We start from the raw sequence: 57,671 nt of genomic DNA on the forward strand, positions 1-57,671 counted from the left end.
GTTTCAGTCGAATGATGATATCCCATTACCTCAGCAGCGCTATTGGCGAGCGCTAGTTATGGAAGACTTTAATGGCAAAACATGGTCGATAAGCGACAGACGCAAGCAAGCAGAGCGACAGCTGTCTTTATTGCAAAAAACACCACCTTTAACCCAGATTTTAACCGCTGACACCGCCAGTACCACCGCATATGAAATGATTGTTGAGCCAACCAAGCAAAATTGGTTATTTTCATTAGCGTTGTCTGAGCCAGATAACGCAAAAAACACGATTTTTGTGAACACGCAGTTTGACTACACACTGCGATCATCAACCCCCTTGATGAGTAAAAAATCGTTTTACTTTACCTATGTGCCGAGTGCCACGATTGAGAATGCGGCCGGAGATTTCGAGCGTCAGTTAAACAGCCTGCTACCCGCAACAACGAACGAGGAAACTCGAGCGTGGGCCTTGGCATTAAAACAGCAACATACAACGCCTACAGAATTAGCAAATGCCATAATGAACTACTTTAGACTACAAGGATTTACTTACACCCTTGAACCAAACGCCATGCCCGTTGACGCCATAGACACATTCTTGTTTGAAGAAAAAGCGGGCTTTTGCGCTCACTATGCCAGTGCCATGACCTTTGCGCTTCGCGCTGCAGGCGTCCCCGCTCGCATGGTTACCGGCTATCAAGGTGGCGAGCAACTCGATGACAACGTACTACAAGTTAGACAATACGATGCTCACGCTTGGGTTGAGGCACTCATCGATGACAAATGGCAACGTTTCGACCCAACAAGCATGGTTGCGCCGTCGCGATTAAGTTTTGGGTTAGAGCAAGCGCTAGCCGATTTTGGCGAGAAAAGAACAAGCGGCTTATTGGGTGACCTCAGTGAAGGGGCACTCTTTATGACCCTGCAAAACTGGATGAGACAAATGGATTACCAGTGGAGCAAATGGATTTTAGGCTTTGATGCCAATAAGCAAAAAGACTTACTGGAAGACCTGTTAGGCCAGATTACCACGAAAAAGATGACTGCCGTTTTTCTTAGTAGTTTGAGTATTGTAGGAGTTATTTTGTTGGTGTACTTTTTTCCAATAAAACGTCAACCCAACCTACCTAAGCACCAACGAATTTATAGAAATGCTCTCGCCCTAGTTGAAAAGCGCACAGGCGTTAATCGCCACCACTTATCTCCTCAGCAATACCTTGAGCAAGTGGACAGCTATTTAACACACGACACGAAAGCGTCGCTTCACTCTATGACAGCACTTTTTAATGAAAGCGTATACAGTGCTGAAAGTGACAACCTTGATAAGTCACATTTAACATCAATGATGAAAAAGCACTTTGATACCGTGAAAAAATCCATTCGCCAGCAAAATGCCTAAACTGGGACCAAAATTTGTAAGGCGAAGATTAACACGCACTAAAATTAAGGCACAAAAAAGCCAGTCATGAAGACTGGCTTTTGATGTTATTGAAGCCACCGTTAACCGGTGGCGGTAAAGCGCTAATTACTTAGCGGCTTTACGTGCTTTCGCTTCTTCAATAACTTTGTCAGATACGTTACCTGGACATGGAGCGTAGTGGCTGAATTCCATAGAGAATTGACCACGACCTGACGTCATTGTACGTAGTGAACCGATGTAACCAAACATTTCTGATAACGGTACGTCTGCTTTAATGCGAACGCCAGTTAAACCAGCTTCTTGGTCACTTAGCATACCACGACGACGGTTAAGGTCACCGATTACGTCACCAACGTGATCTTCCGGAGTAAATACGTCAACTTTCATGATTGGCTCAAGAAGTTGTGCACCTGCTTTTGGAATAGACTGACGGAATGCGCCTTTCGCTGCAATTTCAAATGCGATAGCAGATGAATCTACTGCGTGGAATCCACCGTCGTAAAGTTCAACTTCAACGTCTAGTACTGGGAAGCCGGCAAGAACACCTTCACCCATCATTGACTTGAAGCCTTTCTCTACTGCAGGCCAGAATTCTTTAGGTACGTTACCACCAACAACTGTTGAGTTGAACGTAAAGCCAGAACCTTGCTCACCTGGCTTGATGCGGTAATCGATTTTACCGAACTGACCAGAACCACCAGACTGTTTCTTGTGCGTGTAGCTATCTTCAACTGCTTGCGTGATAGTTTCACGGTAAGCAACCTGTGGCTGACCAACAATAAGGTCAACGCCGTAAGTACGCTTAAGAATGTCTACTTTGATATCTAAGTGAAGCTCACCCATACCTTTAAGGATGGTTTCGCCTGAATCTTCATCAGTTTCAACTTGGAAAGAAGGATCTTCTGCAATCATCTTACCGATAGCAATACCCATCTTCTCATTTCCGCCTTTATCTTTAGGCTGAACAGCAATCGAGATTACTGGAGTTGGGAAAACCATTGGCTCAAGAGTTACTTTGTCTTTCGGGTCGCACAGTGTGTGACCAGTTTGAACGTTCTTCATACCAACGATAGCGATGATGTCACCCGCTTGTGCGCTAGACAGTTCGATACGCTCGTCAGCTTGCATTTCAACCATACGGCCAACACGTTCAGTTTTACCTGTAAACGAGTTAAGGATGGTGTCACCCTTGTTCAGTTTACCAGAGTAAATACGTACGAATGTTAGTGCACCGAAACGGTCATCCATAATTTTGAATGCCAACGCTTTGAAAGTTTCATCAGCAGAAACAATCGCGTGCTTACCGTTTTCATTACCTTCTTCGTCCATTAGAGGTTGAGGGTCAACTTCTGTAGGAGATGGTAGGTAATCAACAACAGCGTCAAGTACTAGTTGAACACCTTTGTTTTTGAATGCTGAACCACAGTATGTTGGGAAGAAAGCAAGGTCGCGAGTACCTTTACGGATACAACGCTTGATATCTTCTACAGAAGGAGTTTCACCTTCCATGTACGCTTCCATTAGGTCATCGTCTTGCTCTACAGCAGTTTCGATAAGCTGCTCATGGTACTCTTCTAAAAGGTCTACCATGTCTTCTGGAACGTCTTTAATTTCGTAGTTTTCTGGAAGACCAGTGTCATCCCAAACGTACGCTTTCTTCTCAAGAACGTCTACAACACCAACGAAGTCATCTTCGATACCGATAGGTAACGTCATAACAAGTGGCACCGCACCAAGTACTTTACGCACTTGCTCTTTTACGCGGTAAAAGTCAGCGCCCATACGGTCAAGTTTGTTAACGAAAATGATACGTGCAACTTCTGATTCGTTAGCATAACGCCAGTTAGTTTCTGATTGTGGCTCAACACCACCAGAACCACAGAATACACCGATACCGCCGTCGAGTACTTTAAGTGAACGGTAAACTTCAACTGTGAAGTCAACGTGTCCAGGAGTATCGATAACGTTGAAACGGTGATCCTTCCAGAAACAGCTTACTGCTGCAGACTGGATAGTAATACCACGCTCGGCTTCTTGTTCCATGAAGTCGGTAGTAGATTCACCATCGTGAACCTCACCGGTTTTATGGATCTTACCAGTTAGCTTCAAAATACGTTCTGTTGTGGTAGTTTTACCCGCGTCTACGTGGGCGAAAATACCAATGTTTCTGTAATGAGATAAGTCTGACATTAGTTCACTTTCAATTGGTTCAGAGTAAAAAATCGGCTGGATTATAAGGATTTCTGTACCAAATTTATACCTTTTTTAGTACAAACCGATAAATCGGCTGTACAAAATCAAGCCACCATTAATTCTTTTTCTTTAAAATCAACAATTTAAAAACTGCTGACATTTTTTAAAAATAACAAAATCACACCTCATCTTTTGAAGTGCGCACTATTGTTACTGTAACCTCATCTCTATCGTGGTAGAGATGCCTCACCTTGACCGAGAACCCATCTTCCAATGCGTTCAATCGCGTCTTAATTAACGCTACAGCCTCTTCGACTGTCTCAAAGCGCCGTTTCATTGGGAGCTTTAAATTAAATATGGCGTGAGTTGCCCAGTGTTTAACTAGCCAATCGCCCATTAACTTTGCCACCCGATCGGGTTGCTCTATCATATCACACACAAGTAAATCGACGCGACCAAATTGTGGTTTATATGTAAAGCCATCAACCGCATGGTGCTCAACCAGACCGGTTTCCATTAATGTGTCGGCCACTAATCCGTTATCAATGGCCTCGACATACATGCCCCGCTTAACAAGCTGATAAGTCCAGCCACCGGGACACGCGCCAAGGTCCACTGCCCGCCCGCCGGTGCGCAGTACTTTTTGTTGTTGCTCAGCACTCAACATATTTACGAGCGCGTCTTCAAGTTTCAGCGTAGAGCGACTTGGCGCATCGATTGGAAACTTTAGGCGACATATACCCAAATGATCTTTACTTGCATGCGTTGGCAATGAATACCCGATATAACAGGTTTCGAAAGACTCAAAGAATATATGCAGCTTTGCTTTACCTGTGTTTTCTTTGGCCGTGAGCCAACCCGCCTTACGCAAGGCCTGACGCAGTGGCACAGTAAACTTCTTACAAAACTTAGCGAGGGTTTTACCGTCTTCCGTATCAGGGTATTCCACATCGATTGCACCAAAAAGAGAAAATGGCTTTTCGATATCTTTTAGGCATTCTAATACTTGGCCTACTCGGTCTTCTTTTTCTATGTCTTCAAGTGAAGCAAGAACGGCGATAAGCTGACGTGGAAATACCGTTTCTTTTACCGCGAATTGGCTAGCTGCTTGACCTAACTGCCCTTCGTCGTATAGATGATACAACACAAAGCCGCTGTTTTTCTTTGATACCGGATAGCCGTAAAGACCCACCTCACCGTAGCGAGTGGTCATTTCATTAGCGGTATCGTTTTCATACCCGGGCCGACAGTACGCCAGTACGCTTTTATTACTCATTGCTCGTTTTTACCCATTGCTGATTTTCGCCTATTAATAGTGCTTAGCCATTAATAGTATTCATTTGTTGCTAGTTTCTTATTTTTACACGTTTGCTGCTTTTGCTAGTCTGGCGTTTGCTTTTAGGCAGTAAGCCCAGCTTGTGTTAATTTTTACCTTTGACTAACGCGACAATAAGCAAAATCCAGCCAACGATAAAAAACACACCGCCTAGTGGTGTAATTGGCCCAAACCATTTAATGCCTGTTGTTGCTAACACATAAAGGCTACCGCTAAATAAAACACATCCGGTGACAAAACACCTGGCAACGCGGTTTGCCCATTTAACAGATAACAGTGCAGCAAGGCCTGGTAAGCACAACAGTGCAATGCCATGATACATCTGATAGCGAACACCGGTTTCAAAGGTGATTAGCTCACTTGGTGACAATATCGCTTTAAGCCCATGTGCAGCAAAGGCGCCTAGCACTACCGCCAAACCGGCAGCCGCAGCACCAATAATCACATACACCTTAGCCACGGTAGTGTCCGCTTTAATCTGAGGTGTTATAACCGGCTCTGAGTTAGTCATCCACATGTCCTTTTACAGTCTTAATGATAAAATCATATGCCTTATCCACAGCCGCTTTTATATGAGCCTCTTGGGTAAATCCACTGGCTTTTCGCGGTTTAAAACTGTGATCGCCATCGGCGAGAAAAGAGATTTCGATAGACGGACACAAGGCATACTCCGCCACTTCGCTTTTAGTACCAAAGGTGTCCCTCTCCCCCTGCACAATAAGTAGCGGCTTGTTCACTGTTTGTAGATGGTCAGTACGTGTTTTCTCAGGTTTCCCCGGTGGATGAAAGGGATAACCGAAGGCAATTGCCCCCTTTACGGATGGCATGTCTTCTATGATCATCGAAGCCATGCGCCCTCCCATAGACTTGCCTCCTATAAAAATAGGTAGCGAAGCGTGCTTATACTCACCATCGATTTGTTTTAGCGTGCTAGTTTCAACACAGCTAGTTTCAACACAGCTAGTTTTAACGGAACTAGCTTCAATATGCATCACTACGTCATGAAAATGCTGAAGCAATATGTCAGCTTTATCGGGAGGACGGCGTTTACCTGTTTCTTTGATGGTTTGCATGTAGGGAAAGTTAAACAAAACCACATCGATATTTCGCTCAACCAAAAGCGCTGACATAGTCTGCATAAACTCGTGTTCTTTACCTGCCCCAGCGCCATGACCTAATATTAACTGGGCTACTGGAGAGCCTGAGCGCTTTATTTCAATATCAAACATTGTCCATCTCTTCTTCTACCAAAGCGAGGATCCACTCTCTGAAAGCTGCAATTTTGCCAAGTTCAGCCTGAGACTCTTCACATACCAGATAAAACGCATCTTTACTCTCAACGCGCTCTTCAAAAGGCATAACTAATCGTCCTGCCTCAATTTCAGGGCGCGCGAGTATAGTATTCCCTAGCGCAATTCCCTGTCCTAGCGCAGCTGCTTGCAGCACTAACATTGAGTGGCTAAACACAGGCCCTTGATTTACATTCACCCCAAGCACATCCACGTGCTTCAACCAGTTTTTCCATGCGGCTCGGCTCATATCATGAAGCAGTACGTGGTGACGTAAATCAGATAAGGTGGAAAGCGGCTTTGGCCCCTGAAATAACATGGGTGAACAAAGAGGTGTCAAAAACTCCCGATGAAGCTGGTCGGCCTGCAATCCAGTCCAGCGCCCTTTGCCATAGTAGATAGCTACATCAACATCATCAGCCAAAAAGCCCTCGTCAAAATCAACGGCTTTAATACGAACATCAATATCTGGATGTGCCAGGCTAAATTTACTTATACGGGGCACTAACCACTGACTGGCAAAGCTTGGTGGCATTGCCACCGTAATTGCGCCTTTGCTGCCTTTGGCAAGCAATCGCTCAGTAGCATCTTGTAGGTGCTTAAAAATGTCTTTCAATTCAAGAAAATAGGCCTGGCCCTCTTCGGTAAGCAGCAAGGTTCTATTACGCCTTAGAAATAATTTCATTGATAAGTATTCTTCAAGAGCTTTTATCTGATGGCTTACTGCTGCCTGCGTGACAAATAGTTCATCTGCAGCATTGGTAAAACTCAGGTGACGAGCTGCAGCCTCGAAGGCTTTTAGTGCATTTAGCGGGGGGAGACGTCGATGCATACCGTATTCTTGATCCAATGTTACCTGTAAATGACAATAGCATTAGATAAACTAATAGCAAGCCATACTTTTAATCGTTTTCACTCTTTATTAAAACTGACTACAATTTGCTCGAAATTTAAAAAGAACTTTTGATTTCAGTCTTTTATGATGTTTATTTGTTAACCGCATTAACAAATAAACACATTTTATTAAATTATTTTTATTAGGTGTGAAAATGAAAAAACTACTTCTTGCAAGTGTATCAGTTATGGCGTTTGTTAGCGCTGCTGCGAATGCTAACGTACAACCAGAAAAGATCAATCTTTCCTCTCTGATTAATACTGCAATGACCAATGTGAAAATGGCAGACGTATTGCCAGCGAATGACGCGCACATTGTTGTTAAAAAGCAGTCTAAGGCAATACTATTAGAAGAAACTCAAATCTCGCTGCACAACAGCTTGTTAGCATTTTATCACGATGCAGAGTCTAAAGTTGAAGAGTCCAAAGGTAATAAAATAAACGACGTCGCAAACGGCGAATAACACCTCTTCACACCTGATTCGGATGCCGGTGTAATTCACCGGCATACGTCATCAGCCTTCCTTAAAATTACTTACCCAGTTAAGAATTACTTGTGTCTAAGGTATCAAAGCCCTTCACGAGTTCATCTAATGCTTGCATTTGCAGCAAGTAAGGCTCAAGTTTAGACAGTGGCAACGCACACGGGCCATCGCATTTTGCTTCATCAGGATTAGGATGGGCTTCAATGAACAAACCGCCCAAACCTAACGCCATTCCACTTCTTGCCAACTGTGCCGCTTGCGCACGACGACCGTCCGCCGATGTAGCTCTGCCGCCTGGCATTTGAAGCGCATGGGTCGCATCAAATATTACCGGTGCATAGGCTTTCATTGCATCCATACCCAGCATATCAACCACCAAGTTGTTATAGCCAAAGCTGCTGCCTCGTTCGCACAGAATAACCTTGTCGTTACCTGCTTCACTGAGTTTGCTTATGATATGACGCATTTCATGGGGTGCTAAAAACTGAGGCTTTTTAACGTTAATCACGTTACCGGTTTTCGCCATAGCGACCACCAAATCGGTCTGCCGAGCTAAGAAGGCCGGTAGCTGGATGACATCAACCACTTCTGCCACTGGCGCAGCTTGATGAGGTTCATGTACGTCGGTGATAAGCGGCACATTGAAAGTAGATTTAATCTCTTCAAAAATACGCAGGCCCTCTTCCATACCCGGGCCGCGGTATGAGGTAACAGAAGAGCGATTTGCCTTATCAAACGACGCCTTGAACACGTAGGGAATATTGAGTTTTTGCGTTACTTCAACATAGTGTTCAGCGATACGCATTGCTAAGTCTCTCGACTCCAATACATTCATTCCGCCAAAAAGCACGAAGGGAAGATGGTTGGCAACATCAACATTACCAACGCGAATTACTTGTTTAGATTCAGACATTATGACTTCCGATAACGAATTCTAGAAAAGTGGTTGCTTGGTGACCGCAACCATTGCCGTTGCCATAAGCACAGCCAATGCTGCAATAAAAAAGCCCCAACGGCCTGCAGCAGTTTTTGCTTTTTTAAGCGCAAACAAGCCAAACACGATGTACAGAACAACGCCAAATAGCTTGAAGGTGAGCCATGCATTAACAAACGGGTATTGAGATAAAATGACACAGAGCCACAGTGCACTGCCAAGCAATATGGTATCAATAATATGTGGTAAGATTTTTATCCATCTTTTGGACAGTACGGTGGCATCAAATTGAGCCCACACAAATCGAAAGATAAAGAAGAGAATGCTGAGCACTACTGCGGTCAAGTGAAGGTGTTTCGCCATCATGTACATATTGAATATTCCTGTTATAGATTTTTATTGGGATACTGCGCCTGAATAGCCAGAAACGCAGGTAAATTATTAAGTAAGCGAGTAACCAATGTTGGCTCAAAGTGCCGCCCACTTTCTTCTTTTAATGTATTAACTACCTTTTCAACGCTCCAGGCTGGCTTGTAGGGTCGTTCATTCAGCAAAGCGTCGAACACATCAATCAGCGTTGCAATACGACTTTTTTGATCTATTTCTTCGCCCTTTAAGCCTTCTGGATACCCTTCCCCATCCCATCGCTCGTGATGCTGACGCGCTAGAGTAGCCGCTAGCTGAATGGTAGGGCGAGAAGAATCCTTTAGAATTTGGTAGCCAAACTCAGCATGCTGGCGGATAGCAAAAATATCATCCTCTGTTAACTCTGTCGTTTTATGCAATATCGCTTTAGGTACGTGTGAAGTGCCCACATCGTGTAGCGATACTGCAAGTTTAAACGTATCAATTTCTTGCTCTGGCATTGACAGTTTACTAGCCATCAGCCCTGCCATTTCAGCCATGCGCTTAATGTGGTTTGCATCACTAGACTCATGCTCTAGTGCGTGCCCTAAGCGCTCAATGATTTCTCTTTGCGTTCCTTCTAAGTCTACGGTTTTTAGTACATTATCGAAGGCCAACTGAACGCTGTTAGAAAAACGCTTGATAAGGTGCTTATCGCTTTCACATAACCGTCTAGGCAACCCAGAAAGATAAAGTAACGCACCCTTATGTGACTTACTATTGCAATACGCCACAACGTGATCGTCTGCGTATACTATTTGCTTGTCTCGCATCGCCTGCACGCACAACGCATACTCTTTATCGCTGACTGCATTTTTGAGGGCCACCCCCTCTTTAGCAGAGTATTCACCATTGCCGGCAAAAACATACAGCTCGTCGTCATCCCGTTTATCATTGTTGACATCAAGAGTGCGTGATGTCGTCGCAACAGCCGTTGTAATGTAGGCCGCATCTTTTGAACAACCGAGGATAGACGCTAGCTGTTGGATTATACCCTGCATAAATTTTTCTAAAGACTGAGAAGAAAATAAATCCACAGACGCATCAATAATTTTCTCAAGGCCAGCTCTATTTTCTTCAATCACCATTATATCGCGGTACGAGCGTAGGGCCGCAATGATGACAGTGAAGAGCTTTTGGGCGGTTAACTCTGTTTTAGACTTATAATCATTAATGTCGTAGTTAATGATGACGTCTTTCTCTGGCGCTTGACCAGGCTGTCCGGTGCGCAAAATAATGCGAGTGAAATGATTATCCAATTCATTGCGAACGTAATTTGCTACTTGAAGACCAGCGTCGTCGGTTTCCATAACCACATCAAGCAACACTACAGCAATGTCGTTGTGCGCTCGAAACATGGCTTTTGCTTCTTCGCCGCTGTTAGCACTGATAAACTCTATAGTCTTTCCGTTCAAGATGAAGTCATTGAGTACAAGCTTTGTGACGGTATGAACCTCAGGTTCGTCGTCGACGATCAGTATTTTCCAACTGCCAAGATTTTCAGTACTGGTATCTTTTTCATCCTCTGCAAAAAGAAAGTCGTCATTCATCGGGCATATTTCCTTTATATTTTTATTATCGCTACCGAAAGAGAGTAGTCCTTAATGTACATTCTTTCACCGGCCCGTGTAAAAACTTTTAGTAGCAGCGGCCAAGGGTTACCCTGTCGTTCCCACCGTAGTCTTTAATTGTTTCGATATCACTGAAGCCAGCCTTACTGAGTAATTCACCCACCGCAGCGCCCTGATTGAAACCGTGCTCAAATGCAAGTAACCCACCTGTTAACAAATGCGCTTGAGAGACACTAATAATGTGCCGAATATCACGAAGACCATCTTCGCCCGATGTAAGCGCCGATCTAGGCTCAAACTTTACATCACCTTCTAATAGATAATCACTTGAGTCTTCAATATAGGGCGGGTTAGAGACAATAATATTAAACTGCTTGGCTTTGAGTTCACTAAACCAATCGCTTTGTAAAAATGTGACGTTTTCTATGCCATTGTTTACGGCATTTTGCTTGGCTAGGGCTACGGCCTGCGCTTTAAAATCCACACCAGTCACGTGTATATGAGGCAATTCCGATGCCAGTGCTAGCGCTATAGCCCCCGTACCAGTACCCAAATCACAAATAGAAAAAGAAGAAGTCGATTGATCATTAACGTCGCTGGGTATGCGCTTGAGCACTTGCTCTACCAGCACTTCTGTATCGGGTCTAGGTATAAGAGTATGGGGAGATGTGGCTAACTTGAGCGTCCAAAAATCCCGCTCGCCAATGATATAGGCCACGGGTTCGCCAAGACGCCTGCGCTCTACCGCTTTTTGAAACGTGTGAAGCGATTGGCTATCCAGCACTTTATCGGGCCAGGTAAACAAATAGGTTTGATTTACGTTCAGGGCATTGGCTAGCAGTACTTTAGCATCGACAGAGGGCGATTCCCCGCCCTTTAACAACGCAACAGCCCATTTCAGGGCTTCATCAATACGCATGCTATTCGTCAGATAAAGACGCAAGTAAGTCTGCTTGATGTTCCTGCAAAATAGGATTGATAAGTTGACTTAGATCACCAGCAATAACCTCATCTAAACGATAGATAGTCAGGTTGATTCGATGATCAGTCACTCGTCCTTGTGGGAAATTGTAGGTTCTGATGCGCTCTGAACGATCGCCGCTTCCTACCAAACTCTTACGCGTAGACGCTTCATCCGCCGCACGCTTTTCTTCTTCAATTTGGTTCAATCTAGCCTGCAATACCGACATGGCCTTCGCACGGTTTTTATGCTGAGAACGCTCGTCTTGACACTCTACAACAAGCCCTGAAGGCAAGTGAGTAATTCGAATAGCAGAATCGGTTTTGTTAACGTGCTGACCACCCGCTCCCGAGGCGCGGAAAGTGTCTATTCGAAGTTCAGCAGGGTTAATTTCAATGGCTTCAGATTCAGGAATTTCAGGTAATATCGCTACCGTACACGCTGATGTATGAATACGGCCTTGAGACTCAGTTTCCGGTACGCGCTGAACACGGTGTCCGCCAGACTCAAATTTTAAATTACCGTAAACGCCTTCACCGCTAATATTAGCAACCACTTCTTTGTATCCGCCGTGCTCACCTTCATTGGCGTTAATTAATTCTACACGCCAACCTTTGGCTTCCGCATAACGGCTGTACATGCGGAACAGATCGCCGGCAAAAATACCCGCTTCGTCACCACCCGCACCTGCTCTCACTTCTAAAAAGCAGTTGTTGTCGTCGTTAGGATCTTTTGGCAGCAGTAGCAATTGAAGCTCGGTTTCAAGGCGCTCTATTTCGGCTTTCGCGTCTTTGTATTCTTCCTGCGCCATTTCACGCATCTCGGCATCATCTTCGTTCATCATCTCTTGTGCTGAGGCAAGGTCTTCCTGTGCCTTTTGATAAGCATTAAAGCCATCAACAACACCTTCAAGCTGACTGAACTCTTTTGACAAATTGCGAAACTTGTCCTGATTGCCGATAACGTCAGGATCTCCAAGTAAAGCTTGAACTTCTTCGAAACGCTCAACGAGGTGTTCGAGTTTTCTAACGACCGACTCTTTCATATTCTTCTTATTACCTTATTTATTTTCATCTGATGAGTTATCAGATAAATCTAATGCCTGTCCCATCCAACGACTTAACGACGGGTCGTCATGCTTAGCAGCTTCACGCAGTGCCAATGTTGTTGGATGCAGCAATGTATTGGTTAGCTTATACGCCATTTCCTCTAATACAAGGTCTGCGCTTTTGCCTTCTTCAAGCTGTGCTTTTGCTTTTTCAACAATATCGTCCCGGTGCAGTAGCCCTTTTTGACGGTATTGCTTAACTAAATCTATAGACTGCTGAGACTGTTTCCAGGCCATGTAGTCGCTAGCTTGTTTATCGATGAGCTTTTGTGCTTCTTGCGCGGCTTGTTCTCTGTTTTCTAAATTTTTCTGCACAATATGCTGAAGATCATCAACGGTATAAAGGTATGCATCGCCTAACTCATTAACTTCAGACTCAATATCTCTTGGTACAGCGAGGTCAACGAGAAACATAGGCATATTTTTACGCTGTTTGAGCGCTTTTTCCACCATGCCCTTCCCTATTAACGGAAGCTGACTGGCGGTTGAACTAATAACAATATCAAATTCTTTTAAGTGTTCGGGCACTTGAGATAGCGTAAACACGGTGGCATCGAGCTTTTGCGCCAGTGCCTCTGCTCTTGCCACTGTGCGATTGGCCACGGCCAAATGCTTCACACCTTGCTCTTTTAAGTGTTGAGCTACCAACTCGATGGTTTCACCTGCTCCTACCAAAAGTACAGAGCGTTTGGGCAATTCAGCAAAAATGTGTTTCGCTAACTGCACTGCGGCATAGGCAACGCTCACAGCGTTTGCACCAATATCGGTTTCACTTCGAACCCGTTTAGCCACGTTAAAGGTATGCTGGAATAGCTTATCGAACTCGCTGCTAACCATCCCTGAATGCCTAGCATCGCCAAATGCTTGCTTAATTTGCCCTAGAATTTGCGGCTCACCAAGAATAAGCGAGTCTAAGCCGCTTGCCACGCGCATAATATGCTTAACGGCGTCATCTTTTGTGAGCAGGTAACTGTTATTCACAATCTCTTTTACATCTAGATGATGAAAGTCGCTGAGCCACTGCAAGATTTTTTCGCCGCTCTCATCCTGCGTGTTGACGTAAAGTTCGGTTCGGTTGCATGTTGACACAATGACAGTTTCATCAACCCCGTCCACAGCTTTTAAGCTCGCAAGCGCCTCCACCAGAGAATCTGGTGTAAAAGCCACTTTTTCGCGAAGTGCTACTGGTGCTGTCTTGTGGTTTATGCCAAGGGCAAGTAAAGTCATAAAATCTATGCTGGCAACGTCGGACGCGCATTGTACGAAAAAGCCAAAATGATTGAAAGTGCTCGTGAAACTGTGTTCACATAATATATGCGATGTTTTCGCTTTAACTCTCAGGGAAATTTTTCACACCATGTTGCGTGCAATTACTTTATTAATTTTAACGGGCGTGTTTTTAAGTGCCTGTACAACTGCTCCAAAAGGCCCAGAGCACGCAGTAAACCTCACATCTCAATTAGAAAAAGTGGCAGAAATTCGCCACTGGCAAATGCGTGGAAAAATCGCATTTAGACAAGGCAACGAGGCAGCGAGTTTAAATTTAGTCTGGAAAAACGATTCAGGTGATTTTGATTTTAGATTAAGTAATTTTCTTGGCGTAAGCATGGTTGACTTAAATGTAACCAGTAAACAGTCCTCATTAACTGCCGATGGCGAAACGTACTACGATGCAGATCCTGAATTACTCATCTACAAAACAACCGGCATTGTCATTCCCGTTGCGCCGTTGCTCTCTTGGGTAAAAGGGCTCCCTCTTAAAGATGATACTTTTACCCTTACTGATAAGGGTCTTGTTAATACCCTTGAAAGTGGCTGTATGGGCTGTAGCAATTGGTCTGTAAAATATGGCCAATACGGCAAAGTATATACCGATGAGGCCAGTAAGGGTGCCGATAAAGGCAACGAAGAAAACGGAGCATGGCTTCCGCACAGCATAACGCTTACCCAAGCAGAAACGCCATTGGCACCGCAGACCCAACTTAAAATAAAAATTTACGAATGGCTGGCGCTTTAATGAAAGACTCTTCAACACCTGATTCTTCCATAACTCGCTCTGTAAAGGGTAAGGCTACTACAGAAAACGTTAACGCTAATGGCGCATCCCAGGTCAGCGAACAAAAACAACAGTGGTGGCCCTCACCTGCAAAACTGAATATCTTTTTACATATACTTGGCCGTTTTGATAATGGATATCATCAGCTGCAAAGCCTGTTTCAAATGCTCGATTATGGTGATGAACTTGCTTTTGACGTTACTAATGATGGAAAAATAACCATGGCGACGCCCCTTGAAGGCGTACCTGACGAAGAAAATCTCATTATTCGAGCGGCCAAATTACTCGCTAATAAAACGAAAACACCATTCGGTGTTAGCATCTCTTTGAATAAGCGTTTACCTATGGGTGGCGGTATTGGCGGGGGCTCGTCAAATGCAGCTACCGCATTAGTAGCCCTCAATCAGCTTTGGAGTACCGGACTGAATGAAGACGAATTGGCGCAATTAGGCTTAGCCCTTGGGGCAGATGTACCCATATTTGTACGAGGCAAAACAGCATTTGCGGGCGGTGTTGGCGAAGACATCATGCCAGCTCCTCAAGACGAAAAGTGGTATTTGGTGGCAAACCCCAATGTACACGTGAGCACTGGCGCGGTGTTTACCCACCCTGACCTGCCTAGAAATACGCCGCCAATTCAGTGGAAAGACTATAAATTTGAAGAAACTCGAAATGATTGTCAGCAATTAGTCGCGAATTGCCATCCGGAAGTTGCAAATTTATTACAGTGGTTGTTACACTACGCACCGTCGAGAATGACGGGCACAGGTGCATGCGTATTTGCTACTTTTTCCGACAAAACTTCAGCAGAGCAGGTTATGGCAAAAATGCCTAACGCTTGGCAAGGGTTTGTTGCAAAGGGCGTAAATAGCTCACCACTATTGAATAAAATAGAACAATAATAATAGCGTGAACGCCACATCGGACAGAACTTAAAAATTGGGGTATAGCCAAGTTGGTAAGGCAGCGGGTTTTGATCCCGCCATTCGTAGGTTCGAGTCCTGCTATCCCAGCCAAATCTCTTTTATCAACGCACTGAGGAAACCACTTGTGCCAGATATGAAGCTCTTTGCAGGTAATGCCGTACCAGAACTTGCCCAGAAAGTCGCCGACCGTCTCTACACCAAGCTAGGAAATGCCAAAGTTGGCCGTTTCAGCGACGGTGAGATTAGCGTAGAAATTCATGAAAACGTCCGTGGCTCGGACGTTTTTATTATCCAGTCTACGTGTGCCCCTACCAACGATAACCTGATGGAACTTATTGTGATGATCGACGCACTGCGCCGCGCATCTGCAGGCCGTATTACTGCGGTAATTCCCTACTTTGGTTACGCTCGTCAAGACCGTCGAGTTCGTTCAGCAAGAGTACCAATCACTGCAAAAGTTGTGGCAGATTTCTTGTCAAACGTGGGTGTTGACCGTGTTCTTACTATCGATCTTCACGCTGAGCAAATTCAAGGGTTCTTTGATGTACCAGTAGACAATGCGTTTGGTACACCTATTTTACTTGCAGACATGGTAAGACGTGATTTTGCTGACCCCGTTGTAGTATCTCCGGATATTGGTGGTGTAGTAAGAGCTCGTGCAACGGCAAAACTGCTTAACGACACTGACTTAGCCATTATTGATAAACGCCGCCCTAAAGCGAACGTTGCTCAGGTAATGAATATTATTGGTGATGTTAAAGACCGCGACTGTATTATTGTGGATGACATGATTGACACTGGCGGTACGCTTGCAAAAGCGGCAGAGGCGCTAAAAGCCCATGGTGCTCGTAAAGTGTATGCTTATGCTACTCACGCTATCTTCTCAGGTAATGCAGTAACGAATTTACGCGAATCTGTTATTGATGAGATTATAGTTACCGACTCTATCCCGTTAAGCACTGAAATGCGCAAAATGGGTAAAGTAAAGCAGCTTACGTTATCTGAAATGCTGGCTGAAACCATTCGTCGTATCAGCAATGAAGAGTCAATCTCAGCGATGTTCGAGTACTAACCTACTCTCAGCCTTAGCGTCCTTGAGTAACTCAGTAGTACAGCAGAAAAAGCGAGCGTAAGCTCGCTTTTTTATTGCTAGAAGAAAAGAGGCCGCACCCTTTGTCAGTCGCTTATACTGTTGATAAAGCGCTGTATGCACTGATTAACGCTATCTGGCTGTTCCGCAAACACCATATGTGTAGCACCATCAACAACACTGAGACTCGCGTTCGGCAGCTGCTCGTTTAGAAAGCGCGAATATTTAACGGGCGTCATCACATCTTCGCTCCCTACTATCAATTGCACCGGTATTGTGATGTTGCTTAATTCATTCATCACATCGAAGTCGTTACAGGCTAGAAAGTCTGTAAGCATGACGGCAGAACCGTTTTCTTTCATCGCTGTATTTATTTGCGTTCTAAGCGGCTCATCTATTCCTTGATTAGGTGTAAGTAAAAACTCTGGCAGTGGCCCTTTTTTCTCTACTATTTCAGTAAGTGCACTTAAAAACTGAGGCAGTACCTTTAATCTTGAGCCACTACCAATCAATACCAGTGCCTTTACTCTGTGTGAATGTGCCAGCGCTGCTTGTAACACCACTGCACTTCCTAGGGAGTGCCCCACCAGCACCACATTATCTAAATTCTGCTTTTCTAAGGTAGTTAACACCCATTGAGACATGGCAGTAACACTTAAGAGTGCATCGCCCTCTGGGTGTCCAGGCAGGTCTACAGCCACACTATTTTGAAAAAAAGAAACCTGATGTGACCAAACGTGATGACTACAGCCGGAGCCATGTATAAAAACTAAATTCATATCGTGATTCATAAAAAGCAGTGTTACCGTAAATTTCACATCACCATATAACGAAACCTGTGGTTTTTCTATATGTTAGGTAACACAGGATGACTCTTTCTCTCGATATGAGTTCTTTGTGTGAGCTCTCTATGTAAGCTCTCTATGTAAGCTTTCTGTGTAAACGCTCCCTGCGTGCTCTTTCAAGTGGCTCTCCCTGTTAGCTCTTTGTAAGCGGCCCATGTCTGCTTTGATTTGTGGCTTGTACTCAGGTATCAATGCCTAACATCTCACATGGTCGTGAATATGGCACCTAACGGTATAATGAAGAACAGTCCACCAATATAAGCAGCACCATAGAGCTTTTGCTCCGCAGCCACTACCGATAATCGGTATGACAGATTAAGAGGAATTTCCCGCAATAGCGGTATGCCGTAAATAACGGTTACGCCCAGCACGTTATAAATTAAATGAACTAGCGCAATTTGAAGAGCAAACCCACTGTTCACCCCTACTACTCCCAACGCGGCAATAAGCGCAGTAATGCACGTGCCGATATTAGCGCCCAGGGTAAATGGGTAAATATCTCGCGCTTTTAAAATACCACTGCCTACCAACGGCACCATAAGAGAGGTAGTGGTAGATGATGACTGTACTAGCACTGTCATTACTGCACCGGAAGTAATACCTGAAATAGGCCCCTTCCCAATGCTTTTATGCAGCAGCTCTTTTGCTTTACCTACCATGAGAGACTTCATTATTTTACCCATATAGGTTATCGACAGCATGATAAGGCCAATACCAATGATAATTTTAGCCACGCCTGGATAGATGGAAGGTAAAAACTGAAGTAGGTTGGTCACCACATCGGTCACTGGCTGAGTGGCCGCCTTTATAGGGTTCACTCCTTCAAGTGACAACGACTGTGAAGTATTAAATAGCGATACAATTTCACCACTAAGATATTCTAAAATACCAAAAGCCATTTCTAGGGGTAGGAATATAAGTACAGACATAACGTTAAAGAAATCGTGAATAGTAGCGGCATTAAAAGCACGCTGAAATTCATCTTTGCGAGCGACATGACCTAAGCTCACCAATGTATTGGTAATGCTAGTACCAATATTCGCACCCATCATCATAGGTATGGCTATTGTAATAGGAAGGCCACCAGCCACCATACCTACAATAATCGAGGTTACCGTACTAGATGATTGAATAAGCGCGGTAGACACCATGCCAATAATAAGCCCCATAATAGGGTTAGACGCAAAGCTAAACAATTCTCTAGCGTGCTCACCCGTAGCATATTTAAAACCACTGCCTATCATGCTTACCGCAAGCAGCATGACATAAACTAAGAAAGCCAGCAGTAGCCAGCGCTGCCAGTTGTCGTGCTTTGAAAAGGTGCTTCGACCTACAACTTGAGGGTCATTAATTGACATAATTCATACAGATAGAAAAGTAATACTTAATACTATGACGCTCGTATGACACAAAAATGACGGATTACTCACCTACTCACTTACCAGCGCAATACACAGTATGAAAAGATGTTCAAAGGAACAAGAGTGAGTGGCCTAATAAGGGAAACAGAATTGATACAAAAACACCGGCGCAAGCGACCGGTGTTTTTAATGTAGTTTTTTTCTATAGAGATATTGAATCCGCTACAGCGAAAGTACTATACAGATAAGCTTGCCATATCAATAACAAAGCGATGTGCTACATCACCGGCTCTCAAATGATCGAAAGCTTCATTTACCTGCTCTGCTTTTATCACTTTGCATTCAGGGTGAATGCCGTGTTCAGCGCAAAAATCTAATACTTCTTGGGTTTCTTTGATACCACCAATAAGCGAACCCGCAACGCGGCGGCGACCCATTACTAGTGGCGCTGTCATAGATTCTTCCATAGGCCCTATTTGACCAACGATAACTAACGTACCGTCAATATCAAGCAGCGGCGTGTACTGATCTAAAGAATGCTTCACTGGAACAGTATCAATGATTAAATCGAACGTTGACGCAGCTTCTTTCATCGCCTGTTTGTCTGTTGATACCAAAATACCGTCAGCGCCACTTGATTTCGCATCTTTCGCTTTCGAATCTGAACGTGAGATAACAGTCACTTTGGCGCCCATGGCTACAGCCAATTTCACCGCCATGTGCCCTAGACCGCCCATACCTATAACACCTACTCGGCTGCCTGCTTTTACATTCCAGGTTTTAAGCGGTGAATAGGTGGTAATGCCAGCACATAGAATAGGTGCTGTTTTAGCAATATCTAACGCCTCGGGTACGCGCAAAACAAATTCTTGGCGAACCACAATATGTTTGGAGTAGCCACCTTGAGTAGTTTCACCAGAAATTCTGTCTGGCGCACCATAGGTAGGCGTCATGCCGTTACGGCAGTATTGTTCTTCACTGTGCTCACATTGGTCACACGTTTGACAACTATCTACCATACAACCGACGGCAACGTGATCGCCAACACTGTAATCACTCACGTCTGAACCAATATCAATCACTTTACCCACGATTTCGTGCCCGGGTACTAACGGGTAAGGTTGAGGCCCCCAATCACCATTTACCGTGTGCAGGTCAGAGTGGCACACTCCGCTGTATAAGATCTCAATGGCCACATCATTGTCGCGCAATGCTCTGCGTTCGAAATGATACGGTTCCATGTGGGCATCTGAAGAATGCGCTGCATAGCCAATTGTTTTCATGTAGACCTCGATAGTGTTTAGAATAAAGTCGAACAAACAGCATATACCCTTAATACGTTATCGTCATGACCTGTAAGGTGAAAAGAGGCCGCAGTGCTATGAAAAACGCAAATAAGTGGTTCTTGCTGTCTTTGCCATACTTCTCACCGTACTTCTCAGGTGTTTTGATTGCAGCACTTTCAATCTCAATCAGAAGGGTTTATGTTTAATAAAAACAGAGGATGTACCCATGACAATAAGAACTTATAAAACGAAAGCCCCCTATACACTTCTCATCTTAGCCGCAGCGCTCAGTATATCTGCTTGTACAGAAGAAGATAAAAAAGTGGAGTCGACAATGTACGAAAAAGAAGACGCTAAAACAGACAAAATAAAGGCGCAGGAAAACGCCCCCACTGAATTAAAAGCCGAGCCAATGACACAAGCTGAAGCTAAAGAAGTGAGTGTTAACGATAGTGTTACGTTGAAAGGCAGCATTATTTATAAAGAATTAGAAGGCGGCTTTTTTGCGTTTATTACTGAAAGCGGCGACCGGTTTACGCTACATGGTTTGGATGAGGATTATCATCAAAATGGCCTTATTGTTGAAATTGAGGGAGTAACCAAACCCGAAATGATGACCATTACACAATTTGGCACCGTGTTAGAAGTACTCAACGTTAAAGTGCTCGACACCAGCAAAGTTATTAACCGAGTTGAAACACAGTAATAATACTGACCGAGTGAGCACGCAATAATGAATGCGTGCTGATCGTAACTTCAATTTAAGCGTAACCATCTTTAATCAACAGAAATATTAAGCAAATGTAATTAAGGATGAACACAATGATAAACGCATATGCAGCAAAAGAACCCGGTGGAAAGCTAGAGAAATTTGAGTACGATCCTGGGGAATTAGCCAGTCATGATGTCGAAATTGATGTAGAGAGTTGCGGCATTTGCCATAGCGATTTAAGCATGCTCGACAACGAATGGGGATTTACTGAATACCCGTTTGTGCCAGGTCATGAAGTAGTTGGCACCATAAGCAAAGTAGGTGCACACGTCACCTCTTTGGAGATTGGACAACGTGTTGGTCTTGGTTGGCATGCAGGATACTGCAACAGCTGTCGTACCTGCGAAGAAGGCGATCATAATTTGTGTCAGCAAGCGACCATGACCATTGGCGGTCGACACGGTGGGTTCGCTGAAAAAGTACGTGCACAAGCCCGCGCAGTTGTGCCATTGCCTGAAAAGCTAGACGGCACGAAAGCCGGCCCGCTATTTTGTGGTGGTATCACTGTATTTAATCCCCTTGTACAATTTGATATTAAACCTACCTCTGAAGTCGGCGTTGTGGGGATTGGTGGTTTAGGCCACTTGGCATTGCAATTCTTGAATGCTTGGGGCTGTAAAGTAGTAGCATTCACCTCAAGTGAGTCTAAGAAGAAAGAAGCCCACGAATTAGGCGCTCACGACACCATTAATAGTCGCGATGAAGATGAGATACAAAAAGCCGAAGGCCGTTTCGACCTCATTATTTCTACCGTCAATGTAAAACTTGATTGGAACTTGTACTTATCAACGCTTGCGCCAAAAGGTCGTTTACATTTTGTAGGCGCAACCTTAGAGCCACTTGATATTGGCGCATTCAACCTTATCGGCGGTCAAAAAAGCGTTTCCGGCTCTCCTGTGGGCAGCCCGGCGACCATCAAAACTATGCTAGATTTTGCTGAGCAGCATGGTATTGAACCGGTAACTGAAACCTTCAAGTTCGACCAAATCAATGAAGCGGTTGAACGCTTGCGTGAAGGCAAAGCGCACTATCGTGTCGTGCTAACGAGATAGAGTATTGACGCGATAGAGTACTAACTTGATAAAGTACTAGCTCGGTAAAAAATTAGCGCGATACAGAAATAGTCCGATAGCAGTACGTTGGATCTATTTTATAGCCTGAGCGCTGCATTTACATAATTGGCATTTACATAATTGGCATTTACAGTATTGGCATTTATATCAGCGAAAACAAAAGCGCCCTACGAGGCGCTTTTTTACTGCCTCTACAATTGTAAGTTAGGGTGTGCGGTGGTAGAATTCGCCGCCCTTGAAAATCGGGGTCGTGGACTATTGGCTAATTATGAGTAATGTTCTTAGAGTATTTACTTAGGCCAACAGCGCGTTAACAGTGGGTTTTGGTCGCAAAAACCCACATCATTAACTTATTATTGGAGACATACAATGTCTGATTCAATTTTTAACCTAGACGCTTCTGTTCGTACAGACCTAGGGAAAGGTGCGAGCCGCCGCCTACGTCGCGAAGATAAGCTTCCTGGTATCATTTACGGTGGTGAAGAAGCACCTGTATCTATTACTCTTGATCACAACAAAGTGAACAACTCTGCTGACTTTGAAGCATTCTACTCTCACGTTCTTACATTGAACGTAGACGGTAAAGCGACTGAAGTACTAGTAAAAGATATGCAACGTCACCCGTACAAGCCAAAAATTACACACATCGATTTCCAACGTGTAATTGCTGGTCAAGACGTTCACACTAACGTTCCAATTCACTTCACAAACGAAGATAAGTCTGCTGCTATCAAAGCTGGCGGTATTGCTGAGCACCACGTAAACGAAATCGAAGTTACGTGTCAGCCTAAAGATCTTCCAGAGTTCATCGAAGTAGACATTGCTAACGTTGAAATGGACCAAACTCTTCATTTGTCTGACGTTACTTTACCAGCAGGTGTTAAATCTGTTGAACTTGGTAAAGACGACGAAGCACACGACCTTGCTGTTGTGACTGTTAAGCCAGCTCCTAAGGCTGCTGAAACAGATGAAGACGGTGAAGAAGAAGCTACAGAGGAATAATCCTCTTGGCTGATATTCGCCTTATCGTGGGTCTGGGTAATCCAGGCCCCGAATATGAAAATACCCGACACAATGCCGGCGAATGGTTTCTTAACCAGCTTGCTGACACCTACAATACCCCGCTAAAACCCGAATCCAAGTTCTTTGGAAAAGCCGCTCGAATTACTATTGCTGGTAAAGACATTAGGTTGCTCTACCCTACAACTTTTATGAATAAAAGTGGTCAAGCAGTAGCAGCACTTGCGAATTTTTACCGAATTGAGCCAGAACAAATTTTAGTGGCGTTTGACGAGTTAGACCTTCCTCCGGGAGTAGCCAAGTATAAAGTTGGCGGTAGCTCTAGTCAGAATGGTGTTCGAGATATTGTGGCAAGAATGGGTAACAATAAAGATTTTCTTCGCTTGCGAATTGGTATCGGTCACCCAGGACATAAAAGCCGAGTGACAGGACATGTTCTTGGAAAGCCTTCAGCAGAAGAAAAAGCGGCCATAGAAAGCGCCGTGGATGAAGCGGTACGCTGTACTGAAATCTTACTGAAAGACGACCTAAAACAAGCGCAAAATCGACTTCATGCTCACAAAGCGTGAGTTCGAGCCAGATATAACTTTTCCAGACAAGGATCCATACCATGGGTTTTAAATGCGGTATTGTTGGCCTACCCAACGTAGGTAAATCAACACTTTTTAATGCATTAACAAAAGCAGGTATTGAAGCGGCAAACTTCCCGTTTTGTACTATCGAGCCAAACACTGGCGTTGTTCCTGTGCCAGATCTTCGCTTGGATAAGTTGGCTAAAATCGTAAATCCTCAGCGTGTCATTCCAACAACAATGGAATTCGTTGATATCGCTGGGTTAGTTGAGGGTGCTTCCAAAGGTGAAGGCCTTGGTAACAAATTCCTAGCAAATATTCGCGAAACCGACGCTATTGGTCATGTTGTTCGCTGTTTCGACGATGAAAATATTGTTCATGTTGCTGGCCGTGTAAGCCCGCAAGACGATATCGACGTTATCAACACAGAGCTTGCGCTTTCTGACCTAGAAACAACAGAAAAAGCCCTGCATCGTGTGGCTAAACGCGCTAAAGGCGGCGATGCTGACGCGAAATTTGAAATGAAGGTGCTTGAAAAAATTAAGCCTCATTTAGATGAAGGTTTATTACTGCGTTCTTTAGAACTGACTAAAGAAGAGCATGCAGCGATTAGCTACATGAATATGCTTACCCTTAAGCCAACCATGTACATTGCTAACGTGAATGAAGAGGGATTTGAGAACAATCCATATCTTGATAAAGTACGTGAAATTGCAGAAGGCGAAAACGCCACGGTTGTCGCGGTTTGTGCTGCTATCGAATCAGACATTGCTGAACTTGAAGACGAAGAGCGCGAAGAATTCATGCAAGACATGGGGCTAGAAGAGCCTGGTCTGAATCGCGTAATTCGCTCTGGTTATGAACTGCTTACTTTACAAACTTACTTCACCGCTGGCGTAAAAGAAGTTCGCGCATGGACATTCCCTGAAGGGTCAACTGCACCGCAAGCTGCCGGTAAAATTCATACCGACTTTGAGAAAGGCTTTATTCGCGCAGAAATCGTTAGTTACGACCACTTTGTGGAGTATAACGGTGAGCAAGGCGCTAAAGACGCAGGTAAATGGCGTTTAGAAGGGAAAGAGTACATTGTTAAAGACGGTGACGTTATTCACTTCAGATTTAACGTGTAAGCCTTTAACGTGAGCCTACTTATTATGGGCTGCGAGTAGATAACGTTTTGAAAGCCACTCTTTAGAGTGGCTTTTTTATTTGGATTTTTGATTGTTGGCGCTTAGCGCTACTGATATAACAAGTATATAGAACACAAATAGGTATACCGATGTACTCTAGCACTCAATTAAGCTGTTCCTATAGAAAACAGCATACAGGCTCTTCTTTAAATAACGCCACAACAAATAATGTCATAGCCCCCTCTCCATCCAAGCCCCTAGGCTTACTTGGATTAATGATCGCCTGTGTAGTCGTCTTTGCAATAACATATAGTGCCAAAGCCCACAGTGCGGACAACCCAGTAGCACTAATGAGCGGCAGCAGTAACCATTGGTATAAAGTGCCGTCAGAGGATACGGTGACATTTACCACAGAGTACGGCGATGTCGTCATTGCACTTAACCCTAGTCTTGCGCCAAAACACGTAGAGCGCTTTAAAGCCCTTATTAAGTCAGGCTTTTACGATAAACAGTATTTTTATCGAGTGGTAGATGGCTTTGTGGCGCAGGCCGGCAGTAACGATACCCACGATAAAGAGCAGATTTCACCTGCGCTGTTAGCCGATATTCCTGCTGAATTTACACTTCCTTTGTCGCAAATCGTGGATGTTGTTGAATCCCGTGATATGTTTGCCCCGAAAACCGGTTTTTTAGATGGCTTTGCAGTTGGATTAGACGAACAGCGCGGTGAAATGTGGGGGCTGCACTGCCCAGGCACAGTGGCGTTTGCTCGTAACAGTGAAAAAGACACTGCTTCCACTGAGTTTTATATTGTGATTGGCCAAGCGCCTCGTCATTTAGACAGAAATATGTCTGTGGTGGGAAGAGTGGTAAGCGGAATGCCTGCATTGCAGAAGCTACCAAGGGGAGATGCCCAGTACGGTGGTGTAATACAAGAGGTCACCGATAACAGTAAAATAGGGCGAGCCCTCGTTCACAGCGATAATCACCCTAATTATTATATTCAACAGCCCAAGCACGAAGAATACCTATCGCGAACTAATACTGGCAAAACCTTAGATAATCCGTTTTTTCACGACAAGGTATACGCACCACGGCCCGTTGATATTTGTTACTACAAAACAAAAGCAACGCTTAATCCTTAATCTTTAATCTTTAATCTTTAGAAGCTATACCAGGGAGCTATATCGAGGGGCAATATAAAAGATATTGCCCCCTTTTGACGGTTAGGTTGGTCAAATTCACTGCGTTTTGCATGTTATTCGAACGGCCCCGCGCACATATTAACCATTTAAAAAAAGTTAGCAAAAAAGGGGTTGACGGGTGCGAGTCATATACGCATAATACGCGCCACTTCCTGAGAGGGAAGAGAAGTATGAAAGGCTACGTAGCTCAGTTGGTTAGAGCACATCACTCATAATGATGGGGTCGCAAGTTCGAATCTCGCCGTAGCCACCACTTCTCACTGTCTCTTTTAGGAATGTCTAGCTGCGCGGGAGTGGTGGAATTGGTAGACACGCTGGATTTAGGTTCCAGTGCTTCACGGCGTGAGAGTTCAAGTCTCTCCTTCCGCACCAAAGTTGGGGTATAGCCAAGTTGGTAAGGCAACGGGTTTTGATCCCGTCATTCGTAGGTTCGAGTCCTGCTACCCCAGCCAACTTTGTAACAGCTAGTGTCTATGCGGGAGTGGTGGAATTGGTAGACACGCTGGATTTAGGTTCCAGTGCTTCACGGCGTGAGAGTTCAAGTCTCTCCTTCCGCACCATTTGGGGTATAGCCAAGTTGGTAAGGCAACGGGTTTTGATCCCGTCATTCGTAGGTTCGAGTCCTGCTACCCCAGCCAAATTCTAGAGAGCCGCTCAAACGAGCGGCTTTTTAATGATTTGCAAAAGAAAGGCTAAGTAGCTCAGTTGGTTAGAGCACATCACTCATAATGATGGGGTCGCAAGTTCGAATCTCGCCTTAGCCACCATCTTTTACCTGTCTATTGGGATATAGCCAAGCTGGTAAGGCAACGGGTTTTGATCCCGTCATTCGCAGGTTCGAGTCCTGCTATCCCAGCCATATTGTGAAAAACCGCTTTCTTGAGCGGTTTTTTATTGCCTGAAATAAATGCTCCCTACTCTGCTTGCATATTTTTTCTTAAGTTATGCATAATTCATCACAATAACCGCCACTTTTATGGCTTTATTTGTGTTTAGGTCATGCTAGTATTACCGACTTCTTTGAATTAGACACTGTATTTACTCCAGCTTTTGTGAGCAGTTAAAAGCCATGTCTTTTCTAAAATACCTAAATAAAATAATAACGAAGGAAAGTGCGTGATAAACGAATTCGTTTCATTTGTGAATAATATTTTGTGGGGCGACGGCCAAGTTCTTATCGTTATGCTGTTAGTGTGCGGTATCTGGTTTACCGTAAAACTAGGCGGCGTGCAGTTACGGCATTTTGGCCACATGTTTGCGCTACTTAAAAACAGTAAAACGTCGAACGAAGAAGGGATAAGTTCCTTTCAGGCGCTATGTACCAGTTTATCGGCCCGCGTTGGCACAGGTAACCTTGCAGGTGTTGCCGTGGCTATCTCTCTTGGTGGGTCTGGCGCCATATTCTGGATGTGGATGATAGCGCTGCTAGGCATGGCCACCGGCTTTGCTGAAAGCGTACTCGGACAGCTATACAAAGTAAAAGACGAGAACGGCGAATTTCGCGGTGGACCGGCTTACTACATAAAACAAGGATTAAACAAAACTTGGCTAGCCGTTGCCTTTTCTTTGTGCTTGTTTTTTGGCTACGGATTTGTATTTAGTGCGGTACAGGCAAACACTATTACAGACGCGCTTAACAACGCCTATGCGTTTAAAAGCGAATATGTAGGCATAGCCATTATTTTGCTTGCCGCGCTCATTGTTGTGGGCGGTTTGCGCGGTATAGCGCGATTTGCAGAGTTCGTTGTGCCGTTTATGGGAATTGGTTATGTGCTTGTTGCCCTTACCATCACCTTTATCAACATCACCGAATTACCCGCCATGCTGCTAGACATTATTAAGTCGGCCTTTGGTCTTCAAGAAGCAGGAGCTGGTGCGCTAGGGGCTGCAATTAAAAACGGAATACAGCGGGGGCTATACTCAAACGAGGCCGGCAGTGGCTCGGTACCTCACGCAGCGGCAAGTGCGGCGCCAAACCCTAATCACCCGGTGTCTCAGGGCTACATACAAATGCTGGGTGTATTTTTAGATACGATGATTTTATGTACCTCTACCGCGTTCATCATTTTACTTGCTGGCGGTTCTAGTTCAGAACAAATGGAAGGCATACGGCTAACACAAGATGCAATGAGCAGCCATTTGGGCGAAGGTGGCACTGACTTTGTTGCTGCGGCAATAAGCTTGTTTGCTTTCACCTCGGTAGTCGCTAACTATGCCTACGGCGAGAGTAATCTGCACATGTTTAAACTAGATAACCGCGCAGGACGCGCAGCTTACACCATTGGTTATTTAGGCATGATTTACTGGGGTGCACAAGCAGCACTACCTCAAGTGTGGGCCATGGCCGATATGGCATTAGGCCTTATGACAGTTATCAACATTATTGCCATTGTTTGGATGACGCCTACCATTGTTTCTATCAGTAAAGATTACTTTAAAAAGAAAGACAGCGGAGAGACGGTGGAATACAAAGCCGGCGACTGCGAAATTCAAGGTAAGTCTGAAGACGGTATTTGGAAATAGTCAGACGCTCTCTTGGTTTGGCTAAGCTAACCTAAAGTTAGAACGGTCTTAAATAAGCCGTTAATGCGTATAATCGAAAAAGGGCCTATGTTTTTAAACATAAGCCTTTTTTTGTACGAGATATTTATTGGTGTAGGTTTCTCACTACTTTAGTAGGCTCTGACTAACTCAATTGCCTTTAATTTCTAACTTCTAACTCAGAAACTACAAGCTATAGCGCCACAGGCAGATGCCCAGTCTTCACCCAAATCACGGTTTCTTCATCAACAAACGGATGATGCTGACTCATATGCGGGTTTCGCATCCAGGTACCTTTAGGGTACTCACCCGCTTCATCTTTAAACGTGCCCGACAGCACAAATATCTCTTCACCACCAAAGTGCCGATGGGGTTTAAACACCTCTTTGGCTGGCCATTTAACCAGTGCAACATGCTCGTGTTCGAAGTTGTGCAGAGGCATAATCTGCAGGCCACCCTGCCCCTGTAGCCAGGGCGTATTATGTGTATCTACTCTAACTTCTTGAAGATCCCGCTGGTCGAACTGGTTTAATTTTACCAGTATTACACACCCTTCTTTACTAAACGGGCTATGCTTACTGCCTGGTGGATTACGTAAATACGTACCCGCAGGATAATCGCCATTCTCATCAGAAAACACCCCCTCTAGAACGAAAACCTCCTCGCCATAGGGGTGGCCGTGTTCACTAAAACTCGCGCCAGCTTCATATCTGACCACACTGGTAGTGTGCCCCGACTCTTTTGCTTCTCGTTCTAGCGGTTTTCGCCAAACAGTACTCGATGGCGATGCTTGCCATGGCATTGGCGTTGTATCAATCACCATCCGCTCATCAAAATTCATATTTAACATGCTACTTTTCCCAGCTAACGTTTTAATTTGCCGCTCATAGTTGGCACTGCTACGTTACATATTTATTTTGCGTCTGGTCGGCGCAATTCAAAGTAGTTACTTTCACTGATAGAGAAATAATCCCCCGCACCGCCGCCGCGCATCACGGGTTCACCCTTCAGCGTTTTGTAAACGCCATCTTCAATCAGTGAGGTATCGATGTGTACACCAACCACTTCTCCCATAATAAACCAGCTGTTCACCAATTCGCCTTTTGCCGATTTTAATTGAGTAATATCAGTTACCTTACACTCCATCGACACTAGGCTTTCTTTCACTCGTGGAACCGCAATAACCTGACTGCTGGCGGTGCCTAACCCTGATGCTGAAAACTCGCTTTCCTCAGGAGATAGAGGCCTACTCGTTTCGTTCATGGCATCAACAAGATGCTTAGATACCAAGTTCCAACAAAACTCTCCCGTCTCTCTAGCGTTATTAAGTGAATCTTTATCACCCACACTGGAAAAGCCGATAATAGGAGGCGTGTAATTCAATGCGTTAAAAAAGCTGTAGGGCGCTAAATTAAGAACGCCTTGAGTAGATTGCGTGGAAATCCAACCAATAGGTCGTGGCGCAATAATGGCATTAAACGGGTCGTGAGCTAAGCCATGCCCGTCTTTCGGCTGATAAAAATGTGTTGAAGACAAAACCATTCCTTCACAAATATTGTTAGTTTATTTATTGTAAACACAGGGGCTTACCCTAAACAGAAAAATCGTGACCAGTAAATCGACCAAACTTCGCTAGCGTTATAAATACATTTGCTACCAGTGATAATACGCGCGTTTTACTTATCCGATCGTTTTGGTCGTTTGTTTCACTCACTGACAATAAGGTAGTACATGAATCCTCGCAATGTTGCATTTTCTCGAACTCGTTTAACCGAACTCATGGTGCCCTCCTACGCTAATTTTGGCGGCAAAGTGCATGGCGGTATTATTTTATCGCTGATGGATAAGGTGGCTTATGCATGCGCGAGTAAACACGCCGGAGCGTATTGCGTTACCGTTACCGTAGATGGCGTAGAGTTTTTACAACCCGTAGAAGTAGGTGATTTACTGCATCTAGATGCCACAGTGCATTTTGTTGGCAATACATCCCTTGTAGTAGGCATTAAAGTAACTACTGAAAATATTAAAACGAACAACGTTAAACACACCAATAATAGCTTTTTCACTATGGTGGCAAAAGACGATAGCGGCTCACCAGTGCAAGTGCCAGAATTAGCACTTTCCAACCATAAAGAAATGCGCAATTTCGTTACTGCGATTAGACGCAGCAAAATACGTAAAGAAGCACAGATAAAACTTCAGCGTGATTATGACGCATTTATTCCTGAAGAAGATTTTGCTTTAGTTGACAAGCACCGAGGCAACATCACGTTTGACAAGAACAGTTGATGTTAAAAGAGGAGTTCTTAAAAGAGTTGGCTTAAAGGAACTGGCTTAAAGGAGTTGGTTTCAAGAGAGCTAACCTTTAAAAACGTGTGATAAGAATGTGGCTAATGTAGAGCAGCAGTGAGCGTTAAACGTATAGCGTTAACAAACAATAATATAAAGAAACCTCGCTGCACATTATAGAGCAGCGAGGCTTTTTTAAGGCAAAGTATCAGGCGGTGTTAGCCCAATGCTAGAAGCTATACGACACTTTACCGTAAACATAGCGCCCAGTGAAACCGTAAGGCGAGAAGCTTGAATACGGGAATATATTCGAGAACGTTGTAACTTCGTCTACAAGGTCTCGTGTTGCTTCTGGATAAACGTCAAAAATGTTGTTCGCGCCCACCGACACAGCGAGTTGGTCGGTAATAGCAACGCGTAAATCAAGGTCGGTAATCCACTCAGACGGTATTATCTCGTTTCGTGCTTCAACCGATGACGGGTCTTCAACTTCACCGTAGCGAGTTGTGCGCAATGTAGTTGAATAGATATCGTAAGACCAGGTAACGCCTAGGTTAACTTTGCTATCTGGGGCGCTTGTCTCAAATCGGCGTAACTCTACATCTGAGAATAAATTGCCTTGATCAAAGCCTGCCCCCTGAAGCACTGCTGGTGCGTCCAAAATATCTGTGACTTCGTTGTCGTTAAAGTTAACGCCAGCGTTAAAATTAAATGCACCAAAATCTGAGGTATTCAGCGTGTAGGTGGAAACAATGTCTACACCCTCGGTTCTGGAATTAATGGCGTTTAAGAAGAACCGTGCACGGGTTGCACCAGTACCTTCAAGCAGGCCTTCAATTGCTTGGCCTGAAAGGTTGTTCGACAACACAATGCGATCATCAATATCAATGCGGTAGAAATCTACCGTTAAATTAAAGTCGGCAGTGGGTGAATAGGTAAAACCGGCACTGTAGTTATTTGACTCTTCTGCATCCAGGCCTGGGCTACCAAGGGCTTGTGCCACATCACTAGAAGGAGCGAATGTGCCTGTTTCAGTAGGCTCTCCGTCAACAAATGTGGTAGCCACTGAGGTAAAGTACTGCTGTTGTAATGACGGCGCTCGAAAACCGGTCGATACCGATGCGCGAAGTGCAAAGGCGTCGCTTAGGGTGTATCTCTGCGATACCTTCCAATTAAATGTACTGCCAAAATCAGAGTAATCTTCAAAACGACCGGCAACAGCAACATTCCAGTTTTCTGTCACGTCAGCTTCTACATCTACATAAATGCTGTAGTTATTTCGGCTGTTGTCACCTGCTGATGCTGGCGTAAAGCCAGGAAACACCTGAGAGCCCGCTGCACCAAAAGGCCCATCAACTGGGTCGGTCACTGCACCACCTGGCCCAAATGTGCCTTGAATATACGAGTTTTCTTCCCCCGCGGTAATGTCATAGCTCTCGTAGCGATATTCCGCGCCCATAGCAAAATTCATTTCGCTGTAGAATACGCCAGTATCCACCAGTCGAGAAGCGTCGGCATTGAATATAGTGGTATTGTACTCCAGTGTGCCTGCGTTGAAGTCTGTCTGACTCGTGGCGCCTAACGAGGTGTTTAGGCTATTTACTACGCTGTATTCCAATTCGTTGCTGCCGTGAGTTAGAGACAGGTCGTAATTCCATACATCACCATACCCTTTGATGCCGGTGATAAGTGACATGTCTGAGATATCCGTTTGGATAGACGGTAAGAAGCCATTGGGATAAATATCTACAATGTTTCGGCTGTCTTGAGCGCGACGATAAAAGCCACCACCCAAGGAGTCACGGCTACTTAGCCCAGCAGTAGCATAAAACTCAATGTCATCACTTAGACCCTTACCTGCGTTTATAAATAAGGCATAGTCTTCTACTTCGCCATTGCCATACACGTGGTTGTAGCGATTAACGGTAAACTCTCTTTCATCGATATTTCCGTTGGCATCTCGAGCATAGTTTTCTCTTTGGTCGAAATCGGCTCGATTTGCCTGCCCGCGCTCGCGATATTCTGCCGATACGTTAACAAATCCATCATCGCCCCATTCAAAACCAACGTTGCCGCGCAGGGTAAAAGTTTGACCGTCGGTTAGCTCTCTATCAGAGCCTGTATTAAATGCTAAGTCGCCTTGGGCATTAGTAGAGACACTGTCTAGGTTTGGCACGCCGTCCATTGTGGTTACGTTTGCACCATAGGTTGCTGAGATGTCACCGCCTTCACTCGCATCTTTTAGCACGATATTGATGACACCCGCTATGGCGTCTGAACCATATTGCGCCGCTGCACCGTCGCGTAATACTTCAATACGTTTAATAGCGTTTGCTGGAATGGCGTTCAAATCAACGGCTGAAGAGCCACGACCTACCGAGCCGTTTAAGTTTAACAGTGCAGAGGTATGGCGACGTTTACCGTTTACTAATACCAATGTGTGATCGGGTGCTAGGCCACGAAGTTGAGCTGGACGCAGATGGTCAGTACCATCTGTAATAGAAGGCTGAGGAAAGTTAAAACTCGGCAGCAGCGAGTTCAAGATCATGTTGGTTTCGGTTAACCCGGTGGCCTCTATCGATGATGCATCAATAATATCAATAGGCACTGGTGAATCGTTAATAGTGCGCCCTACTCGGCGTGACCCCACAATCTGTATTTGTTCTACTTCTTGCTCGAAGCTGGCTTGCTCTGAGGCCTGTTGCTGTGCATGCAATGGAGAAGAAACGGCAAGCCCTGCCATCGCACTTGCAATGATCGATAGCTTGAAAACCGTAGCGCTATGTTTTGCCTGTTGCATTGTGATATTCCTGAATTAAGTATGCGTTGATATTATGTACAGATATATGAACTTCAATATCACCTCAAAGATAGTAGGCAGAGTGACCTGTGCACCTACTATGCGGTGACATTATCGAGACTAACGAATTTGAGGGTGTTCACTTTCCCTAAACGAAGACAAATTATATTTGTCGGAAAAAGCGCTGTAATTATTAGTATTGATACTGAGCTTTATATAAAGCCTAGGACACCAGCTTTAAATGTCAGATTTTTTATTAGAAGAATTTTTATAAACGACGTTCTGGATATAGCCGCGCCGCTGACACTGCGAAGTAAAACACAGAGGTGGAGAGACATTCAATACTAAAGTAGTAATAACATATGATAAAAATGAGGAAGTAATTTCAACGGTTTAGTCTTTGTGAACCACTTTTAGTCCTTGTTCATACAAAGATAATCATCATATAAAAAACCAATCTACTTGAGGCAATTTCAGATATAGAGTTATTTCTCGTACAACGTTTTGCGGTAACAGAAAAGTAATACAACTGTCACGCTGTTGTCTTATGAGAAAGACACAGTGACCACATACTCAGTTGTTAAGAGCTTAGAAGTTGACGAGCTCAGAAATTAAAGAAACTAGAAGTTAAAGAGAATCTCACATGACCGAAACACAATCTTCAGTACATCTTTCGTGTTTTATTGAGGCCATTGCCCTTGTTAAACATGAACAATGCGCAACACGCGACGAGCTTAAAGCGCTTTTAGAAAAAAAGGGTTATCTAGATGAGGTGACTTCCCAAACCGTTGAAGAAGTTGATCCTCAACTATTGGTTGTTTCCTAACGAACATTTTTTCCTAGTATCTTTGGTGATTCAGACATAAAAAACGGAAGCGAAAGCTTCCGTTTTTCGTATTACAGCCTAGCTATTACTTAGGTGACCACTCAAACTTTTTGAATGGTTCGTCAACTGGCGTATCTGCAAGGTGATTGGTGTAATTACTCATTACCTTTTGCGCTAATATCAACACAATTTCAAGCAACTGCTTGTGCTCGTAGCCTGCTTTGTAGAATGCGTCGAGCTGAGACTTCTCTGCATTTCCTCGACCTCGTGTTAGCGCAAGCACAGTTTCTTTAAGCGTATTTAGCTTGCTATCAGACAGCGTCTCACCGTTGCGAAGCTCTTCAATTAAATCGTCACGCACTTGCATGCTTTTTGCGATGCCGGTATGAGCTGGCACACAATAATGACATGCGTGTTCAACATTTACCGTTTGCCATACAACGGTTAGCTCTTCTGCATTAAACGAGGTGTCTTGTGCGAGCTTGTGCAGCACTTGGTACCCTTCAAGTAGCGTTGGCGCTTCGGCCATCACTGCATGTAGGTTCGGTACCATGCCAAATGCTTTTTCTGAATTATCCAAAAGTGATTTAGACGCTTCTGGCGCTGACTCTTTTGTATGTAGAGTAAAATCTGTCATTTTGTTCTCCTAATGCTGTGAACGAATTGAAACATATAGACGACAACGGCAACGCTCTGCTTTTTACTATCGATGAAAAAGCGAAACGTGTAACTGACGCACGTTATTAAAAATCGCACTATCGTTTCAGTGGCATCAACCCCTGAAAGGCATATTTACCTAACTGATTTAATACCGAATTTACTTACGTTTAAACCTAGCTTACTAGGATTATCTAAAATATGGCTAGCAAGCAATATGGATAGACTACACATATTTGAACGAGTGTTCAAGCAAAAATTGAACACTCGTTCAAGTTAACATAAATAGGAAACTATAATACGAGACTTAAATTTTGGTAGATGTCGATTTTAACCCGCATTTTTCAATAATGGGTTTACCTTATCCATTGTTCGAGAGATAATTGAACATACGTTCAAATTTGTATTGAGTATGATGTTATGAAGTACGCACAAGAAGATGCTGTCGAAAAGGCGACTATATTGTTTTGGAAAAAGGGGTTCCAAGGCTCTGGCATGCGCGATATTCAGCAAGCATTGGACATGCGTCCGGGAAGCATATACGCACGGTTTCAAAACAAAGAAGGCTTATTTAAGCTTGTAGTGGAGCAGTACGTAGCTCACAGCAAAGAAAAACTGCAAAACGTGGCCGATAGCGACACCCCGCTATTATCCCTCCGGGAATTTTTTAAAACTGCCTTAATTAACCCTGATGAGTTGAGATACATGCGCCAATGCTTGTTAGTAAAATCGATTACCGAGTTGGAACTGATTGGCGATGTGGGCAAAAAAGCAGTACTTGAAGGAATGGTGTTACTAAATAACTGCTTCGCTAACATCATCGAAAAAGCGATAGAGACGAAAGAGTTGCAAGATACCACGCCGGTAGCGTTTGCAGCCGATTGGCTGCAAAATCAATTTGTGGGATTACGAGCCTTTGCAATATTGCAAACTGACAACAGTGCAATTGAAAAAATGATTGATAAGGTACTTTACGACCTTGCAGCGCAATGGCCCTCAAACTGAATCATTACGCAATGACCTCATATTGAAGCATTACGAAAACGCTAACCTAATTAACTGAGCCACTAAAAGTAACCCCATTAGTGGCCAAATCCACTTCGCCCACTTTGCTGCGTCATCGTTACTTATGCGCATTTTAGAGCGCTCTAAAAGTGGAACAACAATAACTAACGCCGCAAACAATACCGCCAGTAAAATAAGAACTTCCATTAACGCATCCCTATAGCATATTTAAGCACTTCTTTTTTGATTGGACCTGCATGTTCGGCCACCGAAAGAAGCTGATTTCTTATCCATTTTATGGGGGCTATGTCGTTACTAAACAAGGTGTAGAACCCATCCATTGCTGACATCATTAACAAGTTGTCCCGTTTGCGTGGCCTCTCGTAATCGTTTTTCAGTGCAGTAAAAAACGCCTGAGACGATATATCAAGATTTTGTGCGGTGACTTCTAAAAGGGCCTGTACGTCTCTAAAACCAATGTTCACTCCCTGCCCTGCAAGGGGGTTTATAGTGTGGGCAGCATCGCCAATTAATATCGAACGCTCTCTTACGTATTCACTGGCATGCATGCGAGTAAGCGGAAACGCTGCTTTGTCGATAACCGAAAAGTCATTATTGTTTTGAGTAAGTTCATCAGGAAAGGCGTCGATAACGTCGTTTTTTAACTGCGTGCTGTTAAGACCTTTTAGGCGTTTTAATTCCTCAGGGGAGCTGTACCACACGAGCGATGCGTACTCGTCGTACATAGGCAAAAAGGCTTTTGGTCCTGTTGGTGTAAACTGCTGCCAGGTAATAGCCTGAGTTTCTTTTGCCATTTTAATGGTAATGCCCATCGCTTGTTGGCCATATTGCCAACCTGACGTGCCAATACCGGCAAACTGGCGAACTTGAGATTTTGCGCCATCTGCCCCAATAAGCCATTTAGCGTGAATCTGCGTGTTTGAAGGCTTTGTGTTTGCAGATTTTGAGACTGAAGACAGTGTAATACACACGCTTTGCTCGTATGTGCTTGTCTCGCTTGAGTGTTCTTTGTCGATGCTAGGCTTTTTATCAGTTTCGGAGCTAGGCGTTGGTTTGGAGCTAGGCGTTAAATTACTTGATGCGCTTTCTGATGACAGCGCAATGTTGTCTATTTTGTCGTTGAAGATAACTCTCACGTTTTCATGCTGAACTAGCGCCTCGTGACAGGCTAACTGCAACAAACGGTTTTCGACAAAGTAGCCTAACTGAGGTACGTCGATACTCTTTGCAGTAAAATCAGTTCGGTGCTTGGGGTCATCCCAAACGCTCAACCCCACGTAAGGCTTTAAGCGCATTTTTTCAATGTTTGTCCACGCCCCTAGTGCCTTTAGTAAGGTGACAGATGCTTCACTAATCGCCGACACCCGTAAATCTGGGCCTTGCTCTACTTCAAATGCCTTAGGCTGGTTTGGCTCTATCACTACCACGCGGTAATTTTGCTGCGCTAGCCCAAGGGCTAATGCTGCGCCCACCATACCGCCGCCATTAATGCAAAAATCGTACATTCGTACTCCGTGGTAACTATTACGTTGAATATGATGAAGAATATAAAATACCCGCAGCCAACACAAATTAAGCGTAAGTTATCAGGCCAGTACTATTTTTGTTACCGAAATTAATTAATCAGTAATCATCGGATTACGCTGGGAATATAGCTGCATAACAGGTAAAATATGCGGCTATTTTGAACATCTTCAACGTAACTGCGTTGTGTGGCGCAACAATATACGCTATTGCTTGCGACGTTTTTTACATTCCACCAACCACTTACCAGAACTTAACAGGTTAACGAATAGTTGTTATGACTAAAAAGCTGTATATCAAAACCTGGGGCTGCCAGATGAACGAGTACGACTCGGATAAAATGGCAGACTTACTAGACTCTACGCATGGCTACACTGCGGCAGACACCGCTGAAGAAGCCGATATTATTTTGCTTAACACCTGCTCAATTCGCGAAAAAGCGCAGGAAAAAGTGTTCCATCAGCTTGGCCGATGGAAAAACCTAAAGCAAGATAAGCCCGAGCTTATTATTGGTGTTGGCGGCTGTGTTGCATCGCAAGAAGGCGATACCATTCGCCAACGTGCCCCTTTTGTCGACCTTGTTTTTGGTCCTCAAACGCTACACCGCCTGCCTGAAATGATCAACGAGCTTCAAGGTGGTGCTAAATCGGTTATGGATATCAGCTTTCCTGAAATCGAGAAATTCGACCGCTTACCAGAGCCTCGTGCTGAGGGCCCTACGGCATTCGTCTCTATCATGGAAGGCTGCTCAAAGTACTGCACATTCTGCGTTGTGCCGTACACGCGCGGAGAAGAAGTTAGTCGTCCGGTAGATGATGTACTGCTTGAAATTGCACAACTTGCTGGCCAAGGTGTGCGTGAAGTTAATTTGTTAGGGCAAAACGTAAACGCCTACCGAGGCGATCACTACGATGGCACGGTTTGCCGTTTCTCTGAATTATTAGAGTTGGTTGCTGCTATCGATGGAATCGACCGAATTCGATATACCACGTCGCATCCGGTTGAATTTACTGACGATATTATCGATGCCTATGCGGGTATTCCAGAGTTGGTTGACCATTTACACCTCCCAGTTCAAAGCGGCTCAGACCGTATTTTGAATTTGATGAAGCGTGGTCATACCGCGTTAGAATATAAATCTAAAATGCGTAAACTTAAGAAAATTCGCCCGAACATAAGCTTATCGAGCGACTTTATTATCGGCTTTCCTGGCGAAACGGACGCTGATTTTGAAGCTACCATGGATTTGATCCAAGCCGTAGATTACGATTTAAGTTTTAGTTTTATTTATAGTGCTCGCCCAGGTACACCAGCAGCAGATGCAGTAGATGACGTTAGCGAAGAAACCAAAAAGCAGCGTTTACACCTTTTACAGCAGCGTATTACCCAGCAGGCCTTGCGCATTGCTCGCCATATGGTGGGTACCGAGCAACGTATTTTGGTAGAAGGCCCATCTAAGAAAAACCCAATGGAGCTTTCTGGCCGTACTGAAAATAATCGAGTGGTTAATTTCGAAGGCACGCCAGATATGATTGGCGAGTTTGTAGATGTGAACGTGGTAGATGTATTTACCAATTCACTGCGCGGTGAAGTTATTCGCAGAGAAAGCGAAATGGGCTTGCGCGTAGCGGTATCGCCCCAAGCGATTTTAGCAAAACACCAAGCGGAATCACCGAACGAGTTGGGTGTGGGCCAATTTAACCCAGCCTAAAACAGTCGCCACAGTGGCGCTAATTAACAATTTAAGATAAAAGCGTAAAGCGAGGAAAACAGAAGTTTGAGTACATTGGTAAGTAATGAATTTGAGTTAGAACCGGCAGATAGTAAGCGTTTGTCGAGTTTATGTGGACCGTTTGATGACAACATCAAGCAAATAGAGCGTAGGTTGGGTGTTGAAATAACATACCGAAATAACGCGTTCAAGGTGCTAGGAGAGCCACAGCAAATAAACAGTGCTACCGAATTACTGAAACTTCTGTATGTTGAAACCCAGCCTATAAAAGGCCGTATTCCCGACCTTGAGGCTGAACAAGTGCATCTGGCCATTCAAGAAGCCCGCGTTATAGAAAAAGACGCAACAGGCGGTTACGGCAAAGAAGTTAACATCAAAACTAAGCGCGGCGTTATAAAGCCGCGCAACCCTAACCAAGCGCAATACGTTGCGAATATCGTCAATCACGATATTACCTTTGGTATTGGCCCTGCCGGTACGGGTAAAACCTACCTTGCCGTGGCAGCTGCGGTAGATGCATTAGAGCGACAAGAAGTTCGACGTATTCTTCTAACTCGCCCTGCGGTTGAAGCGGGTGAAAAGCTCGGCTTTTTACCTGGTGACCTGTCACAAAAGGTAGACCCCTACCTGCGCCCTCTTTACGATGCGCTATTTGAAATGCTGGGCTTTGAAAAAGTCGAAAAGCTGATGGAGCGCGCTGTAATTGAAGTTGCACCGTTGGCTTACATGCGAGGACGGACGCTTAATGATGCCTTTATCATTCTAGATGAAAGTCAAAATACCACGGTAGAACAAATGAAGATGTTCTTAACCCGTATTGGCTTTAATTCGAAAGCAGTCATTACCGGCGATATTACTCAGGTAGATTTACCACGAGGCGCAAAGTCTGGCCTTCGCCATGCTATTGAAGTACTCAGTGACGTTGACGATATTTCGTTTAACTTCTTTAGTGCCGATGATGTAGTTCGCCACCCGGTAGTTGCTCGCATTGTTCGTGCGTATGAAGAACATGACGCCGAGCAAGAGCGCATTCGCAAGCAAAAGAAAGAAGAGGCATTGCGACAGCAGCAGGAACAAAGCTCACCATCGGTAGGCAGTTCTGATTCAAGCAGCAACTCGTGACCGCTATTATCGATTATCAAAATGTGTATGAAGGCGAAGAGGAAATAGTTAATGCTATTCCCTCTGCCGACAGCCTAGCACAATGGGCTAATGCTGTTTTATCTGCAGAAGAGTTACGCGAACAAGAAGTGACGATTCGCTTTACTGACGAGGCAGAAAGCCAGCAGTTAAACAGTGATTACCGTCAAAAAGACAAGCCTACAAACGTACTTTCTTTTCCCTTTGAAGCGCCGCCTGGCATAGACATAAGTCTACTAGGTGATTTGATCATTTGTGCGCCAGTTATCAGCAGAGAAGCCAGTGAGCAGAAAAAGTGCGTTGAGCATCATTATGCCCATATGACCATTCACGGCATATTGCATTTACTCGGCTATGACCATATTACAGACGAAGATGCTGAAGTGATGGAAAGCAAGGAAATAGAAATTCTTTCTACCTTGGGTATAACAAACCCTTACGAAGTTTAATCGACGGCCTAATAGAAACTGCCTAGGTTTTATAAACAGTTTCTGTAAGCATGTGGATTAAAAGCGATTTAAAATTTAAAACAATAAAGCATTGACGACTAACGAGAAGCATTTTAACGTTGGTGCTGAACAAACTATAAAATGGATATTATGAGCGACGACAACCCCCACTCTACCAACGGCTCATCAGGCAAGAGTTGGTTAGATAAACTAAAAAATTCGATTTCTGGCGAGCCGAAAAATAGACAAGAATTGGTAGCAGTTATTACCGATGCGGAACAAAATGAAATAATTGACCCACAAACCCGTGAAATGATTGAAGGGGTTATTGGGGTTAACGAAATGCGTGTAAGAGATATCATGATCCCTCGCGCCCAAATGTCCACTATCGATGTTGAGCAAAAAGTGGAAGAGTTTCTTCCTATCATGCTCGAGTCCGCTCACTCACGTTTTCCCGTTATTAGCGAAGATAAAGACCACATAGAAGGGATTTTACTCGCTAAAGATCTTCTCTCCTTCGCTTTCAACACCGAAAAGAACTTCAACCTTCGCGATATACTGCGCCCTGCGGTCATTGTTCCTGAGAGTAAGCGTGTAGACGTACTGCTAAAAGAGTTCAGGCAGCAGCGCTATCATATGGCTATTGTGGTTGATGAATACGGCGGCGTATCGGGTCTTGTCACTATCGAAGATATCTTAGAGATAATCGTCGGTGAAATTGAAGACGAATTTGATATTGAAGAAGACGGTACGGATGATATCCGCCCGCTAAATAAATCGACCTACTCAGTAAAAGCATTAACCCCTGTAGACGATTTTAACGAATTTTTTGAAACCAGCTTTAGTGAAGAAGAAGCCGATACCATTGGTGGCATTGTGCTAAAAGCCTTTGGTCATATGCCTGAAACTGGCGAAGAAGTTACAATTAGCGATATTCACTTCAAAGTGACTAACTCTGATAAACGTCGCTTAATTCAATTGAAGATATCGGTGCCCTCTCTCGAATAAATAGGGAGCATAGGCGTTGTCTACGTCTATGCTAAAACTACCCATGCTAAAACGCGCTATTCCTTATTTGCTGCTTATTGTAAGCGGTCTGAGTCTTACGCTAGCTTTTGCGCCCTTCTCCATGTGGGCGCTCACTATCCCAGCATTTGCTATTGCGATACGACAAATCATTAAATTAAAACACACACCCTTTTTTGCAGGATGGCTGTTTGGCATGGCGTGGTTTGGCGCGGGTATAAGCTGGGTACATGTGAGTATTGCAGACTTCGGTGGCCTGCCGTTAATTGCCTCTGTGGGGCTAATGGCGCTACTTTGCGGCTATTTAGCGTTATATCCTGCTCTCGCTTTTAAGCTGACGGCTAAATGTGTTAAACCGCAATTATGGCCTTTAGCATTACCCCTATTTTGGGTGCTTGCCGAGTGGCTGCGAAGCTGGATGTTATCAGGCTTTCCTTGGCTATCTTTAGGTTACAGCCAAATTAATAGCCCACTAGCAGGGTTCGCACCCATTATTGGTGAAACGGGTATCACTGCTCTGCTTGTTGTTATTGCTGCATCGCTTGCCATCATTAACAGCAAACGTACCTTACTATCGGCTAGTGCTATAACCGCAAGCTTGCTGATTAGCGGTATTTTATTGCACCAGCACACCTGGGTAAGCCCAACGAAAAGTTATTCTGTGGCCATGGTACAAGGAAATATTCCTCAAAGCCTTCGCTGGGTGCCAGAGCAAGACGCATCTACCATGGAAAAGTACTTATCGTTAACGGAAACGGTGTGGGATAGCGACCTGATCATTTGGCCTGAAGCTGCGGTGCCCAAGCTTGAGCCACTCGCGCAGCCTTATTTAACGCAGTTAAACGAAAGAGCCTTTGTCGAAGACACGGCCCTCATCACGGGTATCGTTAACTTTAACTGGGAAACCGATGAGGCTTGGAACAATTTAATTGTACTTGGTAAAAAAACGCCAGACGCGGCTTACCCAGACTATCAGTATTTTCATAACAATCGCTTTTCGAAACATCACCTATTGCCTATTGGAGAGGTTGTGCCTTTTGAATCGCTGCTTCGCCCTTTAGCCCCTATTTTTGATTTACCCATGTCGTCATTTTCTAGAGGAGACTTTCAGCAGCAAAACTTAGTAGCCAACGGCATTCACCTTGCGCCCGCTATTTGCTTTGAAATTGCCTTTCCACGCCAAGTGACTGCGAACATAAACAGCGATACCGATATGATAGTTACCGTGAGTAACGATGCTTGGTTTGGTAATTCTCACGGCCCAGCTCAACACCTTCAAATAGCCCAAATGCGAGCATTGGAGTTAGGCAGGCCGGTGTTGCGAGCTACCAACAATGGTATTACTGCGTTTATTGATCACAAAGGTAGGATTGATGGAAGGCTGCCCCAGTTTGAGTCCGCCAATATTAGTGCGCCCGTTATTGCCACCACAGGGTTTACCCCCTACTACCACTTGCAAGACTTTGGCGTTGGGTTGTTAGTACTGGTGTTGTTTATTTGTGCGTGGCGTTTGCGAAAATCATAAGCATAGCTACACTGTTCGCTCGTCAACATACATATCGGTTGCCAAGGAACGTGCAGCTAACTAATATACGAAAGGGTAGACACCTAAAGACGTAGCCCTATTCGTTATCTATGCACTGTGCTGTAGCACAATCTTTGCTGCGTGCTTATCTTCTACGCGCTTATTTGAGCCTCTGATAGAAGCTCTTAATTAGCTGTTGCCTTTTGCCTGAATAGCCGTTAATGCAATGGTAAATACAATGTCATCAACTAACGCACCGCGACTTAGGTCGTTCACCGGCTTACGCATGCCTTGCAGCATTGGGCCGATACAGACTAAATCAAAACTACGCTGTACCGCTTTGTATGTAGTGTTTCCCGTGTTTAAGTCGGGGAACACAAACACATTTGCTTTTCCTGCTACTGGGCTATTTGGCGCTTTGCTTTTACCAACACTTTCAATTGCAGCTGCGTCATATTGAAGCGGACCGTCGATAAGAAGGTCTGGTCTCATCGATTGGGCAATCGCAGTTGCTTCACGCACTTTTTCTACATCGCTTCCTGCGCCAGATGTTCCGGTACTATAGCTTATCATCGCCACTCTCGGCTCAATGCCAAACATTTGCGCTGATGTGGCAGACTGTATCGCAATATCTGCCAGCTGTTGTGCATTGGGGTCTGGGTTGATAGCGCAATCACCGTAGACCAATACCTGATCGGGCAGCAGCATAAAAAATACTGATGACACCAACGAGGCACTTTCCGCCGTTTTAATTAACTGCAGCGCAGGACGAATAGTATTAGCGGTAGTATTAACAGCCCCTGAAACAAGCCCGTCAACATGGTCTTGTTGAAGCATCATAGTGCCAAGGGTCACGTTGTCTTGAAGTAATTCGTTGGCCACCACGTCGGTAACGCCTTTGTGCCCGCGAAGTGCCACAAGACCTTCTACGTATTCGCCGCGAACCTGCTCAGGCGATAAAATCTCAACGCCATCGCTTAACACCACGCCCTGTTGCTCTGCAATCCGTCGAATTTCGGTATCATCACCTAATAGTACGGGTCTTGCCAAGCCTCGGCTCGCACATATTGAGGCCGCAACAACAGTACGAGGCTCATTACCTTCTGGCAGCACTATTCGCTTATTAACCTGTCTAGCACGGTTGGTGAGGTAATATCTAAATGCCGACGGTGACAGCTTACGCTGCCGTGATACTTTATCGGTAAGCGAGGTTACCCATTCTGCATCTAAACTTTCAGCGGTATGCACCATCACTTTTTCAATGCGCTGACTATCGTCTACCGGCACTTCTTGATTAAACGTATGCAAGTTCTGGGCGGTTTGCCATGTGTTAGTATTAACTAACATTACGGGCAACCCCGTTTCCATGGCTTGGCTACATAAAGCCGCTATGTTCTCATCGGGCTCATAGCCGCCGGTAAGTAGCAGCGCGCCCAGCTTTGTACCATTTAATGCAGCAAGGCAGCACGACACAAAAACATCGCTTCTATCGCCAGACAGCACCAATAATGCTCCCGGCTTTAGCGCATGAGTCATATTGTGAATTTCTCGTCCACAAAACGTCACGCTACTGAGTCGGCGCTTGGCCATGTCACCCTCATTGAGTGAGGTGGCGTTGAGGTGCTTAGCAACGTCGATAGCGCGGGGAGAGACTAGCTCGGCGCTCCAGTCTACATTTCCAAGCAGACTTAACCCTTTTTTGAAAATGGGCAAATTTTTAAGCGCGGCTGAGCGAGCTTCATCGTGCTCTGGCTTATCTACAACACCGATATCTGCGCGCAAACGGCCATGCTCGTCAAACGGGGCATTAACTTTGTTAAAAATACACCCTACTACCTTCCGACTTTTATGCCCGCCGTAGGTATCCACTACAATTTCTAGTCTGTGGTTAATATCAACGGTATCGTCGTTACCGGGAACCGCCACGAATACAATATCGGCATCAAGGGCGCGACTGATTTCTAAGTTCAATCGCTCAGCGTAAGGGTGGTGCCTAGTCGTTACCAAGCCTTCAATAACCGTGACGGCATCTTGTTCGCTGTTATTCTCAAAGCGCTCAATAATGTCTTCCAACAATTCGTCAGTATTATCGTTACTGATCATTCGCTCGACATAGTCGAGGGTAAACGGTGTAATCGGCGTTACGCTGGCGTGATGGGCAATAATAGCGGTTGAGCGCTCTTCGCCTTTGTCACCGCGGCGAGGCTGTGCTACAGGTTTAAAAAAGTTGAGCTTAATGCCCTGTTCTTCAATAGCGCGAACAAGGCCCATGCTGACTGTTGTAAGCCCAACGCTTGAACCAACTGGGATCAGCATAATTTTACGAGACATAATTTCTCCTGCTTTTTACGGCATTTTTAAGCGAACGTTGCCGCTTCAGCAGCAATCACCCACTCTTCATTCGTGGGTACAACGAAAACGGTCTTTTGAGATGAGGGAGCAGTTATCTCGCCTCCCTTGCCAAACCGTGCGTCGAGATTCTTTTGTTGGTCAATTGTGACGCCCATGTGCGCGAAATAACCCATAGTGGTTTCTCGAATAAGTGACGAATTTTCACCAATACCGCCAGTGAACACAATGGCATCTAAGGAAGGCACTGCAATAAGGTAACCCGCAATATATTTCGCTAAGCGATAGCAGAATATTTCGATAGCAAGTTTTGCCCCTTCATGCCCTTTCTCAGCTTCTTCTTCCAACGTTCTACAGTCGTTACTAAGCTCTGATATGCCTAATAAACCAGACTCTTTATTTAATAAGTCACTAATTTCATCAGCTGTTTTGCCTAATTTTTTCTGAAGCGTACCTGGAAGGCTAGGATCTAAGTCACCGCATCGAGTGCCCATCACTAAGCCCTCTAGAGGAATAAAGCCCATACTTGTATCTACAGCCTGGCCTTTTTCAATTGCTGCTACGCTGCAACCGTTTCCTAAGTGAGCGCTGATAACACTTGTCTCTTCGACCGGCTTATTAAGCAGTGACGCCGTGCTATCCAGAATAAATTTATGACTGGTGCCATGGAAACCATATCGGCGTATTCCATGGTCTCTGTAGAGGTCCATAGGAAGCGCATAGATGAACGCTTTTTGCGGCATGGTTTGAAAAAACGAGGTATCAAATACGCATACATGAGGTAAGTGAGGGTACGCTTTTTGCGCCGTAACAACACCTTTTGCATTAGCTAAATTATGAAGCGGCGCCATACTGGCGTAGTCTTTAACTGCCGCTAATACCTCGTCATTAACCAATGCAGCCTGCTTAAATTTTTCACCGCCATGTACCACCCGGTGCCCCACCGCAACAGGTTTAACCCCGGTATCTTCAATGATTGTTGAAATAGCATTAAGCGCCTCGGTATGACCTGCGTTGGCACTTAATGAGAACGACGTTTTATTGCCATTTAATTTGTAAGTGATGCTTGCATCAAGGTTACCCAAGCTTTCGACTAAACCGGATAAACCAGCTTCGCCAGTATTAGCATCAATAATGGCGAATTTAACGGAAGAACTGCCACAATTTAAAACAACAACTTCTTTTTTCATGAATTTATTCGTATAAAGGTTAAACGGTGAGTGTGATGGAATTGTAGCATTTATAATCAACGACGTTGGTTAATGGTTTGCTAAATGTTTTATAAGATGTGTCACAAACCTTTCATTTTGATAAACAAATTTATTCTAACACTCAGCGAGTTATGTACTTTACTCACTGCTAAAAGAGCATCAAGGAGTGTGGGAATGAAGCGTGAATGAATGTGTTGACAGAGCGCGTAAATGAGAGTGCTTGTATGAGAGCTCGTATAAAAGCTCATATAAGATATCGCTAGCAGCGCAAACGACACATCCCAGTAAAAAAATAGAAAAAACCAACAAAAACATTAAAATTTAACTCTTAAAAATCAGTAATTTAGAATCTTTATCGACTTTTATATAAAATAAATTCACTTTTTTTCTTGAAAAGCATTTGGCGAATCCCATATCTGTTATGTCGGCGCTGAAAGGTCAGGTCGACAATACTGCCGCCGCATGTCGGGGCATCATTTTTTAACATATTGCTTTATTTTAAGGATATGACTATGCGTAATATCGATCTATCTCCACTATACCGTTCATTCATTGGTTCAGACCACCTTGCATCACTTGTAGACGCCGCAGCGCGCTCTGAAAAGCAAAGTACTTACCCGCCTTACAACATTGAGTTGCTGAGCGACGACAAGTACCGCGTTACTATGGCCATTGCTGGTTTTAGTAAAGAAGATGTGTCTATTCAAGTTGAAGAAAACACGCTTACCATTACCGGCAACAAAAGAGCCGACAGTAACGATAATAGCGAGCGGAAGTATCTTCATAAGGGAATTTCTGAACGTAATTTTGAACGAAAATTCCAATTAGGTGACCATGTAAAAGTGTTGGCCGCCGATATGGAAAATGGCCTCCTACATATCGATATGGAGCGAGTCATTCCTGATGCGAAGAAACCACGAACAATTGAGATTGGTTCGAAGCTTATAGAGAACTAATTTTTTAATATTGTGTGTTTCCCTGTTTGAAACGGCGCTGTGTGGGCGCCGTTTTTTATGTTTGGTATAAAAAGGGAAAGAACAAAAGGGAAAAATAAATTCGAGCTAATTATTCATTACCTTGCTTAGTAAACGAATAGTTCGCTTTACCAGACTCAGACGAAGTGAAGTGCCCAGAAAGGTTAACGCCGGAAAGCTCTCCGGTTGCCGTCTCAGTAACAGCGGTAAATGTGCTGCTAGCAACACCGCATTTAAACGAACCATCGTGTTTAAACGTAACGGTGCCTCGTCGCCCGTCAATCACACCGATAAACTCTTCAAAGCCAACAAAACATGCACTAATACCACTTTTGTAGCTCATGATGAACTCAACGTGACCTTCTCCCTTCATATCACCTTCGTAGGCTTGAACAACGCTGGCGTGCACAGTTTTCACCTGTTCACACTTCTCTTTTATTATCTCTTCATTCCATTGTGTAATAGTAAAAATGCCTTCGCCGTTCATGATTGACTCGCTTGATAATTCGCTTGCAACCATATTATTAAAAATAGTTAACAAAAAGCAATACTGAATATGTTACCAATAGTAACCGGAGGATTTTATTTACTTTTTATCTCATTACTGCAACAACGAGAAACAACCAATAACCATGTTTTCCACTGGCGTGATTTGCGTAAGTTGTATTATATAAAGCCCTTTAATGTGGCCAAGCCGAATGCATTACAGCTAGAGGCATCTTGAATTTCGCCAGCGATGATTTTGTTTTTGAATTCTTCAATGGGCATCTTGAGTACCTTAAGGTCTTCTTCCTCACTGTCGAGCTCTTGCTTTCCTTGGCTCAACTCAGAGGCTAAAAAGATGTGGTAGCCCTGATTACAAAATCCGTAAGCGAGATATTGAAAACCCACATATTCCATTTTGCCAGCTCTAAGGCCTGTCTCTTCTCTTAGCTCACCAGCAGCAAGCGTTAGTGGTGAAGCGTTGGGATTGTCTTCCCATGCCCCTTGAGGAAACTCTATTTGTCGTTTGCCAATGGTATATCGGTACTGTTCCACCAAATAGACATGATCTTTATCGATGGGAATAATAATCGCAAAATCAGGCTTTTCTACTACCCCGTAAATGCCTTCTTTGCCACTGGCGCGTAGAATTTTATCTTCTCTTAATGTAAGCCATTTATTCTGGTATACCACTTTGCTGTCTAGCGTTTCTATATCTTTCATATATCCCCTTATATAAGCCTGAGATGCTAAGTGACTGGCATAAACAAAAACGCCGAGTTTTTAAGCTCGGCGTTTACATTATTCTATCTACTTGGATAACACTACGCTGACGCTAAATATACTCTACTTCGATAATTTCAACTTCAACACTGCCAGCAGGCGTTTGAATGTTTACTGTATCATCTAACTCTTTACCAATTAACCCGCGAGCGATTGGTGAATTTACTGAGATAAGGTTATTTTTAATATCAGCTTCATCATCGCCAACAATGCGATATGTCGTTTCTTCTTCGCTATCTACATTGAGGATAGTTACTGTAGTACCAAAGATAACTTTGCCCGTATTTTCCATTTTAGTAACATCGATGATTTGCGCGTTCGACAGCTTACCTTCGATGTCTTGAATACGGCCTTCGCAAAAGCTCTGTTGCTCTCTTGCAGCATGATACTCAGCGTTTTCTTTCAAATCGCCGTGTTCACGGGCATCTGCAATGTCCGCAATAATACGAGGACGTGTTTTGGTTTTAAGTTCGTTTAGCTCATCGCGCAGCATTTGGGCGCCATGCGCGGTCATTGGGTACTGACTCATAAATACAGTCTCGACTAACGTAATATTTAAACTGAAAAATGCGCCCTAAGGGCGCACTTTTATATATTCACACAAATGTAATAAAGCTAGGATACCTCGTATCCTAGCTCATGTCATTAGTGATTAATTCGAGCGTGTAGTTCTTGAACAGAGGCGACTTTGTTTCTATCGTCTGCGGATTTTGCTCTGATAGTCGCAAACGCAGCGTTCATTGTCGTGGTATAGGTTACCTTATTCAGTAACGCTTCACGGCGAATGTACACTGAATCTGTGATTGCCTGACGACCTTCTGTTGTATTGATTAAATAGGCATACTCGCCGTTTTTAATCGCATCAACAATGTTAGGGCGTCCTTCAGACAACTTATTCACTACTGAACTCATAATGCCTGCATCGTACAGCGTCGTCGCTGTACCGCGGGTAGCTTCAACAGTAAACCCTGCGTCAACCAGCGCTCTTGCAAGCTCAATGATTTTGCCTTTATCAGTGTCACGAACAGAAATGAGTGCTTTGCCGCTTTTCGGCAGTGGCGCACCAGCACCTAAGTTCGCTTTGGCATACGCCTCTTCAAACGTATCGCCAACACCCATAACCTCACCTGTAGAGCGCATTTCTGGGCCTAATAGTGGATCAACACCTTGGAACTTCGCGAATGGCAGAACCACTTCTTTCACAGAGTAAAACGGTGGAATAATCTCTTTGGTAACCCCTTGCTCAGCTAAGCTAACGCCAGCCATGGCGCGTGCTGCCACTTTTGCTAACGGAACGCCAGTTGCCTTAGAGACAAAAGGAACCGTGCGTGCAGCACGTGGGTTAACTTCGATAAGGTAAACTTCACCGTCTTTAATCGCGAACTGGGTATTCATTAAACCGATTACGCCAAGCTCAAGGGCCATTGCACGAACCTGTTCACGCATGGTGTCTTGAATTCCTGCTGACAGTGAGTGTGGCGGCAATGAACATGCAGAGTCACCAGAGTGAACACCCGCCTGCTCGATATGCTCCATAATACCGCCGATAACCACCTCTTTACCGTCGCAGATGGCATCAATATCAACTTCAATGGCATCATCAAGGAATCGGTCTAGCAATACTGGGGCGTCGTTCGATACTTTCACCGCTTCGTTTAGATAGCGCTTTAGATCTTTGATGTCGTAAACAATTTCCATTGCACGACCACCCAGTACGTAAGAAGGCCTAACGACTAACGGGAAGCCAATTTCTTCGGCCATCGCTAGTGCTTGCTCTACATTGGTAACCGTTGAGTTAGCAGGCTGCTTTAAATTCAACTTATTAACCATCTGCTGGAAACGCTCACGGTCTTCCGCGCGGTCAATCGCATCAGGTGAGGTACCCATAATTGGTACACCCGCGGCTTCAAGGGCACGCGCAAGTTTAAGTGGCGTTTGGCCACCGTACTGAACAATGACGCCTTTTGGCTTCTCTTTTTCAACAATTTCAAGCACATCTTCAAGAGTGACTGGCTCGAAATACAAGCGGTCAGAAGTGTCATAATCGGTAGAAACCGTTTCTGGGTTACAGTTAACCATAATGGTTTCGTAACCATCTTCACGCATTGATAAGGCCGCGTGAACACAACAGTAATCAAACTCAATTCCTTGACCAATACGGTTCGGTCCGCCGCCAATAACCATAATTTTGTCACGGTCTGTTGGGTTGGCCTCACACTCTTCATCATAGGTTGAGTACATGTAGGCAGTGCTGGTAGAAAATTCAGCAGCACAGGTATCAACACGCTTATACACGGGCGCAATACCGAACTCTCTGCGCGTTTCACGCACGTCGCTTTCAGCTACTTTGGTAAGTTCTGCAAGACGAGAATCTGAGAAACCTTTACGCTTAAGTGTGCGCATAAGGTCTGTGTCTATGCCAGGCAATCCAAGTTCAGCAATCTGAGCTTCGTGTTTAATCAAGTCTTCTAGCTGCACCAAATACCAACGATCGATGTTGGTTAAATCGAACACTTCATCAACGCTCATGCCCATGCGGAACGCGTCGCCAATATACCAAATGCGCTCAGCACCGGGTTGACGCAATTCGTAAATCACTTTGTTACGTGATTCAGAATCGTCTAAATCCACCATGGAGTTCAGGCCGTTAGCGCCCACTTCCAATCCACGCAATGCTTTTTGCAATGACTCTTGCTGGTTACGTCCAATGGCCATGACTTCACCAACAGACTTCATCTGCGTAGTTAAACGGTCATTTGCACCGGCGAACTTTTCGAAGTTAAAGCGTGGAATTTTGGTCACAACGTAATCGATAGACGGTTCGAAAGACGCCGGCGTTAAACCACCAGTGATGTCATTCGCTAACTCATCAAGGGTATAACCTACCGCAAGCTTGGCAGCTACTTTAGCAATAGGGAAACCTGTCGCTTTAGACGCCAACGCAGAAGAGCGGGATACGCGAGGGTTCATTTCGATGATAACCAAGCGCCCTGTTTTAGGGTCGACACCAAACTGAACGTTTGAACCGCCAGTCTCAACACCAATTTCACGAAGTACCGCCATGGCAGCATTTCGCATAATTTGGAATTCTTTGTCAGTCAAAGTTTGTGCTGGCGCAACAGTAATCGAGTCGCCAGTGTGAACACCCATGGGGTCGAAATTCTCAATGGTACAAACAATAATGCAGTTGTCTGCTTTATCGCGAACCACTTCCATCTCATATTCTTTCCATCCTAGCAACGACTCGTCAATGAGCAGTTCGCTTGTAGGTGAAAGGTCGAGACCTCGGGTACAAATTTCGTTGAATTCGTCAATGTTGTAAGCGATACCGCCACCGGTTCCGCCCATAGTAAACGAGGGACGAATAATACATGGGAAGCCAATGCGGCTAAGCACGTCATGGGCTTCATCCATGGAGTGAGCAATTTCAGCACGTGGACACTCAAGCCCAATGTTCTTCATTGCCTTGTCGAAACGTTCGCGGTTTTCAGCTTTATCGATAGCATCAGCAGTCGCACCGATAAGCTCGCAACCAAACTCTTCAAGCACACCGTGCTTGTCTAACTCGAGTGCGCAGTTGAGTGCCGTTTGCCCCCCCATAGTAGGAAGGATGGCATCTGGACGCTCTTTCTCAATTATTTTGCGTACTACTTCCCAGTGAATTGGCTCGATGTAAGTGGCATCTGCCATCTCGGGGTCGGTCATTATCGTCGCTGGGTTAGAGTTAACCAGAATGACGCGGTAACCTTCTTCACGCAGCGCTTTACACGCTTGAGCGCCTGAATAATCAAATTCACAGGCCTGGCCGATTACAATAGGGCCAGCACCTATAATAAGAATACTTTTTATGTCGGTACGTTTTGGCATGTTGGCTAATTCCTACTGCTTGTGTTGTTCAATAAGTTCAATGAAGTGGTCGAATAATGGCGCCGCTTCGTGAGGGCCTGGGCTTGCTTCAGGGTGCCCCTGAAAACTAAACGCTGGCTTGTCGGTGCGGTGAATACCCTGCAACGACTTATCGAACAATGAAACGTGGGTGATTTCTAGGTTATCTGGCAAGCTAGATTCATCAACAGCAAAACCGTGGTTTTGGCTGGTGATCATAACCACGTTACGCTTTAGATCTTTAACCGGGTGATTCGCACCATGGTGACCAAATTTCATTTTGGCAGTAGTCGCACCGCTGGCAAGCGCTAGTAGCTGGTGTCCTAAGCAAATACCAAACACTGGAATACCCGTTTCTACAATGGTTTTGATTGCTGAAATAGCGTAATCACATGGCTCTGGGTCGCCTGGTCCGTTTGATAGGAATACCCCATCTGGACTCATAGCAAGCACGTCATCAGCAGGTGTTTGCGCTGGTACCAAAGTAATTTTGCAACCGCGGTCGGCAAGCATACGAAGGATGTTGTGTTTAACACCGTAGTCGTAAGCTACCACATGATATTTGCCTTCACTTGGAGTTACGTAGCCTTTACCAAGCTCCCAGCTTCCTTCTGTCCATGTTTTTGGTTGGGTAATACTCACTACCTTTGCCAAATCCATGCCTTTAAGACCCGGGAATGCTTTGGCTTGCTCTAACGCACTAGACTCGTCTAATTCATCAGTACAAATGATACAACCATTTTGCGCGCCTTTATCTCGAAGAATTCGAGTTAAACGACGGGTATCAATATCTGCTATACCAACAATGCCTTTCGCTTTGAGGTATTCAGATAGAGTTTGTTGTTGACGATAGTTACTAGCAACGAGCGGCAAATCGCGAATAATAAGACCTTTTGACCAGATTTTATCTGCTTCAACGTCTTCAGAATTAGTGCCGGTGTTGCCAATGTGTGGATAGGTAAGGGTAATGATTTGTTCAGCGTAAGATGGGTCGGTAAGAATTTCTTGATAGCCTGTCATGGAAGTGTTGAAAACAACTTCCCCAACGGAACAGCCAGCGGCACCAATAGCAGTACCTTTAAAAACAGAACCGTCCTCTAACACCAAAAGGGCAGAATGAGCCAAGTCAACCTCCAGATTAAGGATAACTATGTGTTTGTGCAGTTTTTTGCACAAACCCCACAAAAAACGGGAGGTAATGAAAACAATACATCCCGTTTCACGATCTTTGCAGCTAATAAATACGTGCTCTCCAGCCGATTTACTCGCTAAGAATTCGAAATTCTGGCAAATTCCGGCGAGTATACATTACTCACCGAAAATGTCTAATTTATTTGTAATAATTTATTAAAATAGCCCTTAACATCGCTTTTTTGCGCAGAACCACTGAAAGTACGGCTTAGCGTTTAAATAACGCTCGCACTGCTCATTCAACGCTCAACTCATGCCCTAGCCGTCGCTGTTCAAGTAGGCAGCGTTCAAGCCCAAACTGGGTTTGCGCGGTACTCATTATGTTGCTTTTTTAGCGTAGGCAGAAGATAAGCAACAGGCCCATAGCTATTGAAAGCTTCAAATTAAAGCTTTAAATTTAAAACGTCAGTCATGGAGTATAGTCCAGGTTTTTGACCACACAACCACTTTGCAGCATGAACCGCACCTTTAGCGAAAGTAAGTCGACTCGATGCTTTATGCGTAATTTCTAAACGCTCGCCAATATCAGCGAAAAGCGCAGTGTGCTCGCCCACAATATCACCGGCTCTGACCGTAGCAAAGCCAATGGTGCCTTGGTCTCTTTCAGGCTCTTTGCCCTCACGACCATAAACTGCGCAGGTACTTAAGTCTCTTCCAAGTTCGTCTGCAATGGCCTCACCAATTGCCATGGCTGTGCCTGATGGTGCGTCTTGTTTAAATCTATGGTGGGCTTCGGTTATTTCAATGTCTGCCGTTTCACCTAACACGCTAGCCGCTTGCTTTACTAGCGACAGCATTAAATTTACGCCAACACTGTAATTTGCAGCAAATACGATAGGGATATGCTTTGCTGCTTCGTCTAACGCTGCCAACTGCGCTTGGTTAAGCCCGGTAGTGCCTATTACCACGGGTGTTTTATTTTTAACGCACCAGGTTAAATTAGTCTCGATAATAGATGGCAATGTGAAGTCGATCATGACGTCGGCATCATCCTTTGATAATGATGAAAACCCGGAACAATTCACTGGCTTTTTACCAATGCCTGCCAACTCGCCTACATTCATACCCACCCAAGGTGAGTCATCTCTTACTGTAGCGACACTTAGGTCTGCATTTTCACTTAGGTCGAGGGCTTCAATTAACACCCTACCCATGCGCCCATTCGCGCCAAATAGTCCTACTTTCATGTTTAATCTTTTAAATAATTCTAAACTTGTTCACATTCTGCCAAATGCATTCACTAATGCAATGCGATTGTTAGATTAATTGAGGTGATATCATCGTTAACAGTACATATAGACGATCGCATAGAGCTTACATAGAAGGCTGCTTTGCAGGTCATAATGTTTATCAGCCTCGCCCACATTGTTATTTTTATCAGTTCAAACTCGAATTTTAAGCGCAGAGTCGATACGATACAGAAAAGCGTCCTCTTATCTACTTAAACATAAAAGAACACCTCTTATGAAAAAAAGGCTTATCTGGGATTTGCCCACTCGACTTTTTCACTGGCTATTGGTGCTGAGTATTTTGGCTCAATACGTGACCGCTGAGTTACTTGACGATGCCGTGCAGTGGCATTTCTATATTGGTTATTTTACGTTGGGTCTGATTATATTCAGGCTGCTTTGGGGGATATTTGGCCCAAGATACGCCAAATTTAGCCAATTCGTAAAAGGTCCTGGGGCTGTGTTCGCGTATGTAAAGACTTTCTTTGATAGGGACAGCTTGCCATCCGTTGGACACAATCCATTAGGCGGCTGGTTTGTGGTGGTTATGATAGCACTTGTGCTGGTGCAAGCAGTTTCAGGACTGTTTATGACTGACGACATATTTCTTGATGGACCTTTGCGAAGCATGGCGAAAGACGATGTCTTATCAATCATGAATACACTGCACCATTTGTCATTCGATACACTGGTGTATGTAATTATGCTGCACATTGGCGCTAGTGTATTTTACGGTTTCTACAAACGACAAAAGCTGGTGCCGCCAATGATAAGCGGTAAAAAGCCTCTGCCTGAAGATGAAGCGCAATACTACGGCGAAGCTCAGGGCATAACACACTCTCAATTAGGCAAGGCAATTATCATCGCCCTTGTCGCTGCTGCGTGTGTGTATGTTGTGGTTGAAGTATTACCACCCTCGGCCCCTGCCGCCCAGTATTATTACTAGCCTATCTTTAGTGCCAGCCCGTCATTATTATACCCTATACCTCGGCAGCTTCTACGAGCCCTTTATCACGCATTAACGTGGCAATTTCAGCAACGCTGCTCGGGTCGTCTATGGTTGAGGGAACTGACACAGGTTCGTCTACAGCTATTTGTCGCAATAATTTACGCAGGATTTTGCCTGACCTAGTTTTTGGCAGACGCTTAACAACAATGGCGCGTTTAAAACAGGCAACGGGACCAATGCTGCTTCTTACCGAAGCAACCAGTTCTTTTTCTAAGTCTGCCTCATTAATATCAACGCCGTCTTTTAACAAAACTAACCCCACAGGGAGTTGCCCTTTTAGTGCGTCGTTGACCCCGATAACGCTGCATTCAGCTATTGCAGGGTGTGCAGCAAGTACTTCTTCCATTTCCCCTGTAGAAAGTCTATGGCCAGCTACATTGATAACATCGTCGGTTCGCCCCATAATAAACACGTAACCGTCTTCATCGATATAGCCGTTGTCACCCGTGCTGTAGTAGCCCTCAAACTCTCTTAGATAACCATTGACTAGCCGAGAGTGGTCTTGCCAAATAGTAGACAAACACCCTGGAGGCAGCGGCAGTTGAATGGCAATAGAGCCTTTTTGTCCGGGTGTTGATTCACTATCAATACCATTGAGCACTTTTACGTTGAAGCCTGGAGTGGGAACACTTGAGGAACCAGGCTTAGTCTGCATTGGTTCTATTCCCATTGGGTTTGAGCAAATGGGCCATCCCGTTTCAGTTTGCCACCAATGATCCACTACCGGCTTATTGGTTTTCTCTAGCGTCCAATAATACGTAGGAGGGTCTAAACGCTCCCCGGCCATAAATATCGTTCGCAGGCTGGAAAGGTCATACTGTTTGATAAACTCGCCTTCTGGATCTTCTTTTCGAATAGCTCTAAAAGCGGTAGGTGCGCCAAATAAAATATTAATTTTATGCCGCTCTACCATACTCCAAAATGCCCCTGCATCGGGCGTGCCTACAGGTTTACCCTCATACATTACCGAGGTAGCACCTTTTATCAGTGGTCCATAAACGATATAAGAATGCCCAACTACCCAGCCTACATCGGAAGCTGCCCAAAACACATCGTTTTCATCAATACCGTAAAGTGCTCCCATAGAATAATAAAGAGCTACGGCGTG

Annotated in this window: 51 protein-coding genes and 8 tRNA genes (2 of these 59 cut by a window edge); 30 read left to right on the plus strand and 29 right to left on the minus strand. The window is 44.6% G+C overall.

The features are described 5' to 3' along the window. Nucleotides 1-1,381 carry the 3' portion of a transglutaminase TgpA family protein gene (locus GTQ48_RS05570; RefSeq protein ID WP_163105554.1) on the plus strand. Its footprint begins 734 nt before the window's first position, so 1,381 of the gene's 2,115 nt are visible here — the last part of the coding sequence; its start codon lies beyond the left edge, outside the window; its stop codon occupies nucleotides 1,379-1,381. Between the two features lie 126 nt (nucleotides 1,382-1,507). Here the strand turns inward: GTQ48_RS05570 and fusA are convergent, their stop codons facing one another. The 5 genes from fusA to GTQ48_RS05595 form a co-directional block, all read right to left on the minus strand. Further along, entirely contained in the window at nucleotides 1,508-3,592 is a 2,085-nt protein-coding gene (gene fusA, locus GTQ48_RS05575; RefSeq protein ID WP_163105555.1) for an elongation factor G, read from the minus strand. Between the two features lie 181 nt (nucleotides 3,593-3,773). Continuing rightward, nucleotides 3,774-4,871: a 23S rRNA (cytidine(2498)-2'-O)-methyltransferase RlmM gene (rlmM, locus tag GTQ48_RS05580; protein ID WP_163105556.1), complete on the minus strand. Its 1,098-nt coding sequence runs from the start codon at nucleotides 4,869-4,871 to the stop codon at nucleotides 3,774-3,776. 145 nt (nucleotides 4,872-5,016) lie between these two features. Next, the gene (locus GTQ48_RS05585) at nucleotides 5,017-5,442 is read right to left on the minus strand and encodes a DUF423 domain-containing protein (RefSeq protein WP_163105557.1); all 426 of its coding nucleotides are present in this window, start codon (nucleotides 5,440-5,442) and stop codon (nucleotides 5,017-5,019) included. Then, on the minus strand, nucleotides 5,435-6,160 hold the full coding sequence (locus tag GTQ48_RS05590; RefSeq protein WP_163105558.1) for an alpha/beta family hydrolase: 726 nt from the start codon (nucleotides 6,158-6,160) through the stop codon (nucleotides 5,435-5,437). Before GTQ48_RS05590 ends, GTQ48_RS05585 begins: the two co-directional genes overlap by 8 nt. Beyond that, the gene (locus tag GTQ48_RS05595; RefSeq protein WP_163105559.1) at nucleotides 6,153-7,052 is read right to left on the minus strand and encodes a transcriptional regulator GcvA; all 900 of its coding nucleotides are present in this window, start codon (nucleotides 7,050-7,052) and stop codon (nucleotides 6,153-6,155) included. Before GTQ48_RS05595 ends, GTQ48_RS05590 begins: the two co-directional genes overlap by 8 nt. Nucleotides 7,053-7,269: 217 nt before the next feature. On the opposite strand from GTQ48_RS05595, the gene GTQ48_RS05600 reads away from it, so the two are divergent. Continuing rightward, nucleotides 7,270-7,578 carry a hypothetical protein gene (locus GTQ48_RS05600; protein WP_239060011.1) on the plus strand — a complete coding sequence of 103 codons (309 nt, stop codon included), beginning with the start codon at nucleotides 7,270-7,272 and terminating at the stop codon, nucleotides 7,576-7,578. A gap of 79 nt (nucleotides 7,579-7,657) precedes the next feature. Here GTQ48_RS05600 and kdsA read toward each other — a convergent pair whose 3' ends face one another. From kdsA to hemA, 6 genes are all read right to left on the minus strand, one after another. Beyond that, nucleotides 7,658-8,512: a 3-deoxy-8-phosphooctulonate synthase gene (gene kdsA / locus GTQ48_RS05605; RefSeq protein WP_163105560.1), complete on the minus strand. Its 855-nt coding sequence runs from the start codon at nucleotides 8,510-8,512 to the stop codon at nucleotides 7,658-7,660. Nucleotides 8,513-8,533: 21 nt separating this feature from the next. Beyond that, nucleotides 8,534-8,905 (minus strand): SirB2 family protein, encoded by a 372-nt coding sequence (locus tag GTQ48_RS05610; protein ID WP_163105561.1) that lies wholly within the window; start codon nucleotides 8,903-8,905, stop codon nucleotides 8,534-8,536. 14 nt (nucleotides 8,906-8,919) lie between these two features. Further along, nucleotides 8,920-10,488, minus strand: a complete 1,569-nt coding sequence (locus GTQ48_RS05615) for a response regulator (protein WP_163105562.1) — start codon at nucleotides 10,486-10,488, stop codon at nucleotides 8,920-8,922. 88 nt (nucleotides 10,489-10,576) lie between these two features. Next, nucleotides 10,577-11,428: a peptide chain release factor N(5)-glutamine methyltransferase gene (prmC, locus tag GTQ48_RS05620; RefSeq protein WP_163105563.1), complete on the minus strand. Its 852-nt coding sequence runs from the start codon at nucleotides 11,426-11,428 to the stop codon at nucleotides 10,577-10,579. 1 nt (nucleotide 11,429) lies between these two features. Next, on the minus strand, nucleotides 11,430-12,515 hold the full coding sequence (gene prfA, locus GTQ48_RS05625) for a peptide chain release factor 1 (RefSeq protein ID WP_163105564.1): 1,086 nt from the start codon (nucleotides 12,513-12,515) through the stop codon (nucleotides 11,430-11,432). A gap of 15 nt (nucleotides 12,516-12,530) precedes the next feature. Then, nucleotides 12,531-13,805: a glutamyl-tRNA reductase gene (hemA, locus tag GTQ48_RS05630; RefSeq protein ID WP_163105565.1), complete on the minus strand. Its 1,275-nt coding sequence runs from the start codon at nucleotides 13,803-13,805 to the stop codon at nucleotides 12,531-12,533. A 130-nt stretch (nucleotides 13,806-13,935) separates the two neighbouring features. On the opposite strand from hemA, the gene lolB reads away from it, so the two are divergent. The 4 genes from lolB (at nucleotide 13,936) to GTQ48_RS05650 (ending at nucleotide 16,632) form a co-directional block, all read left to right on the plus strand. Then, on the plus strand, nucleotides 13,936-14,595 hold the full coding sequence (gene lolB / locus GTQ48_RS05635) for a lipoprotein insertase outer membrane protein LolB (RefSeq protein ID WP_163105566.1): 660 nt from the start codon (nucleotides 13,936-13,938) through the stop codon (nucleotides 14,593-14,595). Next, complete coding sequence (gene ispE, locus GTQ48_RS05640; protein ID WP_163105567.1) at nucleotides 14,595-15,536, plus strand: 4-(cytidine 5'-diphospho)-2-C-methyl-D-erythritol kinase; 942 nt, start codon at nucleotides 14,595-14,597, stop codon at nucleotides 15,534-15,536. The genes lolB and ispE overlap by 1 nt, the downstream gene beginning before the upstream one ends. Before the next feature lie 38 nt (nucleotides 15,537-15,574). Next, nucleotides 15,575-15,650 (plus strand) — tRNA-Gln (locus GTQ48_RS05645). A gap of 43 nt (nucleotides 15,651-15,693) precedes the next feature. After that, nucleotides 15,694-16,632: a ribose-phosphate pyrophosphokinase gene (locus tag GTQ48_RS05650; protein WP_235207744.1), complete on the plus strand. Its 939-nt coding sequence runs from the start codon at nucleotides 15,694-15,696 to the stop codon at nucleotides 16,630-16,632. A gap of 104 nt (nucleotides 16,633-16,736) precedes the next feature. On the opposite strand, the gene GTQ48_RS05655 is transcribed toward GTQ48_RS05650, so the two are convergent. The 3 genes from GTQ48_RS05655 to GTQ48_RS05665 all read right to left on the minus strand — a co-directional run bounded on the left by GTQ48_RS05655 (nucleotide 16,737) and on the right by GTQ48_RS05665 (nucleotide 20,139). Next, nucleotides 16,737-17,429: an alpha/beta fold hydrolase gene (locus GTQ48_RS05655; protein ID WP_163105568.1), complete on the minus strand. Its 693-nt coding sequence runs from the start codon at nucleotides 17,427-17,429 to the stop codon at nucleotides 16,737-16,739. Nucleotides 17,430-17,698: 269 nt separating this feature from the next. Next, complete coding sequence (locus tag GTQ48_RS05660) at nucleotides 17,699-18,853, minus strand: Na/Pi symporter (protein ID WP_163105569.1); 1,155 nt, start codon at nucleotides 18,851-18,853, stop codon at nucleotides 17,699-17,701. Between the two features lie 239 nt (nucleotides 18,854-19,092). Beyond that, nucleotides 19,093-20,139 (minus strand): NAD(P)-dependent alcohol dehydrogenase, encoded by a 1,047-nt coding sequence (locus tag GTQ48_RS05665; RefSeq protein ID WP_163105570.1) that lies wholly within the window; start codon nucleotides 20,137-20,139, stop codon nucleotides 19,093-19,095. Nucleotides 20,140-20,368: 229 nt separating this feature from the next. Here GTQ48_RS05665 and GTQ48_RS05670 point away from each other — a divergent pair, with 229 nt between their 5' ends. The 14 genes from GTQ48_RS05670 (at nucleotide 20,369) to GTQ48_RS05735 (ending at nucleotide 28,437) form a co-directional block, all read left to right on the plus strand. Further along, a complete protein-coding gene (locus tag GTQ48_RS05670) occupies nucleotides 20,369-20,848 on the plus strand; it encodes a ribose-phosphate pyrophosphokinase (protein WP_163105571.1) in 480 nt (159 codons plus the stop codon). Between the two features lie 116 nt (nucleotides 20,849-20,964). Next, nucleotides 20,965-21,966: an NADPH-dependent aldehyde reductase Ahr gene (gene ahr, locus GTQ48_RS05675; RefSeq protein WP_163105572.1), complete on the plus strand. Its 1,002-nt coding sequence runs from the start codon at nucleotides 20,965-20,967 to the stop codon at nucleotides 21,964-21,966. A gap of 390 nt (nucleotides 21,967-22,356) precedes the next feature. Then, a complete protein-coding gene (locus GTQ48_RS05680; protein WP_163105573.1) occupies nucleotides 22,357-22,989 on the plus strand; it encodes a 50S ribosomal protein L25/general stress protein Ctc in 633 nt (210 codons plus the stop codon). A gap of 5 nt (nucleotides 22,990-22,994) precedes the next feature. Next, the gene (gene pth, locus GTQ48_RS05685) at nucleotides 22,995-23,576 is read left to right on the plus strand and encodes an aminoacyl-tRNA hydrolase (protein ID WP_163105574.1); all 582 of its coding nucleotides are present in this window, start codon (nucleotides 22,995-22,997) and stop codon (nucleotides 23,574-23,576) included. A 41-nt stretch (nucleotides 23,577-23,617) separates the two neighbouring features. Continuing rightward, complete coding sequence (gene ychF / locus GTQ48_RS05690; protein WP_163105575.1) at nucleotides 23,618-24,709, plus strand: redox-regulated ATPase YchF; 1,092 nt, start codon at nucleotides 23,618-23,620, stop codon at nucleotides 24,707-24,709. Nucleotides 24,710-25,059: 350 nt separating this feature from the next. Continuing rightward, the gene (locus GTQ48_RS05695; protein WP_239060013.1) at nucleotides 25,060-25,854 is read left to right on the plus strand and encodes a peptidylprolyl isomerase; all 795 of its coding nucleotides are present in this window, start codon (nucleotides 25,060-25,062) and stop codon (nucleotides 25,852-25,854) included. 236 nt (nucleotides 25,855-26,090) lie between these two features. Next, a tRNA-Met gene (locus GTQ48_RS05700) sits at nucleotides 26,091-26,167 on the plus strand. Nucleotides 26,168-26,201: 34 nt separating this feature from the next. Further along, a tRNA-Leu gene (locus tag GTQ48_RS05705) sits at nucleotides 26,202-26,286 on the plus strand. Nucleotides 26,287-26,290: 4 nt separating this feature from the next. Next, nucleotides 26,291-26,366 (plus strand) — tRNA-Gln (locus GTQ48_RS05710). Nucleotides 26,367-26,389: 23 nt separating this feature from the next. Continuing rightward, nucleotides 26,390-26,474, plus strand: a tRNA-Leu gene (locus tag GTQ48_RS05715). A 2-nt stretch (nucleotides 26,475-26,476) separates the two neighbouring features. Continuing rightward, nucleotides 26,477-26,552 (plus strand) — tRNA-Gln (locus GTQ48_RS05720). Between the two features lie 52 nt (nucleotides 26,553-26,604). Further along, a tRNA-Met gene (locus tag GTQ48_RS05725) sits at nucleotides 26,605-26,681 on the plus strand. Between the two features lie 16 nt (nucleotides 26,682-26,697). Further along, nucleotides 26,698-26,773 (plus strand) — tRNA-Gln (locus GTQ48_RS05730). 257 nt (nucleotides 26,774-27,030) lie between these two features. Then, nucleotides 27,031-28,437: an alanine/glycine:cation symporter family protein gene (locus GTQ48_RS05735; RefSeq protein ID WP_163105577.1), complete on the plus strand. Its 1,407-nt coding sequence runs from the start codon at nucleotides 27,031-27,033 to the stop codon at nucleotides 28,435-28,437. Between the two features lie 211 nt (nucleotides 28,438-28,648). On the opposite strand, the gene GTQ48_RS05740 is transcribed toward GTQ48_RS05735, so the two are convergent. After that, a complete protein-coding gene (locus GTQ48_RS05740; RefSeq protein ID WP_163105578.1) occupies nucleotides 28,649-29,305 on the minus strand; it encodes a cupin domain-containing protein in 657 nt (218 codons plus the stop codon). Nucleotides 29,306-29,367: 62 nt separating this feature from the next. Then, on the minus strand, nucleotides 29,368-29,991 hold the full coding sequence (locus GTQ48_RS05745) for a flavin reductase family protein (protein WP_081926597.1): 624 nt from the start codon (nucleotides 29,989-29,991) through the stop codon (nucleotides 29,368-29,370). 195 nt (nucleotides 29,992-30,186) lie between these two features. Here GTQ48_RS05745 and GTQ48_RS05750 point away from each other — a divergent pair, with 195 nt between their 5' ends. Continuing rightward, nucleotides 30,187-30,744 (plus strand): acyl-CoA thioesterase, encoded by a 558-nt coding sequence (locus tag GTQ48_RS05750; RefSeq protein WP_163105579.1) that lies wholly within the window; start codon nucleotides 30,187-30,189, stop codon nucleotides 30,742-30,744. Between the two features lie 229 nt (nucleotides 30,745-30,973). On the opposite strand, the gene GTQ48_RS05755 is transcribed toward GTQ48_RS05750, so the two are convergent. Next, on the minus strand, nucleotides 30,974-33,544 hold the full coding sequence (locus GTQ48_RS05755; RefSeq protein WP_163105580.1) for a TonB-dependent receptor plug domain-containing protein: 2,571 nt from the start codon (nucleotides 33,542-33,544) through the stop codon (nucleotides 30,974-30,976). A gap of 643 nt (nucleotides 33,545-34,187) precedes the next feature. On the opposite strand from GTQ48_RS05755, the gene GTQ48_RS05760 reads away from it, so the two are divergent. Beyond that, entirely contained in the window at nucleotides 34,188-34,370 is a 183-nt protein-coding gene (locus GTQ48_RS05760) for a hypothetical protein (RefSeq protein ID WP_163105581.1), read from the plus strand. A gap of 85 nt (nucleotides 34,371-34,455) precedes the next feature. Here the strand turns inward: GTQ48_RS05760 and GTQ48_RS05765 are convergent, their stop codons facing one another. Next, nucleotides 34,456-35,007: a carboxymuconolactone decarboxylase family protein gene (locus GTQ48_RS05765; protein ID WP_163105582.1), complete on the minus strand. Its 552-nt coding sequence runs from the start codon at nucleotides 35,005-35,007 to the stop codon at nucleotides 34,456-34,458. A 440-nt stretch (nucleotides 35,008-35,447) separates the two neighbouring features. Here GTQ48_RS05765 and GTQ48_RS05770 point away from each other — a divergent pair, with 440 nt between their 5' ends. Next, the gene (locus GTQ48_RS05770; RefSeq protein ID WP_163105583.1) at nucleotides 35,448-36,032 is read left to right on the plus strand and encodes a TetR/AcrR family transcriptional regulator; all 585 of its coding nucleotides are present in this window, start codon (nucleotides 35,448-35,450) and stop codon (nucleotides 36,030-36,032) included. Between the two features lie 30 nt (nucleotides 36,033-36,062). Here GTQ48_RS05770 and GTQ48_RS17515 read toward each other — a convergent pair whose 3' ends face one another. Beyond that, entirely contained in the window at nucleotides 36,063-36,239 is a 177-nt protein-coding gene (locus GTQ48_RS17515) for a hypothetical protein (RefSeq protein ID WP_200883149.1), read from the minus strand. Beyond that, nucleotides 36,239-37,558, minus strand: a complete 1,320-nt coding sequence (locus tag GTQ48_RS05775) for an FAD-dependent monooxygenase (RefSeq protein WP_163105584.1) — start codon at nucleotides 37,556-37,558, stop codon at nucleotides 36,239-36,241. The genes GTQ48_RS17515 and GTQ48_RS05775 overlap by 1 nt, the downstream gene beginning before the upstream one ends. Before the next feature lie 296 nt (nucleotides 37,559-37,854). On the opposite strand from GTQ48_RS05775, the gene miaB reads away from it, so the two are divergent. From miaB to lnt, 5 genes are all read left to right on the plus strand, one after another. After that, nucleotides 37,855-39,288 carry a tRNA (N6-isopentenyl adenosine(37)-C2)-methylthiotransferase MiaB gene (gene miaB / locus GTQ48_RS05780; RefSeq protein WP_163105585.1) on the plus strand — a complete coding sequence of 478 codons (1,434 nt, stop codon included), beginning with the start codon at nucleotides 37,855-37,857 and terminating at the stop codon, nucleotides 39,286-39,288. Nucleotides 39,289-39,354: 66 nt separating this feature from the next. Continuing rightward, nucleotides 39,355-40,431 (plus strand): PhoH family protein, encoded by a 1,077-nt coding sequence (locus tag GTQ48_RS05785; protein WP_163105586.1) that lies wholly within the window; start codon nucleotides 39,355-39,357, stop codon nucleotides 40,429-40,431. Next, the gene (gene ybeY / locus GTQ48_RS05790) at nucleotides 40,428-40,898 is read left to right on the plus strand and encodes an rRNA maturation RNase YbeY (protein WP_163105587.1); all 471 of its coding nucleotides are present in this window, start codon (nucleotides 40,428-40,430) and stop codon (nucleotides 40,896-40,898) included. Before GTQ48_RS05785 ends, ybeY begins: the two co-directional genes overlap by 4 nt. Before the next feature lie 150 nt (nucleotides 40,899-41,048). Beyond that, the gene (gene corC, locus GTQ48_RS05795; protein ID WP_163105588.1) at nucleotides 41,049-41,906 is read left to right on the plus strand and encodes a CNNM family magnesium/cobalt transport protein CorC; all 858 of its coding nucleotides are present in this window, start codon (nucleotides 41,049-41,051) and stop codon (nucleotides 41,904-41,906) included. Between the two features lie 43 nt (nucleotides 41,907-41,949). After that, nucleotides 41,950-43,449, plus strand: coding sequence for an apolipoprotein N-acyltransferase (gene lnt / locus GTQ48_RS05800; RefSeq protein WP_163105744.1), 1,500 nt, complete (start codon nucleotides 41,950-41,952; stop codon nucleotides 43,447-43,449). Between the two features lie 189 nt (nucleotides 43,450-43,638). Here lnt and pta read toward each other — a convergent pair whose 3' ends face one another. Both pta and GTQ48_RS05810 read right to left on the minus strand, forming a co-directional pair. After that, complete coding sequence (pta, locus tag GTQ48_RS05805) at nucleotides 43,639-45,780, minus strand: phosphate acetyltransferase (protein ID WP_163105589.1); 2,142 nt, start codon at nucleotides 45,778-45,780, stop codon at nucleotides 43,639-43,641. Nucleotides 45,781-45,806: 26 nt separating this feature from the next. Further along, complete coding sequence (locus GTQ48_RS05810; protein ID WP_163105590.1) at nucleotides 45,807-46,988, minus strand: acetate kinase; 1,182 nt, start codon at nucleotides 46,986-46,988, stop codon at nucleotides 45,807-45,809. 533 nt (nucleotides 46,989-47,521) lie between these two features. On the opposite strand from GTQ48_RS05810, the gene GTQ48_RS05815 reads away from it, so the two are divergent. Then, on the plus strand, nucleotides 47,522-47,965 hold the full coding sequence (locus GTQ48_RS05815; protein ID WP_163105591.1) for an Hsp20 family protein: 444 nt from the start codon (nucleotides 47,522-47,524) through the stop codon (nucleotides 47,963-47,965). Nucleotides 47,966-48,074: 109 nt separating this feature from the next. On the opposite strand, the gene GTQ48_RS05820 is transcribed toward GTQ48_RS05815, so the two are convergent. The 6 genes from GTQ48_RS05820 to dapB form a co-directional block, all read right to left on the minus strand. Beyond that, nucleotides 48,075-48,470, minus strand: coding sequence for a DUF3224 domain-containing protein (locus GTQ48_RS05820; RefSeq protein WP_163105592.1), 396 nt, complete (start codon nucleotides 48,468-48,470; stop codon nucleotides 48,075-48,077). A gap of 179 nt (nucleotides 48,471-48,649) precedes the next feature. Beyond that, nucleotides 48,650-49,189, minus strand: a complete 540-nt coding sequence (locus GTQ48_RS05825; protein ID WP_163105593.1) for an NUDIX domain-containing protein — start codon at nucleotides 49,187-49,189, stop codon at nucleotides 48,650-48,652. A gap of 112 nt (nucleotides 49,190-49,301) precedes the next feature. Continuing rightward, on the minus strand, nucleotides 49,302-49,778 hold the full coding sequence (greA, locus tag GTQ48_RS05830) for a transcription elongation factor GreA (RefSeq protein WP_163105594.1): 477 nt from the start codon (nucleotides 49,776-49,778) through the stop codon (nucleotides 49,302-49,304). A 116-nt stretch (nucleotides 49,779-49,894) separates the two neighbouring features. Continuing rightward, nucleotides 49,895-53,116 (minus strand): carbamoyl-phosphate synthase large subunit, encoded by a 3,222-nt coding sequence (gene carB, locus GTQ48_RS05835; RefSeq protein ID WP_163105595.1) that lies wholly within the window; start codon nucleotides 53,114-53,116, stop codon nucleotides 49,895-49,897. Nucleotides 53,117-53,128: 12 nt separating this feature from the next. Next, nucleotides 53,129-54,259 (minus strand): glutamine-hydrolyzing carbamoyl-phosphate synthase small subunit, encoded by a 1,131-nt coding sequence (gene carA, locus GTQ48_RS05840; RefSeq protein WP_163105596.1) that lies wholly within the window; start codon nucleotides 54,257-54,259, stop codon nucleotides 53,129-53,131. Between the two features lie 449 nt (nucleotides 54,260-54,708). Continuing rightward, nucleotides 54,709-55,512, minus strand: coding sequence for a 4-hydroxy-tetrahydrodipicolinate reductase (dapB, locus tag GTQ48_RS05845; RefSeq protein WP_163105597.1), 804 nt, complete (start codon nucleotides 55,510-55,512; stop codon nucleotides 54,709-54,711). Nucleotides 55,513-55,789: 277 nt separating this feature from the next. Here dapB and GTQ48_RS05850 point away from each other — a divergent pair, with 277 nt between their 5' ends. Further along, nucleotides 55,790-56,500, plus strand: a complete 711-nt coding sequence (locus GTQ48_RS05850; protein WP_163105598.1) for a cytochrome b/b6 domain-containing protein — start codon at nucleotides 55,790-55,792, stop codon at nucleotides 56,498-56,500. A 34-nt stretch (nucleotides 56,501-56,534) separates the two neighbouring features. On the opposite strand, the gene GTQ48_RS05855 is transcribed toward GTQ48_RS05850, so the two are convergent. Then, nucleotides 56,535-57,671: the 3' portion of a propionyl-CoA synthetase gene (locus GTQ48_RS05855; RefSeq protein ID WP_163105599.1), read on the minus strand. 765 nt of this gene lie beyond the right edge of the window; only the last 1,137 of its 1,902 coding nucleotides appear in the window; its start codon lies beyond the right edge, outside the window; the stop codon is at nucleotides 56,535-56,537.

The sequence above is a fragment of the Alteromonas genovensis genome (assembly GCF_010500895.1).
GTDB lineage: Bacteria > Pseudomonadota > Gammaproteobacteria > Enterobacterales > Alteromonadaceae > Alteromonas > Alteromonas genovensis.

Excerpts from the sequence above, each read along its gene's own strand:
- fusA (WP_163105555.1), bottom strand. The coding sequence starts at position 3,592 with ATGTCAGACTTATCTCATTACAGAAACATTGGTATTTTCGCCCACGTA.
- rlmM (WP_163105556.1), bottom strand. The coding sequence starts at position 4,871 with ATGAGTAATAAAAGCGTACTGGCGTACTGTCGGCCCGGGTATGAAAAC.
- GTQ48_RS05585 (WP_163105557.1), bottom strand. The coding sequence starts at position 5,442 with ATGACTAACTCAGAGCCGGTTATAACACCTCAGATTAAAGCGGACACT.
- GTQ48_RS05590 (WP_163105558.1), bottom strand. The coding sequence starts at position 6,160 with ATGTTTGATATTGAAATAAAGCGCTCAGGCTCTCCAGTAGCCCAGTTA.
- GTQ48_RS05595 (WP_163105559.1), bottom strand. The coding sequence starts at position 7,052 with ATGCATCGACGTCTCCCCCCGCTAAATGCACTAAAAGCCTTCGAGGCT.
- GTQ48_RS05600 (WP_239060011.1), top strand. The coding sequence starts at position 7,270 with ATGAAAAAACTACTTCTTGCAAGTGTATCAGTTATGGCGTTTGTTAGC.
- kdsA (WP_163105560.1), bottom strand. The coding sequence starts at position 8,512 with ATGTCTGAATCTAAACAAGTAATTCGCGTTGGTAATGTTGATGTTGCC.
- GTQ48_RS05610 (WP_163105561.1), bottom strand. The coding sequence starts at position 8,905 with ATGTACATGATGGCGAAACACCTTCACTTGACCGCAGTAGTGCTCAGC.
- GTQ48_RS05615 (WP_163105562.1), bottom strand. The coding sequence starts at position 10,488 with ATGAATGACGACTTTCTTTTTGCAGAGGATGAAAAAGATACCAGTACT.
- prmC (WP_163105563.1), bottom strand. The coding sequence starts at position 11,428 with ATGCGTATTGATGAAGCCCTGAAATGGGCTGTTGCGTTGTTAAAGGGC.
- prfA (WP_163105564.1), bottom strand. The coding sequence starts at position 12,515 with ATGAAAGAGTCGGTCGTTAGAAAACTCGAACACCTCGTTGAGCGTTTC.
- hemA (WP_163105565.1), bottom strand. The coding sequence starts at position 13,805 with ATGACTTTACTTGCCCTTGGCATAAACCACAAGACAGCACCAGTAGCA.
- lolB (WP_163105566.1), top strand. The coding sequence starts at position 13,936 with ATGTTGCGTGCAATTACTTTATTAATTTTAACGGGCGTGTTTTTAAGT.
- ispE (WP_163105567.1), top strand. The coding sequence starts at position 14,595 with ATGAAAGACTCTTCAACACCTGATTCTTCCATAACTCGCTCTGTAAAG.
- GTQ48_RS05650 (WP_235207744.1), top strand. The coding sequence starts at position 15,694 with ATGAAGCTCTTTGCAGGTAATGCCGTACCAGAACTTGCCCAGAAAGTC.
- GTQ48_RS05655 (WP_163105568.1), bottom strand. The coding sequence starts at position 17,429 with ATGAATTTAGTTTTTATACATGGCTCCGGCTGTAGTCATCACGTTTGG.
- GTQ48_RS05660 (WP_163105569.1), bottom strand. The coding sequence starts at position 18,853 with ATGTCAATTAATGACCCTCAAGTTGTAGGTCGAAGCACCTTTTCAAAG.
- GTQ48_RS05665 (WP_163105570.1), bottom strand. The coding sequence starts at position 20,139 with ATGAAAACAATTGGCTATGCAGCGCATTCTTCAGATGCCCACATGGAA.
- GTQ48_RS05670 (WP_163105571.1), top strand. The coding sequence starts at position 20,369 with ATGACAATAAGAACTTATAAAACGAAAGCCCCCTATACACTTCTCATC.
- ahr (WP_163105572.1), top strand. The coding sequence starts at position 20,965 with ATGATAAACGCATATGCAGCAAAAGAACCCGGTGGAAAGCTAGAGAAA.
- GTQ48_RS05680 (WP_163105573.1), top strand. The coding sequence starts at position 22,357 with ATGTCTGATTCAATTTTTAACCTAGACGCTTCTGTTCGTACAGACCTA.
- ychF (WP_163105575.1), top strand. The coding sequence starts at position 23,618 with ATGGGTTTTAAATGCGGTATTGTTGGCCTACCCAACGTAGGTAAATCA.
- GTQ48_RS05695 (WP_239060013.1), top strand. The coding sequence starts at position 25,060 with ATGAGCGGCAGCAGTAACCATTGGTATAAAGTGCCGTCAGAGGATACG.
- GTQ48_RS05740 (WP_163105578.1), bottom strand. The coding sequence starts at position 29,305 with ATGTTAAATATGAATTTTGATGAGCGGATGGTGATTGATACAACGCCA.
- GTQ48_RS05750 (WP_163105579.1), top strand. The coding sequence starts at position 30,187 with ATGAATCCTCGCAATGTTGCATTTTCTCGAACTCGTTTAACCGAACTC.
- GTQ48_RS05755 (WP_163105580.1), bottom strand. The coding sequence starts at position 33,544 with ATGCAACAGGCAAAACATAGCGCTACGGTTTTCAAGCTATCGATCATT.
- GTQ48_RS05760 (WP_163105581.1), top strand. The coding sequence starts at position 34,188 with ATGACCGAAACACAATCTTCAGTACATCTTTCGTGTTTTATTGAGGCC.
- GTQ48_RS05765 (WP_163105582.1), bottom strand. The coding sequence starts at position 35,007 with ATGACAGATTTTACTCTACATACAAAAGAGTCAGCGCCAGAAGCGTCT.
- GTQ48_RS05770 (WP_163105583.1), top strand. The coding sequence starts at position 35,448 with ATGAAGTACGCACAAGAAGATGCTGTCGAAAAGGCGACTATATTGTTT.
- GTQ48_RS17515 (WP_200883149.1), bottom strand. The coding sequence starts at position 36,239 with ATGGAAGTTCTTATTTTACTGGCGGTATTGTTTGCGGCGTTAGTTATT.
- GTQ48_RS05775 (WP_163105584.1), bottom strand. The coding sequence starts at position 37,558 with ATGTACGATTTTTGCATTAATGGCGGCGGTATGGTGGGCGCAGCATTA.
- miaB (WP_163105585.1), top strand. The coding sequence starts at position 37,855 with ATGACTAAAAAGCTGTATATCAAAACCTGGGGCTGCCAGATGAACGAG.
- corC (WP_163105588.1), top strand. The coding sequence starts at position 41,049 with ATGAGCGACGACAACCCCCACTCTACCAACGGCTCATCAGGCAAGAGT.
- lnt (WP_163105744.1), top strand. The coding sequence starts at position 41,950 with ATGCTAAAACGCGCTATTCCTTATTTGCTGCTTATTGTAAGCGGTCTG.
- pta (WP_163105589.1), bottom strand. The coding sequence starts at position 45,780 with ATGTCTCGTAAAATTATGCTGATCCCAGTTGGTTCAAGCGTTGGGCTT.
- GTQ48_RS05810 (WP_163105590.1), bottom strand. The coding sequence starts at position 46,988 with ATGAAAAAAGAAGTTGTTGTTTTAAATTGTGGCAGTTCTTCCGTTAAA.
- GTQ48_RS05815 (WP_163105591.1), top strand. The coding sequence starts at position 47,522 with ATGCGTAATATCGATCTATCTCCACTATACCGTTCATTCATTGGTTCA.
- GTQ48_RS05820 (WP_163105592.1), bottom strand. The coding sequence starts at position 48,470 with ATGAACGGCGAAGGCATTTTTACTATTACACAATGGAATGAAGAGATA.
- GTQ48_RS05825 (WP_163105593.1), bottom strand. The coding sequence starts at position 49,189 with ATGAAAGATATAGAAACGCTAGACAGCAAAGTGGTATACCAGAATAAA.
- greA (WP_163105594.1), bottom strand. The coding sequence starts at position 49,778 with ATGAGTCAGTACCCAATGACCGCGCATGGCGCCCAAATGCTGCGCGAT.
- carB (WP_163105595.1), bottom strand. The coding sequence starts at position 53,116 with ATGCCAAAACGTACCGACATAAAAAGTATTCTTATTATAGGTGCTGGC.
- dapB (WP_163105597.1), bottom strand. The coding sequence starts at position 55,512 with ATGAAAGTAGGACTATTTGGCGCGAATGGGCGCATGGGTAGGGTGTTA.
- GTQ48_RS05850 (WP_163105598.1), top strand. The coding sequence starts at position 55,790 with ATGAAAAAAAGGCTTATCTGGGATTTGCCCACTCGACTTTTTCACTGG.